The organism is Bradyrhizobium sp. th-b2, from assembly GCF_000426785.1.
Lineage (GTDB): Bacteria > Pseudomonadota > Alphaproteobacteria > Rhizobiales > Xanthobacteraceae > Bradyrhizobium > Bradyrhizobium septentrionale.
In genome coordinates, this window is the sequence record NZ_AUGA01000004.1 from 338,224 (window position 1) to 395,894 (window position 57,671).

Annotated in this window: 37 protein-coding genes and 1 pseudogene (2 of these 38 only partly in view); 20 read left to right on the forward strand and 18 right to left on the reverse strand. The window is 65.1% G+C overall.

Annotation, left to right across the window (positions count from 1 at the left end):
• The 3 genes in view from K359_RS0108980 to K359_RS0108990 are tightly spaced (at most 35 nt apart) and all read right to left on the reverse strand, a layout consistent with a single transcriptional unit that may run on beyond the window.
• Positions 1 to 979: the 5' portion of a DUF1501 domain-containing protein gene (locus K359_RS0108980; RefSeq protein ID WP_029079051.1), read on the reverse strand. 215 nt of this gene lie to the left of the window's left edge; only the first 979 of its 1,194 coding nucleotides appear in the window; it begins with the start codon at positions 977 to 979; its stop codon lies beyond the left edge, outside the window.
• Positions 980 to 994: 15 nt separating this feature from the next.
• Positions 995 to 2,539: a DUF1800 domain-containing protein gene (locus tag K359_RS0108985; protein WP_029079052.1), complete on the reverse strand. Its 1,545-nt coding sequence runs from the start codon at positions 2,537 to 2,539 to the stop codon at positions 995 to 997.
• Between the two features lie 35 nt (positions 2,540 to 2,574).
• Positions 2,575 to 4,869 (reverse strand): caspase domain-containing protein, encoded by a 2,295-nt coding sequence (locus K359_RS0108990; protein WP_029079053.1) that lies wholly within the window; start codon positions 4,867 to 4,869, stop codon positions 2,575 to 2,577.
• A gap of 193 nt (positions 4,870 to 5,062) precedes the next feature.
• Between K359_RS0108990 and K359_RS0108995 the strand changes: the two genes are divergently transcribed.
• The 4 genes from K359_RS0108995 to K359_RS0109010 all read left to right on the forward strand — a co-directional run bounded on the left by K359_RS0108995 (position 5,063) and on the right by K359_RS0109010 (position 10,644).
• Positions 5,063 to 5,734: a DUF4286 family protein gene (locus K359_RS0108995; protein WP_029079054.1), complete on the forward strand. Its 672-nt coding sequence runs from the start codon at positions 5,063 to 5,065 to the stop codon at positions 5,732 to 5,734.
• Positions 5,735 to 5,975: 241 nt separating this feature from the next.
• Positions 5,976 to 7,775: an FAD-dependent oxidoreductase gene (locus K359_RS0109000; RefSeq protein ID WP_029079055.1), complete on the forward strand. Its 1,800-nt coding sequence runs from the start codon at positions 5,976 to 5,978 to the stop codon at positions 7,773 to 7,775.
• Positions 7,745 to 9,592 (forward strand): 2-oxoacid:acceptor oxidoreductase subunit alpha, encoded by a 1,848-nt coding sequence (locus tag K359_RS0109005; protein WP_029079056.1) that lies wholly within the window; start codon positions 7,745 to 7,747, stop codon positions 9,590 to 9,592. Before K359_RS0109000 ends, K359_RS0109005 begins: the two co-directional genes overlap by 31 nt.
• Positions 9,589 to 10,644: a 2-oxoacid:ferredoxin oxidoreductase subunit beta gene (locus K359_RS0109010; protein ID WP_029079057.1), complete on the forward strand. Its 1,056-nt coding sequence runs from the start codon at positions 9,589 to 9,591 to the stop codon at positions 10,642 to 10,644. Before K359_RS0109005 ends, K359_RS0109010 begins: the two co-directional genes overlap by 4 nt.
• Positions 10,645 to 10,811: 167 nt before the next feature.
• Here the strand turns inward: K359_RS0109010 and K359_RS0109015 are convergent, their stop codons facing one another.
• From K359_RS0109015 to K359_RS0109030, 4 genes are all read right to left on the reverse strand, one after another.
• The gene (locus K359_RS0109015; RefSeq protein ID WP_029079058.1) at positions 10,812 to 12,008 is read right to left on the reverse strand and encodes an ABC transporter substrate-binding protein; all 1,197 of its coding nucleotides are present in this window, start codon (positions 12,006 to 12,008) and stop codon (positions 10,812 to 10,814) included.
• A gap of 261 nt (positions 12,009 to 12,269) precedes the next feature.
• A complete protein-coding gene (locus K359_RS0109020) occupies positions 12,270 to 13,814 on the reverse strand; it encodes a SpoVR family protein (RefSeq protein WP_029079059.1) in 1,545 nt (514 codons plus the stop codon).
• Positions 13,814 to 15,085: a YeaH/YhbH family protein gene (locus tag K359_RS0109025; RefSeq protein ID WP_029079060.1), complete on the reverse strand. Its 1,272-nt coding sequence runs from the start codon at positions 15,083 to 15,085 to the stop codon at positions 13,814 to 13,816. Before K359_RS0109025 ends, K359_RS0109020 begins: the two co-directional genes overlap by 1 nt.
• A 112-nt stretch (positions 15,086 to 15,197) precedes the next feature.
• Positions 15,198 to 17,141 (reverse strand): PrkA family serine protein kinase, encoded by a 1,944-nt coding sequence (locus tag K359_RS0109030; RefSeq protein WP_028342433.1) that lies wholly within the window; start codon positions 17,139 to 17,141, stop codon positions 15,198 to 15,200.
• Between the two features lie 506 nt (positions 17,142 to 17,647).
• Here K359_RS0109030 and K359_RS0109035 point away from each other — a divergent pair.
• The 8 genes and pseudogenes from K359_RS0109035 (at position 17,648) to K359_RS0109070 (ending at position 26,605) form a co-directional block, all read left to right on the forward strand.
• The gene (locus K359_RS0109035) at positions 17,648 to 18,274 is read left to right on the forward strand and encodes a hypothetical protein (RefSeq protein WP_035976373.1); all 627 of its coding nucleotides are present in this window, start codon (positions 17,648 to 17,650) and stop codon (positions 18,272 to 18,274) included.
• Between the two features lie 68 nt (positions 18,275 to 18,342).
• Positions 18,343 to 18,788, forward strand: a pseudogene (locus K359_RS66155) (DsrE family protein).
• Positions 18,789 to 19,037: 249 nt separating this feature from the next.
• A complete protein-coding gene (locus tag K359_RS0109045; protein WP_029079062.1) occupies positions 19,038 to 21,884 on the forward strand; it encodes a bifunctional transaldolase/phosoglucose isomerase in 2,847 nt (948 codons plus the stop codon).
• A gap of 11 nt (positions 21,885 to 21,895) precedes the next feature.
• Positions 21,896 to 22,879: a phosphogluconate dehydrogenase (NAD(+)-dependent, decarboxylating) gene (gene gnd / locus K359_RS0109050; RefSeq protein ID WP_029079063.1), complete on the forward strand. Its 984-nt coding sequence runs from the start codon at positions 21,896 to 21,898 to the stop codon at positions 22,877 to 22,879.
• A gap of 144 nt (positions 22,880 to 23,023) precedes the next feature.
• Positions 23,024 to 24,517, forward strand: coding sequence for a glucose-6-phosphate dehydrogenase (zwf, locus tag K359_RS0109055; protein ID WP_245284550.1), 1,494 nt, complete (start codon positions 23,024 to 23,026; stop codon positions 24,515 to 24,517).
• Between the two features lie 2 nt (positions 24,518 to 24,519).
• Positions 24,520 to 25,272 (forward strand): 6-phosphogluconolactonase, encoded by a 753-nt coding sequence (gene pgl, locus K359_RS0109060; protein ID WP_029079065.1) that lies wholly within the window; start codon positions 24,520 to 24,522, stop codon positions 25,270 to 25,272.
• A 41-nt stretch (positions 25,273 to 25,313) separates the two neighbouring features.
• On the forward strand, positions 25,314 to 25,802 hold the full coding sequence (locus K359_RS0109065; protein WP_156928426.1) for a gluconokinase: 489 nt from the start codon (positions 25,314 to 25,316) through the stop codon (positions 25,800 to 25,802).
• Positions 25,799 to 26,605 carry a Cof-type HAD-IIB family hydrolase gene (locus tag K359_RS0109070; protein ID WP_029079067.1) on the forward strand — a complete coding sequence of 269 codons (807 nt, stop codon included), beginning with the start codon at positions 25,799 to 25,801 and terminating at the stop codon, positions 26,603 to 26,605. The genes K359_RS0109065 and K359_RS0109070 overlap by 4 nt, the downstream gene beginning before the upstream one ends.
• A 21-nt stretch (positions 26,606 to 26,626) precedes the next feature.
• Here the strand turns inward: K359_RS0109070 and K359_RS0109075 are convergent, their stop codons facing one another.
• Together K359_RS0109075 and malQ are read right to left on the reverse strand one after the other, a co-directional pair.
• Positions 26,627 to 28,435, reverse strand: coding sequence for a glycoside hydrolase family 15 protein (locus tag K359_RS0109075; RefSeq protein WP_029079068.1), 1,809 nt, complete (start codon positions 28,433 to 28,435; stop codon positions 26,627 to 26,629).
• A gap of 18 nt (positions 28,436 to 28,453) precedes the next feature.
• Complete coding sequence (gene malQ, locus K359_RS0109080) at positions 28,454 to 30,412, reverse strand: 4-alpha-glucanotransferase (protein WP_029079069.1); 1,959 nt, start codon at positions 30,410 to 30,412, stop codon at positions 28,454 to 28,456.
• A gap of 203 nt (positions 30,413 to 30,615) precedes the next feature.
• Between malQ and K359_RS0109085 the strand changes: the two genes are divergently transcribed.
• The 6 genes from K359_RS0109085 to treY are packed head-to-tail and all read left to right on the forward strand — an operon-like array spanning position 30,616 to position 44,673.
• On the forward strand, positions 30,616 to 32,577 hold the full coding sequence (locus K359_RS0109085) for an alpha-1,4-glucan--maltose-1-phosphate maltosyltransferase (protein ID WP_029079070.1): 1,962 nt from the start codon (positions 30,616 to 30,618) through the stop codon (positions 32,575 to 32,577).
• A 10-nt stretch (positions 32,578 to 32,587) separates the two neighbouring features.
• Entirely contained in the window at positions 32,588 to 35,893 is a 3,306-nt protein-coding gene (gene treS / locus K359_RS0109090) for a maltose alpha-D-glucosyltransferase (RefSeq protein ID WP_029079071.1), read from the forward strand.
• Positions 35,890 to 38,037, forward strand: a complete 2,148-nt coding sequence (glgB, locus tag K359_RS0109095; RefSeq protein ID WP_029079072.1) for a 1,4-alpha-glucan branching protein GlgB — start codon at positions 35,890 to 35,892, stop codon at positions 38,035 to 38,037. Before treS ends, glgB begins: the two co-directional genes overlap by 4 nt.
• A gap of 3 nt (positions 38,038 to 38,040) precedes the next feature.
• Positions 38,041 to 40,113 carry a glycogen debranching protein GlgX gene (glgX, locus tag K359_RS0109100; protein ID WP_029079073.1) on the forward strand — a complete coding sequence of 691 codons (2,073 nt, stop codon included), beginning with the start codon at positions 38,041 to 38,043 and terminating at the stop codon, positions 40,111 to 40,113.
• Positions 40,110 to 41,885, forward strand: coding sequence for a malto-oligosyltrehalose trehalohydrolase (treZ, locus tag K359_RS0109105; protein ID WP_029079074.1), 1,776 nt, complete (start codon positions 40,110 to 40,112; stop codon positions 41,883 to 41,885). Before glgX ends, treZ begins: the two co-directional genes overlap by 4 nt.
• A gap of 4 nt (positions 41,886 to 41,889) precedes the next feature.
• On the forward strand, positions 41,890 to 44,673 hold the full coding sequence (gene treY, locus K359_RS0109110; protein WP_029079075.1) for a malto-oligosyltrehalose synthase: 2,784 nt from the start codon (positions 41,890 to 41,892) through the stop codon (positions 44,671 to 44,673).
• A 9-nt stretch (positions 44,674 to 44,682) separates the two neighbouring features.
• On the opposite strand, the gene K359_RS0109115 is transcribed toward treY, so the two are convergent.
• The gene (locus K359_RS0109115; RefSeq protein ID WP_029079076.1) at positions 44,683 to 44,991 is read right to left on the reverse strand and encodes a polyhydroxyalkanoic acid system family protein; all 309 of its coding nucleotides are present in this window, start codon (positions 44,989 to 44,991) and stop codon (positions 44,683 to 44,685) included.
• A gap of 165 nt (positions 44,992 to 45,156) precedes the next feature.
• Between K359_RS0109115 and K359_RS58680 the strand changes: the two genes are divergently transcribed.
• Positions 45,157 to 45,321: a DUF3309 family protein gene (locus K359_RS58680; RefSeq protein ID WP_021080901.1), complete on the forward strand. Its 165-nt coding sequence runs from the start codon at positions 45,157 to 45,159 to the stop codon at positions 45,319 to 45,321.
• Positions 45,322 to 45,501: 180 nt separating this feature from the next.
• On the opposite strand, the gene ligD is transcribed toward K359_RS58680, so the two are convergent.
• Positions 45,502 to 48,147 carry a DNA ligase D gene (gene ligD, locus K359_RS0109125; protein WP_029079077.1) on the reverse strand — a complete coding sequence of 882 codons (2,646 nt, stop codon included), beginning with the start codon at positions 48,145 to 48,147 and terminating at the stop codon, positions 45,502 to 45,504.
• A gap of 106 nt (positions 48,148 to 48,253) precedes the next feature.
• On the opposite strand from ligD, the gene K359_RS0109130 reads away from it, so the two are divergent.
• A complete protein-coding gene (locus tag K359_RS0109130) occupies positions 48,254 to 49,141 on the forward strand; it encodes a Ku protein (RefSeq protein ID WP_029079078.1) in 888 nt (295 codons plus the stop codon).
• A 112-nt stretch (positions 49,142 to 49,253) separates the two neighbouring features.
• Here the strand turns inward: K359_RS0109130 and K359_RS0109140 are convergent, their stop codons facing one another.
• The 7 genes from K359_RS0109140 to K359_RS51495 all read right to left on the reverse strand — a co-directional run.
• Positions 49,254 to 49,439 carry a DUF6496 domain-containing protein gene (locus K359_RS0109140; RefSeq protein ID WP_245284551.1) on the reverse strand — a complete coding sequence of 62 codons (186 nt, stop codon included), beginning with the start codon at positions 49,437 to 49,439 and terminating at the stop codon, positions 49,254 to 49,256.
• Positions 49,440 to 49,552: 113 nt separating this feature from the next.
• Positions 49,553 to 50,242 (reverse strand): response regulator, encoded by a 690-nt coding sequence (locus K359_RS0109145; RefSeq protein WP_029079080.1) that lies wholly within the window; start codon positions 50,240 to 50,242, stop codon positions 49,553 to 49,555.
• Entirely contained in the window at positions 50,239 to 52,950 is a 2,712-nt protein-coding gene (locus tag K359_RS0109150; protein ID WP_029079081.1) for a sensor histidine kinase KdpD, read from the reverse strand. Before K359_RS0109150 ends, K359_RS0109145 begins: the two co-directional genes overlap by 4 nt.
• Positions 52,951 to 52,989: 39 nt before the next feature.
• On the reverse strand, positions 52,990 to 53,595 hold the full coding sequence (locus tag K359_RS0109155) for a K(+)-transporting ATPase subunit C (RefSeq protein WP_029079082.1): 606 nt from the start codon (positions 53,593 to 53,595) through the stop codon (positions 52,990 to 52,992).
• A gap of 116 nt (positions 53,596 to 53,711) precedes the next feature.
• Positions 53,712 to 55,823, reverse strand: coding sequence for a potassium-transporting ATPase subunit KdpB (kdpB, locus tag K359_RS0109160; protein WP_029079083.1), 2,112 nt, complete (start codon positions 55,821 to 55,823; stop codon positions 53,712 to 53,714).
• A 24-nt stretch (positions 55,824 to 55,847) separates the two neighbouring features.
• A complete protein-coding gene (kdpA, locus tag K359_RS0109165; protein ID WP_029079084.1) occupies positions 55,848 to 57,551 on the reverse strand; it encodes a potassium-transporting ATPase subunit KdpA in 1,704 nt (567 codons plus the stop codon).
• A gap of 119 nt (positions 57,552 to 57,670) precedes the next feature.
• Position 57,671 carries a 1-nt sliver of a K(+)-transporting ATPase subunit F gene (locus K359_RS51495; RefSeq protein ID WP_016846764.1) on the reverse strand. Its footprint extends 89 nt past the window's final position, so a 1-nt sliver of its 90-nt coding sequence is all that appears in the window; the start codon falls outside the window, past its right edge; the stop codon is cut by the window's right edge — 1 of its three bases falls inside, at position 57,671.

Sequence of the window (57,671 nt, forward strand, 5' to 3'; positions counted from 1 at the left end):
AGACACTGCCATGGCCGTGATCGGTGCCGTGGTTGCCGTTCTCGCGGAAGGTGCGGCCGAATTCGGAGATCACGACCACGACCGTGTCGCGCCACATCGCAGGCCCGATCTCCTCGGCGAAACCGGCAAGGCCGCGGCCGAGCTCACCGAGGCGACTGGCAAGATAGCCGGTCGCGGCGCCCTGGTTGACATGGGTGTCCCAGCCGCCGACATCGACGAAGCCGAGGTTGAACTGCTCACGCATCAAGTGACCGATCCGCCGCGCCGACAGCTCGAAGCCCCGCGGCGACACCGCGCCGCGGTTCGCCGCCGTCATCTCCTCGGAGACGGATTTGTAGACATCGTCGCGGACGCGAAAACCTTCCGCAACCGCGTTCGCGAGGCTGCCCTGCTTGTACATCTGCTTGATCAGCTGCGCCTGGCGGTCGTCGACCCCGGGCTTGCTGACGCTCGCGATGCTGGTGTTCGGGACCTGGGCATGGCCGCGGAAGATCAGCGGCAGCTGGTCGGTGAAGGAGATTGGCCTCACCCGCGTCAGCTCGCTGGCCAGCCGGCTCATGAAGCCGGAGCGGTAGTCGCGGCTGCCGCCGACCGTCTGGCCGAGTTCGATCGTGTCCTGGGTCTCGAAATGACTGCGTGAGAGGTCGTCGGTACAGCCGGCGAACGGAACGAATGCGATCTCGCGTTTGGCCCAGAGCGGATAGATCGAATCACGCAGCGCCGGATGCAGCCCCCATCCGGCATCGAGCGCCAGCGCCGCGTTCGGATTGCCGGCATCGGGCCGCGCGATCGCAAGCGTCGGGCGCGTGGCGTAGTAGAACTCGCTGCCGACCGGCACGATCACATTGGCTGCGTCGTAGGCGCCGCGCAGGAACACGACGAGCAGGCGCGCATCGGTCGCGGGCGCCGCCCAGACCCGGCCGGCGACGGTGAGAGATGCGGAAGCAGCGAAGGCCTTGATCAGTTCGCGGCGGTTCATTGGCGAACCTCCCTTTCAGTGCATGAACTCCGGTGACGACAGGAACAGCGTGTTCCAGTCCTGCGGCGAGACCGCCTGGTCGAGGGCTGCGAGCGTGGTCGGGCTCAGCGTCTGCCTGATGGTGCTGAAGTAGAGTGCGTTCATGACCTGCGGAAACGCCGGCTGGTCGACAGCATTGGGCTCGTTCGGCTTGAACAGCCCGGCCGAACCGGAGCCGATCGCCCGCGCGATCTCGAAGCGCAGCATCATCTGCCCCGGCCCGTTCCAGGCCGTCGACAGCATCGAATAGCCGTCAGGCGTCTCGTGGTTGAACAGGCCTTCCGACAGCCGGTTGAGCCAGCCCTGAATCGGCATCGTGTTGAGAATGACCTTGGTGTCGTAGGCGAGCCGCACCGCCGAGATCACGTAGAGCACCGGATCCTTGAACTTGGCGCCATCCTTCAGCGTCGCGCTGAACTCGGGCGCATGCACCAGCGTCGACATCACGGCGGCGATATCGCCGTCGGTGTTCTGGAAGGTCTGCGCCATGCGCTGCACCAGCGCGTCAGGCGGATTGTCGGACACGAAATAGGTCGCGAGCTGCCTTGCGATATGCGTGGCGGTGGCTGGGTGACGGCAGAGGATGTCGAGGGCTTCGTCGACCTCGGCAAGGCCGCGGCCCTTGATCTGATGGCCGAGGAAGGTCTTGTCGCCATAGTCGTGGCGCGCCGGATTGAACTCGAAACCGCCTTCACGGACCAGCTGGGATTGCAGCTCCGGCTTCAGCTTCGGATCCTCCGACGCGAAGTCGACGCCGACGCCGGTGAGGATGCGCGCCAGCGCCTCGACGTCGGCCTGGGTATAGCCGGAGCCGACGCCCATTGTGTGCAGCTCCATGATCTCGCGGGCGTAGTTCTCGTTGAGGTGGCCGGCCGCGTTGTCGGCATTGTCGAGATAGCGCAGCATCACCGGATGATGCAGCGTCGCGGCGAGCAGGTCGCGGAATTTGCCGAGCGCATGGTCGCGGATCGCGTGATCCTCGTAGTCGCCCAGCAGCACGCGGATCACGGCCTTGTACTGGAACACGTTGAAGTGGTTGAACCAGAACCAGGTCATGCGCTCGCGCAGCTGATCCGGCGCATAGAGCGCGCGCAGGATGGTGCGGGCCGCGGCCTGCTTGACGCGATCGTTCATGCCCTGCTGGAAGACCGTCTGCGCCGCCCTGCGCTGCTCGGGATCGGCGACCTGGTTGGCCGATTTGGCCTGCAGGTCGAAAGCGACCGCGATATCGAACGGAAAGCGATGCACGTCGGGCATCGCCTCGATCTGCGCACGCACCGCCGGCGGCAGCGCGACATTGGCCGGGTGCAATTGCTCCTGCAGCCAGCGTTCGACGCCGACCTCACGCAGATGCGCCGCGCTCGAGGCGTTGACGCCCCAGCTTAGGCGATCGAGCAGCGCTACGTCCTGCGCCGTGAGTTCGGCCGCCTGTGCGGGCTGGCGGCACGCCACCAGCCCGATGATTGCACCGATCAGGAATTTCGCGACGCTCTGCGACCCGAGCGAGGCCGTGATGCTCATGGATGCTGACCTGCTCCGCGCATGACGTCACGCCCTCAGTGTTTGCACTTGCCGGGAGGACAGGCCGGCGCTGCCCGCGGCGCGGGCGCGGGCCTTGGCGGCGCCGCCATCCGCGGCGGCGGTGCTGCGCGTTGCGCCTGCACCGCCGGACGCGGCGGCGGCGGTGGTGCAGCGCGCGGAGCCGGTGCCGGACGCGGCGGCAAGGCTGCGGCGCGCGGCGGCGGCGCTGCGGCACGCGCCGGCGCGGGCCGCGAGACCGGTGCCGGCGACACCGCGGCATGCGCGGGCGCCGACCGCGCAGCCGGCGTCGGCCGTGGCGGTGTCGCGCGGCTCGTCGGCGACGGAGCCGGCGTGGGCTTCACATTGCTGGTCGGTGCCGTCGCGGCATGGCTGAGCGGTTGCCTGCCCGGCTTGCCGGCCGACGCGGGCGACGCGGGCGCGTTTGCCGCCGGCGCAGCCGTCGGCTTGGCCGGAGGCGCAGGTTGCGCATTGGCAGGCGCCATCGCGGTCGCCGGCTTGCCTGGCGGGAGCGCATTCGGCTTTGCGCCGGGTTGCCCGACGCCGGGTTGCGCGGCGCCCGGCTGCACGGCGCCATGCGGCGTCGCGTTGGCTGGCGCGGTCGCCGACTGCGGCAGCGGCGGGCCATTCTTCGCGCCCGGCAGAGTGTGCGCACCCGGCGCGCCCGGTGCGGTTGGCGCGCTCATCGCATTCGGCGCAGCCGCAGCGTTCGGCGCAGCGCCAGGGGCTCCCATCGCCGCGCCTTGTGCCGGCGTCACGCCTTGCGGCGCGCCCGGCCGTGTCAGATTGGCGCGCTGCATCGCCGCCGCCGGCAGTTGCGGTGCCGCCGTCACCGGCGCGCCGCCCATCGCCGCCGTCACCCCAGCGGCATGGAGCTGCGCCGGCGTGGGGTTGGGATTGTTGATCACCGTATTGATGACCGTCGTGTTGTGGATGTTGTTGAACACGATGTTGTTCTGCGGCGGCATCACATAGGCCGGCGCGGCGACATAGGCCGGGATCGCCACGAAGAACGGCGTCGGCAGCACGAACAGGCCGATCGGCGGCGGTGGTGGCGGCAGCACCACGAAGTCCGGCGGCGGCGGCGGCAGGAAGAACACCGGCGGCGGCGGAGGCGGCGCGAAGGCGAACACCGGATCGCTGTAATAGAGCACCGGGCGGTCGACATAGACGATCTCGTCGGGCGGCGGCGGCGGCACGTCATAGTCCAGCACCGTGAACTGCGGCGGCGGCTCCAGCGCGGCCGACAGATAGGCGAGCCGGCGCCGGGCGTCGTAGGCATGCGGCCCGCGCGGATAACGCCGCAGGTACGACCAGTACGCATCGGGCGTGTCGGCGTTGTAGGTACGCCGCCAGGTGATGGCCTCGCGCCGCGCCGCGACGATCGCGCGCACCCGCTTGGCCAGCGGATCGTTCGGATAGGCCTGCAGATAATCCTCGTAGCCCTGCAGCGTGTCGCGCTCCAGCGCCGCGGCGTAGGCATCCTGCGCCGGGAAATCGCGGATCGGCTTGGTACGCAGACCGGCATCGACCTGCTGCGGCGGCGCATCCGGCTTGCGCTCGAAGAACATGAAGGGCGCGTCGACCTTCTGGGCATTCCAGGGGATCTCGGCGCCCTTGGTCATTTCGTTGACGCGCAGGCGAACGCGGTCGAAGACCTCGGGCAGGGTCAGGCCGCCGGCGCGGATCATTTCTGCCAATGCCTGCGCGTAGGGCCCGTAAGGCGGCGCCCCGTCAGGCGCGACGGTACCGGGCGCCGAGTTGAAGGCGATCAGCATCTTCGGATCGGGATCGACCAGCGCAAGGCCACCGGCCAGCGGCTGGCCTTCCTTGGCGAACGGATTGCTGCGCGCGGCATCGAGCACGATCACGCCGGCCTTGATCGGCAGCGCCGACAGCTGATGGCTGTAATCCGAGATGCGGATCGCCTCGACCGGCACGTCGGTGTCGCGGGCGATCTTGGCATCGACCGGCACGAAGTAATTCTCGCCGGTCAGCTGCACGCCGTAGCCGGCGAGATAGACGAAGGCGACGGTGTTCGGTCCGGCGTCCTGCACCTTCTGGATAAAGTCGCGGAACGACTTGCGCAACGTCTCGCCGTCGAGATCGCGGGCCCCGATGACGTCGAAGCCGGCGGCCTGCAGGGTCTGCGCGATCAGGCCGGCATCGTTGGCGGCCGTCTGCAGCGCACCGGCCTCATAGGCGCCATTGCCGACCACCAGCGCGAGGCGCTTCTCCTGATCCTGCGCGTGCACGGGAAGCGACGCGAGCGACACCAGACCGACAATCAATGCCCACAGAATGCGTGCCATAGCGGTCGTCCCTTTGCTTCTCGAGAGTTGGCGAAACGAATGGAAATGCTACCTCTGTGAACCCGCGCTGAACAGGATTGCAGCAATTGTGGCAATCCTTGGTATGCACGCTCTCGGGCACTGGGAACCTGCTTCCCCGGCCCGCGTGATCAGGCGATATTGCGCAGATAAAACAGGCAAAAAGGAGCACTCGATGCCGATCGCCGGACAAGGCATGCTGCTGACGTCGATGGATATCGACAGCTTACACGAGGCTGAATTCAATCGCTGGTACGATCGCGAGCATCTCGAAGAACGCGTCGCCATCGACGGATTCGCGGAAGCCCGCCGCTATGTCGCCCATGACGGCAAGCCGAAATATCTCAGCCTCTATTCGACCGCGACCTTCGACGTGCTCGAGAGCCCGGCCTACCGCACGGCGCTCGCCAACCAGACCGACTGGTCGAAGGCCAATATCGCGCGCTTTCAGAACATGATCCGCGGCGTTGCGCGCATCACGATCAGCCGCGGCGTCGGCAGGGGCGCTGCGCTCGGCATCATCCGGCTGCGCCCGCCGGCCGACGGCGCGGACAATCTCCGCGCTGCATTGCGGGAGCAGCTCGATCCGGCATCGCGCGACGGCATTATCTCGATGCACCTGCTGGAGAACGACCCTGTGCTGTCGAAACCGCTCACTCCGGATGCGGCGACGGCCGATCCCGGTGCCGGCGACTGGTTCGTGCTGATCGACGCTACCGATGTCGGCGCGGTCCCTGCGGCCGCTGCTGCGATCACCGGCAACGCAGCCTTGAAACCGCTGGTGGTCACCAGCGGCGTCTACCGGCTGCTGTGGGATATCGCGAAGAGCGACCTTCCGCGCGGATGACGGTAGGTCGTGGCGGTGCACGCATGCTGCACCGCCACATAACGCAATCGAGATTAACGCTCTGAGCACATCAGCCGCGCGAAAGCGGATGATCGGGCAATTTAGCCTTTGCCTTCTCTGGAACGGCTCTAATAAGATAAACCTATGATCCAATTCAAAAACCAGAACAACGCGACGTGAGCGTTCGTCGTCAACGATAAGGCCGCGCGGTCAGGCTTTTTCGCGCGGGTCAAAGGTAGGAATGAAACCGACTGATATCTCGGCGCCGGATTACTTTCATAAAGTAGTCGATTGCCAATGGGCCTGCCCCGCACACACCCCCGTTCCCGAGTACATCCGGTTGATTGCTGAGGGGCGTTACAGCGACGCCTACATGATCAATTGGCAGTCCAACGTGTTCCCGGGGATTCTGGGGCGCACCTGTGACCGTCCATGCGAGCCGGCGTGCCGCCGCGGCCGAGTCGAGGAAACTCCGGTCGCGATCTGCCGCCTGAAGCGCGTCGCCGCCGACTTCAAGGACGACATCAAGCATCGCCTGCCGAAGCCGGGGCCGAAGAACGGCAAGCGCATCGCGCTGGTCGGCGCCGGCCCCGCCTCGCTTGCGGTGGCGCGCGATCTTGCGCCGCTCGGCTATCACTGCACCGTGTTCGACGGCGACCCCAAGGCCGGCGGCATGATGCGGAGCCAGATTCCAAAGTTCCGCCTGCCCGACAGCGTGATCGACGAGGAGACCGACTACGTCCTCAACCTCGGTGTCGAGTTCAAGGGCGGCCAGCGCGTCGACAGCCTGAAGCAGCTTCTCGCCGAGAACTACGACGCGATCTTTGTCGGCTCGGGCGCGCCGCGCGGCCGCGAGCTCGACATTCCCGGCCGCAAGGAGGCCGCCGCCAATATCCATATCGGGATCGACTGGCTGGCCAACGTGTCGTTCGGCCATGTCGACAAGATCGGCCGCCGCGTCATCGTGCTCGGCGGCGGCAACACCGCGATGGATTGCTGCCGCACCGCGCGCCGCCTCGGCGGCGAGGACGTCAAGGTGATCGTGCGCTCGGGCTTCGAGGAAATGAAGGCCTCGCCCTGGGAAAAGGAAGACGCGATCCACGAGGATATCCCGATCCTCAATTTCATGGTGCCGGTGGCGTTCAAGCACGTGGCCGGCAAGCTTATCGGCGTCACCTTCCAGAAGGTGCGGGCCGAGTACGACGCCAAGGGCCGCCGCGATCTGGTGCCCTCGGGCGAGCCCGACCAGACCATTCCCTGCGACGATGTGCTCGTTGCGGTCGGCCAGGAGAACGCGTTCCCCTGGATCGAAGCCGATTGCGGTATCGAATTCGACAAGTGGCACATGCCGAAGGTCGACCCCAAGACGTTCGTCTCGACCAATCCGAAGGTGTTCTTCGGCGGCGACGCGGCGTTCGGGCCGAAGAACATCATCTGGGCGGTGGCGCACGGCCACGACGCCGCGCTTTCCATTCACAAGATGCTGTCCGGCGAGGACATCAACGAGCGCCCACTGCCCGAGGTGCACATCTCCTCGCAGAAGATGGGCATCCACGAGTGGAGCTACGACAACGACATCTCCGCCGACAAGCGCTTCAAGGTGCCGCATCGCGACAAGGTGATCGCGCTGAAGGACATCCGCGCCGAGGTCGAGCTCGGCTACGACCTCAAGCTCGCGCTCGGCGAGGCGCAGCGCTGCCTGAATTGCGACGTGCAGACGGTGTTTTCCGCGCCGCTCTGCATCGAATGCGACGCCTGCGTCGACATCTGCCCAATGGACTGCATCACCTTCACCGAAAACGGTGAGGAGGATGACCTGCGGCAGCGGCTGAAAGCCCCCTCGCCGCATCACGACCAGGCGCTTTACATCGCAGAAGGCCTGAAGACCGGGCGGGTGATGGCAAAGGACGAAGACGTCTGCCTGCATTGCGGGCTGTGTGCCGAGCGCTGCCCGACCGGCGCCTGGGACATGCAGAAGTACCTCATCGATATGGTTCAAGCGGGATCAACATGTCAGTCCAAAGCCCGATCAGCAGCGTAAACGACTTCGTCGTCCGTTTCGCCAACGTCAACGGTTCGGGCTCGGCGTCGGCCAACGAGCTGTTCGCGCGCTCGATCCTGCGCCACGGCGTGCCGGTGTCCCCGCGCAACATCTTCCCCTCCAACATCCAGGGTCTGCCGACCTGGTATGAGGTGCGCGTCACCGAGGAGGGCCATCTCGGCGCCCGCGGCGGCGTCGACATGATGGTGGCGATGAACCCGCAGACCTGGGACAAGGACGTCGCCTCGATCGAGCCCGGCGGCTATCTGTTCTACGATTCGACCAAGCCGATGCCGACGTCGAAATTCCGCGAGGACATCACCGTCATCGGCGTGCCGCTGACCGCGATCACCAACTCGACCTACACCGATCCGCGGCAGCGCCAGCTGTTCAAGAACATCATCTATCTCGGCGCGCTCTGTGCGCTGCTCGACCTCGACCCCAAGCTGGTCGAGCAGCTGATCGGCGAGCAGTACAAGGGCAAGGAGAAGCTGCTCTCCTCCAACGTCCATGCGCTGCATCTCGGCCGCGACTGGGCGCTGCAGAACCTGAAGTGCCCGACCGGGCTCCGGGTGAAGAAGTCCGACAAGGTCGGCGATCGCATCTTCATCGAGGGCAACAGCGCGGCCGCGCTCGGCGCCGTCTATGGCGGCGCCACCGTGTGCGCCTGGTATCCGATCACGCCGTCGTCATCGGTGGCGGAGGCCTTCACCAGCCACTGCAAGAAGTATCGTCACGATCCCGAGACCGGCAAGGCGAAGTACGCCATCGTGCAGGGCGAGGACGAGCTCGCCTCGATCGGCATCGTGATCGGCGCCTCCTGGAACGGCGCGCGGGCCTTCACCGCAACCTCCGGCCCGGGCATCTCGCTGATGACCGAGTTCATCGGCCTGTCCTATTTCGCCGAGATCCCGGCCGTGATCATGAACATCCAGCGCGCCGGCCCCTCGACGGGCATGCCGACCCGCACGCAGCAATGCGACGTGATCGCCTGCGCCTATGCCTCGCACGGCGACACCAAGCACGTGCTGCTGTTCCCGGAAGATCCGGCGGAGGCGTTCGAGTTCGCCGCCGCCGCCTTCGATCTCGCCGAGCGGCTGCAGACCACGATCTTCCTGATGCTCGATCTCGACATCGGCATGAACCACCGGCTGTGCCGCCCGCTGAAGTGGGATGACGCAAGGCAATATGACCGCGGCAAGGTGATGACCGCGGAGATGCTCGAGGAAGGCCGCGACTTCGGCCGATATCTCGACGTCGACGGCGACGGCATCCCCTATCGGACCTATCCGGGCACGCATCCGACCAAGGGCTCCTACTTCACCCGCGGCACGTCGCGCGACCGCTACGCGCGCTATTCCGAGGAAGGCGCCGTCTACGCCGACAACATGCAGCGCCTGGTGCGCAAGTTCGAGACCGCGCAGGACATGGTGCCGCGGCCGCTGCAGGCCAATGCGGCGAAGCCGACCAAATGCGGCGTGATCTATTTCGGCTCGACCTCGCCCGCGATGGACGAGGCGATCGGAATCCTGGAGTCGCGCGGCCATCAGCTCGACCGCATGCGCATCCGTGCCTTCCCGTTCCACTCCAGCGTCGCGAGCTTCATCGCCGATCACGACTTCGTCTATGTGGTCGAGCAGAACCGCGACGCGCAGCTCCGCCAGCTGATCGTCAACGAGAACGGCATCGACCCTGTGCGGCTGGTGCCGATCCTGCATTATGACGGTACGCCGATCACCGCGCGCTTCATCGCCAATTCGATCGGCGACCACCAGGATCATCTCAAGGTGACCCCTCTCCGCAAGGCCGTGTCATGACCTACATTGCAAAGCCCAAATTCCATCATCCCGGCCTGCCGAAGAACGACCTCGGCTACACTCACCGCGATTACGAGGGGAAGATCTCGACCCTGTGCGCCGGCTGCGGCCACGATTCGATCACCGCCTCGATCATCGAAGCCTGCTACGAGCTCTCGATCGAGCCGCACCGGGTGGCGAAGATTTCCGGCATCGGCTGCTCGTCGAAGACGCCGGACTATTTCCTCGGCAATTCGCACGGCTTCAACTCGGTGCATGGCCGCATGCCGTCGGTGCTGACCGGCGCCAACCTCGCCAACCGCGACCTGATCTATCTCGGCGTCTCCGGCGACGGCGATTCCGCCTCGATCGGCTTCGGCCAGTTCGCGCATTCGATCCGGCGTGCCGTCAACATGACTTACATCGTCGAGAACAACGGCGTGTACGGCCTGACCAAGGGCCAGTTCTCGGCGACCGCCGACCGCGGCTCGAAGTCCAAGAAGGGCGTCACCAACACCGACAATGCGATCGACCTGGTTGCGATCGCGCTGCAGTTAGGGGCCACCTTCGTGGCGCGCAGCTTCTCCGGCGACAAGACCCAGCTGGTGCCGCTGATCGCGGCCGCCATTCGTCACAAGGGCGCGTCCTTCATCGACGTGATCAGCCCTTGCATCGCCTTCAACAACCACGCCGGCTCGACCAAGAGCTTTGACTATGTCCGCGAGCACAATGACGCGGTGAACCGCCTCGACGTGCTGGTCGGCCGCGAGCCGATCAGCGTCGACTACGCGCCGGGCACCGTGCAGGTGGTCGAGCAGCATGACGGCACGCGGCTCGCGCTGCGCAAGCTCGACGCCGACTATGATCCGCACGATCGCCTCGGAGCACAGACGTTCCTTCAGAAACATGCGGCCAAGGGCCAGATCGTCACCGGTCTGCTCTATGTCGATCCGGACGCCGAGGATTTGCACACCCATCTCGACACCGTCGAGACGCCGCTCAACACGATGGACGAACAGGCGCTTTGCCCCGGTTCGGCCGTGCTGGACAAGATCAACGCCAGCCTACGCTGAGCACTCGGTGTCGTCCCTGCCTAGTGCGCAATTGCGCACGGGAGCAGGGACCCATAACCACCGATGCAGATTGTCGAGCTACGCTGGAACGAGGAGTCCCGTTCACAACTGAAGCCGCAGCGTATGGGTCCCTGCTTTCGCAGGGACGACAGCGGAGTTGGTGACGGCTACTTGTCGCTCAGCACATCGCCGAACAGCGCCCAGGACTTGCCGTCGAACCGCGCCATCTGGATCTGGCGGATCGGCGTCACATTGTCGGGCTCGGTCTGCACCTTGATGCCCGGCAGCAGCATCGGCAGTTCGAGCGCCTTCAGATTGGTGGCCTGCCTGATGATGTTGTCGCGGCTGTAATCGCCGTTGCAGTTCTTCAGCACCGCCGTCATCACCTGGGCGACCGTGTAGCCCTGCACGTTGAAGAGATCGCCCGGGCTCGCATTCGGCTGGTACTTCTTCATCCAGGCCGAAAACTCCTTCTGCGCGGGATCGTCGGCCCAGCGCGGATCGGTCGGGTCCTTCAGATAAAGGCCGGTCACGACGCCGATGACGTTCTCGAGCCCGGCCGGCTCCAGCACGGCGGAGACGGAGTTGGAGACGGTCGGCAAGATGGTCAGCGGCTTCCAGCCCATGCTCGCCGCCTTGCGCAGCGCCTGGGCTGCGAATTTCGGCGTCGCTTCGGCGAAGAACACGTCCGCACCGGACTCGCGCATCGTCACCATCTGGGAATCAATGGTCGGGTCGGTCGTGAGGTAAGTGGTCTCCGCGACGATCTGGCCGACATGCTCGCCAAGCCCATCCTTGAAACCCCTGAGATAATCCTTGCCGGCGTCCTCGTTCGGCGTGATGACGGCGATCTTGGCGTCCGGCTTGGTCTTCAGGATGTATTTTGCGTAGAGCCGTCCTTCCAGTTCGTAGGTCGGATTGAAGCCGACCGTCCACGGGAACTGCTTCGGGTCGTTCCAGCGCGTCGCGCCGGAGGACACGAACAGCTGCGGCACGTGCTTGATGTTCAGATACTTCTGCACGGAGATGTTAGGCGCGGTGCCGACCGCGCTGAAGATCGCGAGCACCTCGTCCTGCTCGACGAGCTTTCGGGTCTGCTCGACGGTCTTCGACGGCGAATAGGCATCGTCGAGACTCTCGAAGTCGATCTTGCGGCCGTTTATGCCGCCCTGATCGTTGAGCATCTGGAAATAGGCGGCTTCGGCGCGTGCGATCGTGCCGTAGGCCGATGCCGGGCCGCTATAGGGCGCGGTGTTTCCGATCCTGATCGCGGTGTCGGCGGCAACGGACGGTGAGATCGACGCGGCCGTGAGCGCGGTGAAGGCGAGAAAGCCCGCCAGGCGGGAGCGAGTTGACAAGGGCATATCCTTTTCTTGGTTTTCTTGACGCGGCGCACATTATCAATCGCGCCTGCGCAGGCAATCGCCAAGAAGCTCCAAGAGGAGCGCTGCGCAATTTCCGCATGCCGGCGATCACGTTCGCGCGCGGAACGCTCGCGCTTTCAACTCCGGAATGTTGCCGGGATGTTCATGATGTGAGCCCTCGATAGAAATGAAGGTTCACCAAGCAAGACAGGCATTCCGCGCGGCGGTCGGCGCCGCGCTATCCGTTCGCTCGTGTTGTCCTCAAGCCGCGACCGCAGCCGCGCGCGGGCTGACGACGTATTCCTTCAGCACCTTGTCGGTGCCGTCGACTTCGGTCAGCGCGACGTCGTAGGACCAGAGATCGGCGAGATGCTGCAGCACGCGCCGCGTGTCGGTCTCGTTGAGCTGCGCGCCCTTCACGGTTGAGTGACGCAGCATCAGACGGCGGTCACCGTCGAGATCGACATCCACGACCTCGATATTGGCGTCGACAAAGCCGACGTCGTATTGCCGCGCCAGCTCGCGCCTGACCCGGCGGTAGCCACGCTCGTCATGGATCGCATCGACCTTGATCCCCTGGCTTTCCGCGGGGTCGTCGTGCAAATGGAACATGCGGAAGCGCCGGATCAGCGCCGGGCTGAGGAACTGGCTGATGAAGCTTTCGTCGCGGTAGTTGCTCCAGATCTCGCGCAGCACGCCCTCGACGTCACCCTTGCCGGCGATGTCGGGGAACCATTCGCGGTCCTCGTCCTCCGGCGTCTTCACGATCCGCTCGATGTCCTGCATCATGGCGAAGCCGAGCGCATAGGGATTGAAGCCGGAATAGCGGCGGTCGTCGAACTCGGGCTGGAACACCACATTGGTGTGCGACTGCAGGAATTCAAGGAAATTGCCGTCGGTGAGCCGGCCCTGCTGATGCAGCCGGCTCATGATGCGGTAATGGACGTAGGTCGCGGTGCCCTCGTTCATCACCTTGGTCTGGCCCTGCGGATAGAAGTACTGCGCGATGTGGCGCACGATGCGAATGAGCTCGCGCTGCCAGGGTGCGAGACGCGGCGCGGTCTTCTCGAGGAAGTAGAGGATGTTCTCCTGCGGCAAACCGAGCAGCGCGTGGCGGCGCTCGGCGGTGAGCGCGGCCTTGCTCTTGGCCTTGGTGTTCGGCACCGTCCGCCACAAATCGTTGAACACGCTTTCCTCGTGCTGCCGGCGCTCGCCGGCGCGCTTCTCCTCGGCCCGCAGGTCGAGCGTCTTCTTGCCGGGATAGCGGTCGACGCCATGCGACATCAGCGCATGCGCGGCATCGATCGTCCGCTCCACCGTCTCGCGGCCATGGCGGTCCTCGCAGACCGCGATGTAGCCCTTGGCGAATTCGAGATAGTCGAGGATGCCGTCGGCGTCGGTCCACTGCTTGAACAGATAGTTGTTCTTGAAGAAGTGATTGTGCCCGAACGCCGCGTGCGCGATCACCAGCGTCTGCATCGTCGCCGTGTTCTCCTCCATCAGATAGGAGATGCACGGCGAGGAATTGATCACGATCTCATAGGCGAGGCCCATCAGGCCCTTGCGATAGGAGGCTTCCTGGAAGGCGAACTGCTTGCCGAACGACCAGTGCTTGTAGAACAACGGCATGCCGACCGAGGAATAGGCGTCGAGCATCTGCTCGGCGGTGATCACCTCGATCTGGTTGGGATAGACGTCGAGCCCGAGTTCGGTGCGCGCGACTTTCTCGCAAGCGTCGTGAATCCGCTGCAGCGTCTGGAAATCCCAGTCGGCGCCCTCGAACAGCCGTTCGCCGGAAGAACCCATTACGCTACCCTTTCCTGCTTGCTGCGGCGCTTGAACAGGTCCTGGAACACCGGGAAGATCTCGCCGCGCTCGCTCACCTTGCGCATCGACAGCGGGGCGCCCTCGTTGCGGAGCCGCTCATAGAGCGTCCAGAGCGAGGAGTCGGGCATGTCGAAGGTGTAGTTGGCGGCTTCGCCGACCTCGAGATAGGCGAAGAACTGGCAGACCGGCAGGATCTTGTCGGTCAGGAGATGGCCGGTCAGCCCGCTGTCCGACGTCATGTTGTCGCCGTCGGAGGCCTGGGCGGCGTAGATGTTCCAGTCGGCCGGCCGGAAGCGGGTGCGGACGATGTCGTTCATCGCAACCAGCGCGCTGGACACCAGCGTGCCGCCGGACGCCGGCCCATGAAAGAACGTATCCTCGTCGACCTCCTCGGCGCGGTCGGTGTGGCGGATGAACACGATCTCGACGTGCTTGTAGCGCCGCTTCAGGAACACGTAGAGCAGCATGTAGAACCGCTTTGCCAGGTCCTTCATGTGCTCGGACATCGAGCCGGAGACGTCCATCAGGCAGAACATCACGGCCTGCGCCACCGGCTTCGGCACCGTCTCGAAGCGGCGGTAGCGGATGTCGATCGGATCGATGAACGGAATGCGCTTGACCTTGGCCTTCAGCGCTTCGAGCTGCGCCACCAGCTCACGGCGCCGCGTCTCGTCATCGCATTCCGCAAGCTCGGCCTCGAGCGCCTCGAGCTCGTCCTTGCGCGGCCGGCGCAGCGCCACACGTCGCGCCAGCGCCCGACTCACCGTGCGGCTGATCGAGATGTTGGCGGGCGAGCCCGATGTCGCATAACCCGCGCGCCGGAGGCCCTCGCTCTCGGTTTCCGCGAGCTTGCGCTTTTCAAGGTCGGGCAATTCGAGGTCGTCGAGGAAAAGGTCGACGAACTCCTCGCGGCTGAGCACGAAGCGGAAGGCGTCCTCGCTGTCGCCCTCGCCGGCGCCGGAGCCCTTGGCACCGCTCTGGTTCGGGCGCTGCAGCCAGTCGCCCTCGACGAACTTCTTGTTGCCGGGCAGCACCATGTCGCGCGTGCCGCCCTCGCGCCGGAACCGCGGCTCGTCCATGCCGTCCAGCGGGATCGTCACCTCGCCGCCCTCCAGGACATCCTTGATGTCCCGGTCCTGCGACGACTTCTTGACAGCCCCCTGCACCAGCGCCTTGGCGCGCCGCAGGAAACGCTGACGGTTCTCCAGGCTCTTGCTACCCGGATTCAGCCGCCGATCGACGATATGCATGACCACTTTGCATCTGCCTCGCGCCGGATGCGATCATCACCAGTCGCATCGCATTCTTATTGGACGGGACGGAACGGAACGGAGAGCCGGTGCCGGCTCTCCGGATCGTGCACTAGCCGGCCTGCTTGACCCGCATGTACCACTCGACGAGCCTGCGGACCTGGCGCTCGGTATAGCCGCGCTCCACCATCCGCTCGACGAACTCGCCGTGCTTCTTCTCGGTCTCGCCATCCTTCTTCGATCCGAACGAGATCACCGGAAGCAGATCCTCGACCTGCGAGAATATCCGCTTCTCGATCACGTCGCGAACCTTTTCGTACGAGGTCCAGCTCGGGTTCTTGCCATTGTTGTGCGCCCGCGAGCGCAGCGAGAACTTGACGACCTCGTTGCGGAAGTCCTTCGGGTTGGCGATGCCGGCCGGCTTCTCGATCTTGGTCAACTCCTGGTTCAGGAGCTCGCGGTTCATCAGCTGGCCGGTGTCGGGATCCTTGAAGTCCTGATCCTCGATCCAGGCGTCGGCGTAGTCGACGTAACGGTCGAACAGGTTCTGGCCGTAGTCGGCATAGGATTCCAGATAGGCCTTCTGGATCTCGTTGCCGATGAACTCGGCGTAGCGCGGCGCGAGATCGGCCTTGATGAATTCGAGATAGCGCTTCTCGGTCTCGTCAGGCAGCTGCTCGCGGCGGATCGCCTGCTCCAGCACATACATCAGGTGCACCGCATCGGCGCCGACTTCGGTGGTATCATGGTTGAAGGTCGAGGCCAGCACCTTGAAGGCAAAGCGGGTGGAGACGCCGTCCATGCCCTCGTCGACGCCGGCCGCGTCCTTGTACTCCTGCACGCTGCGCGCCTTCGGATCGGATTCCTTGAGGCTCTCGCCGTCATAGACCCGCATCTTGCCGAACAGCGTCGAGTTCTCGTGCTTGCGCAGCCGCGACATCACCGAGAAGCGCGCCATCGTCTCCAGCGTCGCCGGAGCGCATGGCGCGGCGGCAAGCTCGGAGCCCTGGATCAGCTTCTCGTAGATCTTCTGCTCTTCGGTCACCCGCAGGACGTACGGGACCTTGATGACGCAGATGCGGTCGATGAAGGCCTCGTTGTTCTTGTTGGTCTTGAAGCTCTGCCACTCCGCCTCGTTGGAGTGCGCGAGGATGATGCCGGTGAACGGAATCGCGCCGATGTTCTCGGTGCCGATGTAGTTGCCCTCCTGCGTCGCGGTCAGCAGCGGGTGCAGCATCTTGATCGGCGCCTTGAACATTTCGACGAACTCGAGCACGCCCTGGTTGGCGCGGTTGAGGCCGCCGGAATAGCTGTAGGCGTCGGGATCGTTCTGGGCGTAGGTCTCGAGCTTGCGGATGTCGACCTTGCCGACCAGCGAGGAGATGTCCTGGTTGTTCTCGTCACCGGGCTCGGTCTTGGCAACCGCGATCTGGCGCAGTCGAGAGGGCTGGATGCGTGCGACGCGGAATTGCGAGATGTCGCCGCCGAAGGCTTCGAGCCGCTTGTAGGCCCAGGGCGACATCAGCCCGCTCAGCCGGCGGCGCGGAATGCCGTACTTCTCCTCGATCATCGGGCCAAGCGTCTCGGGATCAAACAGCCCAAGCGGGCTCTCGAACACCGGTGACAGTTCGTCACCCGCCTTCAGCACGTAGATCGGATGAATTTCCATCAGCGCCTTGATGCGCTCGGCAAGCGATGACTTGCCGCCGCCGACCGGCCCGAGCAGATAGAGGATCTGCTTGCGCTCCTCGAGGCCCTGCGCGGCGTGGCGGAAGAAGCCAACGAGGCGCTCGATCGTGTCCTCCATGCCGTAGAAGCCGGCGAAGGCTGGATACGATCTGATCGTACGGTTCAAAAAGATACGGCCAAGGCGTGGGTCCTTGGCCGTGTCGATCATCTGAGGCTCACCGATCGCCGCTAATAACCGCTCGGCCGCATTGGCATATCGCATCGGATCGCTTCGACACGACTCCAGATACTCGGCCATCGACATGTCGGTCTGGCTTCGCGCTTCAAACGACCTTGCGAAGGCGTTGAACAAAGAATCGTTGTACATGATCCCTCTCTCCACGATATGTATCGCCGCACGACTGACACGAGTCGCAACCAGAGCATCCAAGGATCGAATCAGCGTCGGCACGCTGGGTCCATTGGACACTCGACCGACTCACTTCGGCAATGCACGGCGCGTGCAGCCTCTGCCTTATCAACAGGCAGGAAGCTTAATGGTTCATCAATATCCCCCGACGGTAGCCTGTTTTTGACGGTTGTAGCGCCTCCGCAACATCCGTGGTTTACCGGGGCCCAGGCCTCCGAGGCGGATATCCGAGCGGGGCAACTTCCCCGTCCGGCGATGAACGTTAGCCTCCCTGAAAAGGTGTGACCGTCCAGCCTTGGCGTCAAGATGCATGCCTCACAAGCTGCATGAACAATCTGTCAGACAGCGTTGAACGTGCCTCGTTGTCGCCGCGACTAAGGCAACGAGCCCGCGCAGTTCCGCGCGGCACCATTGCCGCGCCTAGATGTGACACCTTGGAGGCACGGCATATTCCCGAGACGGTCATGCAGCGGACGTTCCTTGTTGTCGCACTCGCAGCCGCGGCCTGCGCCGGCGCGGCGTTAACCGCCCAGACGCAGGAAGCCGTCGACAAGGCGACGGCGGCGGCCTTCGACAACAGGATGTTCGCCGGCCCGCCCGGCGCGAAAGCCTATGCCTGCTTCGTGCGGCGCTACGATGCAAATCATCTGGCGCAGCACCCGAAGCAGAAGGTCAGCGCGATGAAGCTTCTGGTGTCAGCCGAAGACGCGCCGGAGGACAAGACCACCAATTACGCATTCCGGCTCGGCGTCACCTACCGCCACCGCCCCGGCAATTTCGACTCCAGCGGCTGCAACCACGCGATCGCAACCGAGTCCGGCCACGAGGTACGCTTCGAATGCGACGTGGATTGTGAGGGCGGCGGCATCACCGTGGCGTTGTCGAAGGACAACAAATCCGCGATCGCGCGGCTTGGCCGCATCCTTGGCCGCATCATGGTGTGGAATCGCGACAAGCCCGACGACGACGCGCGCGAAGCGCTGTTCGCAGGCGCCGACGACAAGATCTTTCGCGTCGACCGCGCGAACTCGAGCGAATGCGCCGAACTTGTGACCGACCGCCAGGAACTCGCTGCGCTCCGCCACAAGTGATGGGCTTGCCCAAGCCGAAAACACCAAGTCGAAAACACCAAATCAACAACATCAGCGCGAGGGACGCCATGCACCGACGCAGCATTCTGTGGGGCACCCTCTCGGCGATCGGCGCCGTCTTTTGCGGCGTCACTGGCGAACGCCGCCACCGCGGCACCGCCGCAGAAGCTGAAGGTGGTCTATCACCTCGATGACCTCGACAAGGTCAATTTCGTGATCGGCAACATCCAGAACCATCTCGACGGCGTCGGCGGCCCGGACAATGTGACGATCGCGCTGGTGGTGCACGGCCAGACGCTGAAGGCGGTTCATTCGGCCACAGCCAACCCCGACCTGGCAAAGCGTCGGGCAGTTCACGAGGTCCGGAATTGAGCTCGCCGCCTGCCGCAACACCATGAAATCACAGAACATCGGCCTGAAGGACCTGCTCGCGGGCTTCGTCGCCGCCGAGCGCGGCGGCGTGGTCCGCCTCGCCGAGCTGCAATCCCAAGGCTACCTCTACCTGCGGCCCTGACGCGCGGCCATGCGCCGCAACGCGTCATAAAAATGTGCCGAGATCAGGGTCTGCTCGGACCGCCTCCCAAGGGAACGCGAAGGGATCGAGAAGGGATCGAGAAGGGATCGAACTGTTGTGAATGGCGTTATCCCTTGGGAATGCCGATATTCCGCCCGGGCTCCACCTCATGTTGACAATCCGTCTCTACCCCCGAAAGCTGCCCGGGAACCCAAAAATCGACCCTCGATCGAACGAGAACAGGCACCCATGAACCCCGTCAAAGCACTCGAAAATCACCGCCAGGCCGTCTGGCTGGACTTCCTCGCCCGCGGCTTCGTCGCCAAGGGTGACCTGAAGCGGCTGATCGAGACCGACGGCGTCAAAGGCGTGACGTCCAATCCCTCGATCTTCGAGAAGGCGATCGGCAGCTCGGACGAGTATGACGGCGCGATCGGCCAGGCCCTCAAGAAGGGCGACCGCTCGGTCGCCGACCTGTTCGAGCATCTCGCGGTCGAGGACATCCAGCACGCCGCCGACGTGCTGCGCCCGGTCTACGACAAAAGCCACGGCGGCGACGGCTTCGTCAGCCTCGAAGTGTCGCCCTATCTCGCGATGGACACCAAGGGCACGATCGCGGAGGCCGAGCGGCTCTGGAAGGACGTCCACCGCAAGAACCTGATGGTCAAGGTGCCGGCGACGCCGGAGGGATTGCCTGCGATCGAGTATCTGATCGGCGAAGGCATCAGCATCAATATCACGCTACTGTTCTCGCAGGAGGTCTACCGCCAGGTCGCGGAGGCCTATCTCAAGGGCCTGGAAAAATACGTCACCAAGGGCGGCGACCCCTCCCATATCGCAAGCGTCGCGAGTTTCTTCGTCAGCCGCATCGACTCTGCCGTCGACAAGCAGCTCGACGAGAAGATCGCGAAGGCCAACGATCCGCACGAAAAGGAGCGGCTCGCGGCGTTGAAGGGCAAGGTCGCGATCGCAAATGCGAAGCTCGCCTACCAGGACTACAAGCGCCTGTTCTCGGGCGCGCGCTGGGACAAGCTCAAGGCCAAGGGCGCCAAGCCGCAGCGGCTGTTGTGGGCGTCCACCGGCACCAAGAACAAGGACTACAGCGACGTGCTCTATGTCGAGGAGCTGATCGGCCCCGACACCGTCAACACCGTGCCGCCGGCAACGCTCGACGCGTTCCGCGATCACGGCAAGGTGCGCGACAGCCTCGAGGAGAATGTCGACGACGCCCGTCACGTGCTGGAGGAGCTGGAGAAGTCCGGCATCTCGCTCGATGCAATCACCGAGGAATTGGTCAAGGACGGCGTCAAACTGTTCGCCGATGCGGCCGACAAGCTTTACGGCGCGGTTGCCCACAAGCGCGCGACCTCGCTCGGCGGCGGCATCGACCACCAGAAGCTCGTACTCGGCGCCACGATCGAGAAGGCGGTCGAGAAGAGCGCGGAGGAATGGCGCGCCTCGGCCAAGATCCGACGGCTGTGGCAGAAGGACAAGTCGGTCTGGACCGGCGACGACGAGAACAAATGGCTGGGCTGGCTGACCAGTGCGGCCTCTGCCGATGTGGCCGACTACGAGGATTTCGCGCAGCGCGTGAAATGGCAGAACTTCACCGACGCCGTCGTGCTCGGCATGGGCGGATCGAGCCTCGGGCCGGAGGTGCTGGCGCAAACCTTCCCGCACCGCACAGGCTTCCCGCGGCTGCACGTGCTCGACTCCACCGACCCGGCGCAGGTGCGCGCGATGGAGGAGTATGTCGACATCTCCAGGACGCTATTCATCGTCTCCTCCAAATCCGGCGGCACCACCGAGCCGAACGTGATGAAGGACTATTTCTTCGATCGGGTGGCCAAGGCGATCGGCAAGGATTTGGCCGGCCATCGTTTCATCGCGGTGACCGATCCAGGCTCATCGCTGCAGAAGGTCGCGATCAAGCAGGGTTTCGCCCGTATCTTCTACGGGGATCCTGCGATCGGCGGCCGCTATTCCGTGCTGTCGCCGTTCGGCCTGGTGCCGGCGGCCGCCGCAGGCATCGACGTCCGCAGCCTGCTCGGCCATACCCTCGCCATGGTGCGCTCCTGCGGGGCCGACGTGCCGCCGCAGGAAAACCCGGGCGTGCAGCTCGGGCTTGCGATGGGCATCGCCGGGCTCGACGGCCGCGACAAGGTGACGATCTTCTCCTCGCCTGACGTCGCCGATTTCGGCGCCTGGGCCGAGCAGCTGATCGCGGAATCCACCGGCAAGGACGGCAAGGGCCTGATCCCGATCGAGGGCGAGACGATCGGTGACGCCGCGGTCTACGGCAACGACCGCTTCTTCATCGACCTGCGCACCGAGGGCGAGCACGATGCTGCCCATGAGAGAAAACTCGCCGCGCTGGAGGCCGCGGGTCATCCCGTCGTGCGCATCGTGATGAAGTCGATCGACCATATCGGCCAGGAGTTCTTCCGGTTCGAGATCGCGACCGCGGTGGCAGGCTCCATCCTCGGCATCAACCCGTTCAACCAGCCCGATGTCGAGGCCGCCAAGATCAAGACGCGCGAGCTGACGGCAGCCTTCGAGAAGACCGGATCGCTGCCGGCCGAGCAGCCGGTGGTGTCCGCCGACGGGGTCGATCTCTACACCGATGCGCAGAACGCCGAGGATCTGCGCAAGGCCGGCGCCAATGGCGACCTCAATTCCTGGATCAAGGCCCATCTCTCGCGCTCCGGCCGCGGCGACTATGTCGCGCTGCTCGCCTATATCGAGCGCGACGGCGACACCATCGACGCCATGCAGGCGATGCGGCTGAAGGTCCGCGATGCCAAGCACCTCGCTACCTGCGCCGAGTTCGGCCCGCGCTTCCTGCATTCGACCGGGCAGGCCTACAAGGGCGGCCCCGACAGCGGCGTGTTCCTGCAGGTCACGACCGACGATGCCCAGGACCTGCCGGTGCCCGGCCAGAAAGCGAGCTTCGGCGTGATCAAGGCGGCGCAGGCGCGCGGCGATTTCGACGTGCTCACCGAGCGCGGCCGGCGGGCACTGCGCGTGCATCTCAAGGGCGACCTCGCCTCCGGGCTCGCGGCGCTCGACGCCGCGATCTCGGCTGCGTTGAACTGACGGAGGCGAGGATGCAACTCGGCATGATCGGCCTCGGGCGGATGGGCGGCAACATCGTCGGCCGCCTGATGACCCAGGGCCATACCACTGTGGTCTATGACAAGGATCCCAAGGCGGTCGCGGCGCTGGTGGCGGACAATGCCACCGGCGCCTCGTCGCTGGAGGATTTCGTCCTCAAGCTGGAACCGCCGCGCACCGCCTGGGTGATGCTGCCGGCCGGCAAGATCACCGAAACCACCATCGACGCGCTCGCAAAGCTGATGCAGCCCGGCGACGTCATCATCGACGGCGGCAACACCTTCTGGCAGGACGACGTCCGCCGCGGCAAGGCGCTCAGGGAGCGCGGGCTGCACTATGTCGATGTCGGCACCAGCGGCGGCATCTGGGGCATCGAGCGCGGCTATTGCATGATGATCGGCGGCGACAAGGGCGTGGTCGATCGGCTCGACCCGATCTTCAAGACGCTGGCGCCAGGCAACGGCGACATCCCGCGCACCCCCGGCCGCGAGGGCCGTGATGCCAGGATCGAGCAGGGCTACATCCACGCCGGTCCTGTCGGCGCCGGCCATTTCGTCAAGATGATCCACAACGGCATCGAATACGGCCTGATGCAGGCCTATGCCGAAGGCTTCGACATCCTGAAGAACGCCAATATCGAGGCGTTGCCGCCGGAGCATCGGTTCGATCTCGACATCGCCGACATCGCGGAAGTCTGGCGGCGCGGCAGCGTGATCCCGTCCTGGCTGCTCGACCTCACCGCCTCGGCGCTGGCGCACAACCACACGCTCGACAATTATTCCGGCTTTGTCGAGGATTCCGGCGAAGGCCGCTGGACCGTCAATGCCGCGATCGATGAGGCGGTGCCGGCCGAGGTGCTGACGGCTGCGCTCTACACCCGCTTCCGCTCGCGCAAGGATCACACCTTCGCGGAGAAGATCCTCTCGGCGATGCGCGCAGGTTTCGGCGGCCACAAGGAGCCGCCGAAGAAGGCTTAGAGCGTTTTCGAGCGAAGCCTGTCCCGCATTTGATGCGGGATGGGCACCGGTTCGCGTGAAGAAAACGCGTCAAAACCAGAACCTGGAGCCCCCGTTCCGATTCAATCGGAACGGGGGCTCTGGAACATAACCGCGGAAGGTCACGTGCAGAAGAAACCCGATCCCTGCTCCTTCATCATCTTCGGCGCTACCGGTGATCTGACACACCGGCTGGTCGTCCCGGCGCTCTACAATCTTGCCGCAGGCAATCTGTTGCCGGACAAATTCTGCGTCGTCGGCATTGTCCGCAAGGGGATGTCGAGCGAGCAGCTGACCGACAGCCTGATGCAGGGCCTTCGCAAATTCGCCACCCGCCCGGTGGATGAGGCGATCGCGAAGCGGCTGTTCGAATGTGTCACCTCGGTCGAGGCCGATCCGCGCGATCCTGCGTCGTTCGATGCCATGAACGAACGGCTCGACAGGCTCGAGACGGCGCGCGACACCGGCGGCAACCGGCTGTTCTATCTCGCGACTCCACCGAGCGCCTTCCTGCCGATCAGCGAACAGCTCGGACGCACCGGCATGCTGGAGGAGAACGGCGCCTGGCGGCGGCTGATCATCGAGAAGCCGTTCGGCACCGATCTGGCATCGGCCAAGGCGCTGAACGCCGCGCTGCTGAAGCTGATGGACGAGCACCAGATCTACCGGATCGACCATTATCTCGGCAAGGAAACCGTCCAGAACATCCTGGTGCTGCGCTTTGCGAACGGCATGTTCGAGCCGATCTGGAATCGCAACCACATCGACCACATCCAGATCACCGTGGACGAGAAGCTCGGCGTCGGCCATCGCGGCAGCTTCTATGACGCCACCGGCGCGCTGCGCGACATGGTGCCGAACCATTTGTTCCAGCTGCTGTCGCTGGTGACGATGGAGCCGCCGGCGCGCTTCGATGCCCACGCCGTACGCTCCGAGAAGGCCGAGGTGCTGAGCGCGATCCAGACCCAGAGCGAGCAGGAGGCGCTGTCCAATTCGGTGCGCGGCCAATACCGCGCCGGCCGGATCGGCGACACCGAGATCGAGGACTATCTCAAAACACCTGACGTCAAGCCCGGCAGCTCGACCGAGACCTATGCCGCACTGAAGCTGACTATCGACAATTGGCGCTGGGCCGGCGTGCCGTTCTACCTGCGCACCGGCAAGGCGCTGACCAGCAAGCGCACCGAGATCGCGATCAAGTTCAAGCAGGCGCCGTTCGCGATGTTCCGCGATACGGCGGTCGACCGTCTGTCGCAGAATTACCTGGTCATCTCCACCGAGCCGACCGAAGGCATCGAGCTGCAGTTCAACACCAAGGTGCCGGGCCCGACCATCAATATCGACGGCGTCGAGATGAAGTTCCGCTACAAGGACTACTTCAAGGCCGAGCCGTCGACCGGCTACGAGACGCTGATCTATGACTGCATGATCGGCGACAATCTGCTGTTCCAGCGTGCCGACAGCGTCGAGGCCGGATGGCAGGCAGTGCAGCCCTTCCTCGACGCCTGGAAGAGCGCCGGCGGGCGCGGCCTGCAACCCTACAAGGCCGGCAGCGAAGGCCCGGAGGCCGCCAACGCGCTACTGACGCGCGACGGCCGCAGCTGGCGGAAGCTCGGCTGATCATGGCTACCGGCGGCGAGCGCAAGATCATCACAGTCGCCGATCCGGCGGCACTGGCGCATGCCGCCGCCGAACGGGTGATCGCGAGGCTTGCCGAGAACAGCGGCCGGATCGCGGTATGTCTCACCGGCGGCTCCAGCCCCAAGGCGCTCTACCAACTGCTGGCGACGCCGGATTATCGTGAGAGGATTCCATGGGACCGCGTCGACTGGTTCATCGGCGACGAACGCCTGGTGCCGCGCAAGGACAAGCTGCACAATATGAGCATGGCGCGCGAGGCCTTCCTCGACCGCTGTGCCCCGGCCGCCAATGTGCACCCGATCGCAACCGACACTGCCGACCTCAGGGATCCCGACGTCAGCGCGGCGCTGTATGAGAACGAGCTGATGGCGTTCTACGGCGCCGAGCAGCTCGATCCGGCGCGGCCGCTGTTCGACCTGGTGCTGATGGGCATCGGGCCCGATGGCCACACCGCCTCGCTGTTTCCCGGCTACCCTGCGGTCGAGGAAACCCGGCGCTGGGTGGTCGGCGTGCCCAAGGCCAATGTCGAGCCGTTCGTGCCGCGCGTGTCGCTGACCTTGCCCGCCCTCGCCTCCTGCCGCGAGATTCTGTTCGAGGTAGCAGGCGAAAGCAAGCGCGCGATCTTGACGCGCCTGTTCGCGGGCGAGAACCTGCCGGCAAACCGCGCGCGATCGCAGGGCGAAACCGTCTGGCTGATAGATCACGCCGCGCTGCCGGAGGATTTTCTTGGGTGACTGTCTTGGCTGACGGGCAAAACCCCTGCGCACTGGTCGTGATGGGCGTCTCCGGCTCGGGCAAGAGCACCATCGCCGATCGCCTCGCGATCAGGATCGGCTGGCGCTTCGAGGATGGCGACAGTTTTCATCCGCCAAGCAATGTCGCGAAGATGCATTCCGGCCAGCCGCTCACCGACGAGGACCGCTGGCCCTGGCTGCGCGCGATCGCCGATGAGATCGATCGCATTTGCGGCGTCCGCGAACGTGCCGTGATCGCCTGCTCCGCGCTGAAGCGCGCCTATCGCGACATCCTGCTGCATGGCCGCGACGATGTCCGCATCGTCTTTCTCGATGGCACGCAGGAGCTGATCGCGGCGCGGCTCGCCGCACGCAAGGACCATTTCATGCCGCCGGGGCTCCTCGCCAGCCAGTTCCGCACGCTGGAGCCGCCGACGCCGGATGAACGCCCGATCACGGTTGCGATCGACCGCTCGGTCGAAGCCATCATCGAAGACATTGTCAGTCAACTGAAGCTGGATCGCCCATGACCCGCATCGCCCTTGTCGTGTCCGATGTCGACGGCACGCTGCTCACCAAGACCAAGACCCTGACCGACGACGCCAGGGCGGCGGTGCGCAGGCTGCATGAGGCCGGCATCGGCTTCACCATCGTCTCCAGCCGCCCGACGATCGGGATGAGCTTCCTGGTCGCGCCGCTCGCGATCACGCAGCCGATCGGCGCCTTCAACGGCTCTTCGATCGTCGATCCGCAAATGAAGCCGCTCGAGCAGCATTTGATCCCTGCAGCGACGGCGAAAGGCTGCGTCGACCTGTTGCGCAACTATGGCGTCGACATCTGGCTGTTCACCAACGATCGCTGGCTGACGCGAAATCCCAACGGCGAGTACACCGCCCACGAGCAGCACACCATCAAGCACGATCCGACCATCGTCGACGACTTCACGCCCTATCTCGGCCAGGCCTGCAAGATCGTCGGCGCGAGTTCGGATGCCGCCCTGCTGCAGCGCTGCGAGGCGGAAATGCAGCAGATGGTCGGCAATGATGCGACCGCGGTCCGCTCGCAGACCTACTATCTCGACGTCACCCCGCCCGGTCATGACAAGGGCACCTTCGTCGAGGGCATCGCGAAACGCCTTGGCGTGTCGCTCGAGAATGTCGCCACGATCGGTGACATGCAGAACGATCTGCCGATGTTCGCGAGAAGCGGCGTCTCCTTTGCGATGGGCAATGCCAGCGATGACGTCAAGGCACGCGCCACGCATGTGACCGAAACCAACGAGCACGACGGTTTCGCCCGGGCGATGGATGTGGTGCTGACGATGGGCCGTTAATGCGCAAAGCAAAAGCCACGATCAGGTCGACCGCTGCACCGCCGGCTTCTCGGCGGCCGCCCGGGCGTCGCTGAGATTGTGTGCGGTGTTGATCAGCGCGATATGGGTCAGCGCCTGCGGGAAATTGCCGGTCTGCCGGCCGGCGCCGCTGTCGAACTCCTCCGCCAGGAGCCCGAGATCGTTGGCGACCGCCACCACGCGGTCGAACATGGTCTGCGCCTTGTCGACATCGCCCGCCAGCACATGGGCGTCGGCGAGCCACAGGCTGCAGGCCAGGAACGCGCCCTCGATCGGCTGGATCTCATCGGAGACTTCGCGCGGATCGTGCCGCAGCACGAAGCCGTCGCGCATCAGGTGCCGCTCGACCGCCTCGATCGTGCCGCGGATGCGCGGATCGGCTGGCGGCAGAAAGCCGACCGACGGCAGCAGCAGCAGGCTGGCGTCGAGCAGCCTTGAGCCATAGCTCTCGACGAAGCTGTTGAGGCCGGGATCGAAGCCCCGTTGGCAGACATCGCGATGGATGGCCTCGCGCAGCACCTGCCATTTCAGCAGCGGCGCCTTGAAGCCGAACCGCTCGGCACTCTTGATGGCGCGGTCGAAGGCGACCCAGCACATCACCTTGGAGAACACGTAATGTCTTGGCTGGTCGCGGCGCTCCCAGATGCCGTGATCCGGCTGGTCCCAGACCTCGGCGAGATGATTGACGACGGTGCATTCCAGCGACCAGTTCTCCTCGTCGAGCTTCAGCTTGGCCATGCGGGACTGATGGAAGGCATCGATCAGCTCGCCATAGACGTCGAGCTGCAGTTGCGCATGCGCGGCGTTGCCGACGCGGACCGGCTGCGCGCCTTCATAGCCGGGCAGCCATCCGGCCTCCCATTCCAGCAGGCGCCGCTGCCCCAGGATGCCATACATGATCTGCATATTGGCGGGCGCGCCGGCCGCGGCCCGCAGCAGCCAATTGTGCCAGGCCGCGGCCTCCTCGGTGTAGCCCGAATTCATCAGCGCCAGCAGCGTGAAGGTGGCGTCGCGCAGCCAGCAGAACCGGTAGTCCCAGTTGCGCGCGCCGCCGAGCTTTTCCGGCAGTGAGGTGGTGGGCGCCGCGACGATGCCGCCGGTCGGCCTGAAGGTCAGCGCCTTCAGCGTGATCAGCGAGCGCATCACGAGGTCGCGTTGATCGCCGCCGTCATAGGTCGAGCGGCTGCACCATTCCTTCCAGTAGTCTTCGGTATCCTTCAGCGCCGCCTCGGGATCGATCGGCTGGGGCACCGGCCGATAGGACGCTCCGTAGGTCAGCACGAACGGCACGGTGTCACCCGCGCCGACCTCGAAATCGGCGATCGTGGTCAGATCCTTGCCGCGGGTTTCGACCGGCGTGCGCAACACCGTCATGTCCTGGCCACTGATCGCCAGCAGCCCCTCGCCGTCGGGGTTCTTCTTCACCCAGGGGACATCGACACCGAAGCCGAAGCGGATCACCAGCTCCATATGCATCCTGACGCGGCCGCTGATGCCGCGAACCAGACGCACCACGTCGGAGGCGTGGCCGCGCGGCGGCATGAAGTCGATCAGGTCGACCACGCCGCCTTCGGTCTCGAACCGCGTCTCCAGGATCAGCGTATCATCCCGATAGCGGCGCGAGGTCCGCCTGATCTCCCCGGCGGGCGCCAGCAGCCAACGGCCGTTCCTCGGCGTGCCAAGCAGCGCCGCGAAGCAGGCGTCGGAATCGAATGCCGGCCAGCACAGCCAGTCGATCGACCCGTCGCGGCCGACCAGCGCCGCGGTCTCGCAGTCCCCGATCAGTCCGTAGTCTTCGATCCGAGAAGCCACGCGCCGTGCTCCGCGTTGTCAGGCGTGCGACCGTTCCCGGGTTGCGCGCTTGAGCGCGTCGATGTCGATCGCCGACGCGAGATGCTCAAGCGAGACCGGCAGCCGCCGTTTCCAGTTCGGATGCTCGTAGACGGTGCCCGGGATGTTCGGCTGATCGACGATGCCGAGCAGATCCTCCATCGACACCGCCATCATCCGCGATCGCGTCCGCGCCAGGAAGCTCGCCACCGAACAGAAATCGTGGCTGTGGATGTCGTGCCGGCGCAGCACCTCGTCGAGCTGGCCGAGCGCGTGCCAGCGCCCCTCGTCGGTCTCGCCGGGATCGATCCCGAGCGCGCGCTTGGTCTTGAGGTCGCTGAACGAGCGCCAGCCGGCATAGGTCGAGAGGTCGTGGGTGTTGAAGGTGACCAGTGCGTTCGGCAGATAATAGTCGGCATTGCGGAAGACGCCCTGGTCGTCCGTCTCGAACATCATCACGAGATAGGACCAGACGCCCCAGCCGTTCATCTGCTCGCGGAAGCCTTCGGGGACGGTGCCGAGGTCCTCGCCGATCACGACGCAGCGGTTGGCTGTGCTCTCCTGCGCGGTCGCCGCCAGCAGCGCCTCGAACGGCATCAGCACATAGGCGCCATTGGCCGGGCCGAAGCCGCGTGGCACCAGATAGAGCCGCTTGAGCCCGAAGGCATGGTCGAGCCTGATCGCGCCGGCATGGTGCATCGAGGCGCGCAACATCTGCCTGAATGGCTCGAAGGCGCGCTGTTCGAGGCCCGCGGCGTTGAAGCCGGCAAGTCCCCAGTCCTGACCCGCGGTGTTGAGCGGGTCCGGCGGCGCGCCGACGCCGAGATGGCGCGAGATCGCGGTCTGCTCGTTCCAGGCGTCGAAGCCATCCGACTGCACGCCGACCGCAACATCGAGATAAAGCCCGACCCGCATGCCGAGCTTGTGCGCGAGCGCCTGGCAGGCGCCGAGCTGGCGGTCCGCGGTCCATTGCACGAATTCGACGAACTCGACCTCGGCGGCCGAGTCGCGCGCGCGATGCAGCTTGCTGCAGGCGGAGTCATTGGGCTGCCGCCATTCGTCCGGCCATTCCCACCACGGCGTGTTGAGCTTGTGCCTGATCACCTCGAAGCAGGCGAAGCGCGTCAGCAGCGCGCCTTGCTCCTTGCGATAATCCTCAAAATCCTGCCAGCGGCCGAGCCCGGGGTTGGCCTTGAAGGCGGCAAAGGCCGCCCGCAGCGCCCGCCATTTCAGCGCCGCCACGCCGACATAGTCGACCATGTCGTGGGAGCGCAGGTGCGCCAGCGCGGCTTGCGTCTCCGCATCGATGCGGAATTCGGCAATCTTCTCGACGTCGATATAGAGCGCGTTGAGAAACAGCCGGCTGTTCGGCGAATATGGGCTGCAATCGCCGGGCCGGTCGTCGAACAGCGCATGCAGTGGGTTGAGCCCGATGCCGTCGGCACCGAGCCGGCGGGCGAATGCGAGCAGGCCTTCGAGATCGGTGAAGTCGCCGATGCCCCAGTTGCGCGATGACCGCACGCCGTAGAGCTGGACCGCGATCACCCAGCAGCGATCGAACTCGCCGCCGAACGCGCCTTCCGGAGCCACCAGGAGCGGCAGCTCCTCGCTGCCCGATGCGTCGGATAGCTGCAACCGGTGCACGCCTTCGCCCAGACCGGACGGCCACGTCACACTCCGCTCACGCGTCTCACCTTGCGCGAGGACGCCGGTGCCATTCATGATCTTCCAGCGCACCGGCAGCTGGGCCGCCTCCGAGAGCTGTGTTCGCCCGCCATCTCGGGTGCCGTGGCCGGCGCGGATGACCACCGGATCGGCGACGATCCGCCGCGGCGGCTGGGGCGGCAACGCGTCGAGGATCGCGGTGAGCGCCTCGCGGGTTGTCACACGGCGGTGACCGCTACCATCGATATACTCGGTCTGGATTCCCAGGGTCTGGGCTTTGGCGTAAAGGTCCATTCGGCACGCTACTTGCTCGCAACGGTATTGGGATCGTTGCTAAATTGTACAGATACGGGAAAGGGATAGTTGATGTTCAACGCTCTACCCTATCAGGCGTTCCCGCCGGGAACCATTGTCCGACGAGCGGCTTTCTATATGGATCTGGCGCGCCTCCTTCCCGGCGCGGGGACTTCATTTGCCTATTCAATGGCGGCATCACCGTGAACAAAACCGCCCGGCCTGTCGAGAGTGCCCACGGCACTTTTCATATCACCGATGTCTATCCGTCGGTTGATGGCGGCCGCTTTCCGGTCAAGCGCATCGCGGGCGAAGCCGTCGAGGTGTGGGCCGACATCTACCGTGACGGACATGACGTGATATCAGCGGCACTGGTGTGGCGGCGCGAGGGCGACGGCGAGTGGCAGGTCGCGCCGATGACGCTGCACAGTGACGACCGCTGGGGCGGCGCCTTCGTGCCCGAGCGGCCCGGCCGCTACTCGTTCGCGATCGAAGCCTGGACCGACCAATTCGCCAGCTGGCGGCATCGCTTCGAGCAGAAGCAACGCGACGGCAGCGACCACACGCTGGACGCGCTCGAGGGCGCTGGCATGCTGACCCAGGCGCAGGCCGGGGGACCTGCGGCAGCCGCCGTCATCATCAGGCAGTGCGAGATCTTTCTGCAGACCGGCGAGCCCGGCGCGCTGCTCGCGCCGGAATTGCGGGAGGCGATGGCGGGCAGCCAGTTTCGCCGCGACCTGGTGCGATCGCAGCTCTACCCTCTGACCGCGGACCGGCCGCGGGCCCGCACCGGCGCGTGGTACCAGATGTTTCCGCGCAGCCAGGGCAAGACATCAGGCAAGACGCCGGGCGTGCATGCGACCTTCAACGATTGCATCGCGCGGCTTCCCGACATCGCCGCGATGGGCTTTGACGTCGCGCTGCTGGCGCCGATCCATCCGATCGGGCAGCAACACCGCAAAGGCCGCAACAACGCCGCCATTGCGCAGCTAGGCGATCCCGGAAGCCCCTATGCGATCGGCGCGGCCGAGGGCGGCCACGACGCCGTGCATCCACAGCTCGGTACGCTCGACGATTTCCGCGCTTTTGTAGCGGCATGCGAGATGCACGGCCTCGAGGTCGCGCTTGATTTTGCCGTGCAATGCTCGCCCGACCATCCCTGGCTGACCGAGCATCCAGAATGGTTCAAGCGGCGCCCGGACGGATCGATGCGCACGGCCGAACATCCGCCGCAGCGCTGGGACGATGTCGTCAACCCCGATTTCGGCTGCGAGGATGCCGGCGAGTTGTGGCGCGCATTGCGCGACGTCGTGCTGTTCTGGGTCGAGCAGGGCGTCAAGATCTTCCGGGCCGACAATCCGCACACCAAGCCGCTGGCATTCTGGGAATGGCTGATCCGCGAGGTGCAGGACCGCGATGCGGATGTGCTCTTCCTGGCAGAGGCCTTCGTACGGCCGAAACTGATGAACGGTCTCGCCAAGCTCGGCTTCACGCAGTCCTACAGCTATTTCACCTGGCGCACGCAGCGCGTCGAGCTCGAGCAATATCTCGGCGAGTTGATCGGCTATCCCGAGCGTGACTTCTTTCGGCCGAATTTCTTCGTCAACACACCAGACATCCTGCCTTTCCACCTGCAAAGCGGCGAATCCTGGATGTTCAAGTCGCGTGTCGCGCTGGCCGCGACGCTCTCAAGCAGCTACGGCATCTACAGCGGCTTCGAGCTCCTCGAGCACACGCCGGTCCCCGGCCGCGAGGAGTATCTCAACTCCGAGAAATGCGAGATCAGGGTCCGCGACTGGGATCAGGCGGGGAACATCAAGCCCTATATCGCCGCCCTCAATCGGATCAGGCGTGCCAATCCGGCCTTGCAACAATTCGCGGATCTGCGCTTTATCAATGCCGATGACGGCGGCGTGATCGGCTTCGTCAAGCAGGCGACCGATCAGACCAATGTGATCGCGGCCGCGATTGCGTTGTCGCCAGAGCCGCGTGAGGTCTGGCTTCCGCTCGGCGACGTCATGGTCGGCCGTGGCGAAGCTCGCCGCCCCGTCACGGAAGTGGAAGACCTTGTCACTGGCGAGCGCCATGCGCTCGAATGGGGAGGCGTCCGTCTACGCATCGATCCTGCGCGCGATCCCGCGCTGCTGTTGCGCTGTGTCGCCTGAAGGAGCCGACATGAACGTATTCTCCTCCGTCAATACCCAGGAGAAGGTCGCGACCGAGACCGCGGACCAGCTGTGGTACAAGGACGCCATCATCTACCAGCTGCACGTCAAGGCGTTCGCCGACAGCAACAATGACGGCATCGGCGATTTCACGGGGCTGACGGAGAAGCTCGGGTATCTGCAGGAGCTCGGCGTCACCGCGCTGTGGCTGCTGCCGTTCTATCCCTCGCCCGGCCGCGACGACGGCTACGACATCGGCGACTATGGCGACATCAATCCCGATTTCGGGACGATGAAGGACTTCAAGCGCTTCATCCAGGAAGCCAAGAAGCGCGGCCTGCGCGTCATCACCGAGCTCGTCGTCAACCACACCTCGGACCAGCACGCCTGGTTCAAGCGCGCACGCCGCAGCCCGCCGAATTCGAGCGCGCGAAGCTGGTACGTCTGGAGCGACACCGACCAGAAATACCTCGATACAAGGATCATTTTTACGGACACGGAAAAGTCGAACTGGACCTGGGATCCGGAAGCCGGCCAGTTCTACTGGCACCGCTTCTTCTCGCACCAGCCGGACTTGAATTTCGACAATCCGCGCGTTGTGCGCGCCATCGTGCAGGTGATGAAGCGCTGGCTCGACACCGGCGTCGACGGCTTCCGGCTCGACGCCATTCCCTATCTATGCGAGCGCGACGGCACCAACAACGAGAACCTGCCGGAGACGCATGCCATCATCAAGCGGCTGCGCCAGGAGCTCGACGCCTATGCCAAGGGCAAGATCCTGCTGGCCGAGGCCAATCAATGGCCGGAGGACGTGCAGGAATATTTCGGCCATGGCGACGAATGCCACATGGCCTATCACTTCCCGCTGATGCCGCGCATCTACATGGCGATCGCGCAGGAGGATCGTTTCCCGATCACCGACATCCTGCGGCAGACGCCCGACATTCCGGCCGCGGCCCAGTGGGCGTTGTTCCTGCGCAATCACGACGAGCTGACCCTGGAAATGGTCACCGACGTCGAGCGCGACTATTTGTGGTCGACCTACGCCAACGATCCGCGTGCCCGCATCAACGTCGGCATTCGCCGACGCCTTGCACCACTCATGGATAACGACCGCCGCAAGATCGAGCTGATGAACTCGCTGCTGCTGTCCTTCCCCGGCACGCCGATCATCTATTACGGCGACGAGATCGGCATGGGCGACAACATCTATCTCGGCGACCGCAACGGCGTGCGGACGCCGATGCAGTGGTCGCCGGACCGCAACGGCGGTTTCTCTCGCGCCGATCCCGCGCGGCTCTACGCGCCGATGATCATGGACCCGGTCTACGGCTACGAATCCGTCAATGTCGAGGCGCAGTCGCGCAGCCTATCGTCGCTGCTGTCGGCGACCAAGCGGCTGATCGCAGTGCGCAAGTCGACGCTCGCCTTCGGGCGCGGCACCATGACCTTCATCCGCCCCGAGAACCGCTCGGTGCTCGCCTATGTCCGCCAGTACCAGGGCGAAACGATCCTGTGCGTCGCCAATCTATCGCGCTCGGCGCAGGCCACCGAGCTCGACCTCTCCGCCTTCAAGGACCGCATTCCGCTCGAGATGCTCGGACGCACACGCTTCCCGGCGATCGGCGAGCTGCCCTACATGATCACGCTCGCGCCCTACGGTTTCTACTGGTTCCAGCTGCAAGAGCGCGACAAGTCCGAGCCGGTGACGCCGCGGGCGGTGCCGGAATTCGAGACGCTGGTGGTGCCGCTCGGTTCAACCTGGACCTCGCTGGCGCGGGAGCGCGGCGTGTTCGAGCACGATGTGCTGCCTGGCCATCTCGCCCGGACGCGATGGTACCCGGAGCATTCGGCCAAGGCGATCCAGGCGGCGCTGGTGTCCGCGATCCCGTTCTGCGACATCGGCGACAACCGGCCCTGGCTCATCTGCTTCGAAACGACGCAGCGCGGTACCACCAGCCGCTACGTGCTGCCGATGCAGATCGAGTGGGTGCGCTTCGACCGCGAGCGCTACAATCCGCGCGCCTTCGCCGCCGTGCGCCAGGGGGCGCGCGAGGGCACGCTGCTTGATGTCGCCACCGACCAGATTTTCACCGGCCTGTTCCTGCGCAATCTCAGAGAGAACCTCACGGTCGACGAAAGCGAGCAGGGCCTGAAGCTCGAATTCCGGCCGACCAGCCGCTTCTCCGACCGGCCGGTGCGGCAGCCGGAGCGGATCCGTGTGTTCGAGAACGATCAGCCGCACTCGACCGCGCTGGTCGACAATGAATATGTCACCAAGATTTACCGGAAGCTCGAGGTCGGCATCAATCCCGAGATCGAGATGGGCCGCTTCCTCACCGAAGTGGTCGGCTTTCTGAACAGTCCCGCCCTGCTCGGCACCGCCGAGCTGCTCGAGGGCGACAAGCGTAGCGCCATCGCCGTTCTGCATGCGATGGTTGTCAACCAGGGCGAGCTCTGGGCGGTCGCCGCCGCCCATCTCGACCGCCTGGTCGAACGGCAGCGCCTGCTCGCGGTGAGCGAACACCCGTCGGAAAACGGCGATCATGCCACCTGGCTGCGCCACATGGCGCACAGCGGAAAACGCCTCGCCGAGCTGCATATCGCACTTGCCAGCAACCGAGACCTGCCGGACTTCGCGCCCGAGCCGACCAGGCCGGAGGACCTGCAGCGCTGGAACGATGAGATCATGGCGCGCGCCGAGCGCGTGTTCGACACGCTGAAGCAGCGGCGCGGCTCGCTGAAAGAGGCCGAGCGGCTGCTGGCCGATCAGTTGCAGGCCCAGCACGACATGCTGCCGGAGCGCCTCAAGGCGCTGCTACCGCGCGAGACCGACGGGCTCAACATCCGCCATCATGGCGACCTGCATCTTGGCCAGTTGCTGGTCGTTAAGGACGACGTCTTCATCATCGATTTCGACGGCGGCCCCGGCCGGACCATCGCCGAGCGCCGCCGCAAGGCGCCGCCGGCGCGCGATGTCGCCGGCCTGATCCGCTCGATCGACTATGCGGCGACTGCCGCGCTGGAGCGGGCGCTCAAGGTCGCGCCCGACGAGAGCGGCAGGCTGAGCCTTGCTCTGGCCGAATGGCGCGACCAGGCTGCGGATGCCCTGCTGGCGGCCTATCGCGAGACCATGGCCGGCCAGCGGCTGTGGCCTACAGATGCCAGGGCGGCCGATCGCCTGCTCAACTTTTTCCTGCTTGAGAAAGCCTTCTACGAGATCGAGTATGAGCTGGCCAACCGGCCAGATTGGCTCCGCGTCCCACTGACTGGCCTGTTGAGACTCCTGGCCCAACAGCCGCATGAGGTTGCATGACCAAATTGCCCGCCGAGGCCTATGCCATCATCGAGGGCCGCCACTCCGATCCCTTCCACTATCTCGGGCTGCACACCGAGGGGGATCACAGCGTCGTGCGCGCGTTCCTGCCTGATGCCAGCAATGTCGAGGCGATCGGCGAGCATGGCGAGGCGGCGCCGCTGGCCAAAATCCATGATTCCGGCCTGTTCGCGGGTCCCCTGCCGAACGGTTCGACGCGCTACCAGCTCCGCGCCCGCTTCGGCGACAATGTGGTCGAGCTCGAGGATGCCTACCGCTTTCCGCCGATCCTGAGCGATTTCGATCTCTACCTGCTCGGCGAGGGCACCCATCAGCGCGTCTACGACACGCTCGGCGCGCATCCGATGACGCTCGACGGCGTGGACGGCATCGGCTTCGTGGTGCTGGCACCGAATGCGCGGCGGGTCAGCGTGGTCGGCGACTTTAATTTCTGGGACGGACGGCGTCATCCGATGCGGGTGCGCGGCCCAGGCTATTGGGAGCTGTTCATCCCGCGTGCGCGCGTCGGCGACCACTACAAGTTCGAGATCGTCGCGCGGAACGGCCAACATCTGCCGCTGAAGTCCGATCCCTTGGCGTTCGCCGCCGAGGTGCGTCCGAAGACCGCCTCGATCGTGATCGATGAGCGCAAGATCCCGCACCCGCGCCCGGCGCCCGATCGCGTCAATGCGCTGAGCTCGCCGATGTCGATCTACGAGGTCCATCTCGGGTCGTGGCGGCGCAAGGGCCGCAATGAGTGGCTGACCTATCGCGAGATGGCAGAGCAGCTTCCGGCTTACGCCAGCGACATGGGCTTTACCCATATCGAATTCCTGCCGATATCAGAGCATCCGTTCGACGGCTCCTGGGGCTACCAGCCGACCGGCATGTTCGCGCCGACCAGCCGCTTCGGCTCACCCGATGATTTCGCCGCGCTGATCGATGCCTGCCATGGTGCAGGCCTCGCCGTGCTGCTCGACTGGGTCCCCGGGCATTTCCCCGACGATCCGCACGGCCTCGGCCATTTCGACGGCACCGCGCTCTACGAGCACGCCAACCCGTTGCAGGGCCGTCATCTCGATTGGGGCACGCTGATCTACAATTACGGGCGCACCGAGGTCACCAACTTCCTGGTGTCGAACGCGCTGTTCTGGCTCGAGCGCTACGGCATCGACGGGCTGCGCGTCGATGCCGTCGCCTCCATGCTCTATCTCGACTACAGCCGTCCCGCGGGCGGCTGGATCCCGAACAAATATGGCGGCCGGGAGAACATCGAAGCGATCGAATTCCTGCGCCGCTTCAACACCGAGCTGTTCGCGCATTTTCCGCAGGCGACGACCGCAGCGGAAGAATCCACCGCGTGGCCGCAGGTGTCGCGTCCCGTCGAATATGGCGGGCTCGGCTTCGGCTACAAGTGGAACATGGGCTGGATGCACGACACGCTGAAATACATCAGCAAGGATCCCATCCACCGGAAATTCCATCATGGCGACATCCTGTTCGGCCTGCAATACGCCTTCTCGGAGAACTTCATCCTTCCGCTGTCGCATGACGAGGTCGTGCACGGCAAGCGTTCGATCCTCGGCCGCATGCCCGGCGACGAATGGCAGCGCTTTGCCAATCTGCGTGGCTATTACAGCTTCATGTTCGGGCACCCCGGCAAGAAGCTGATGTTCATGGGCTGCGAATTCGGTCAGGAGCGCGAGTGGAATCACGATCACTCGATCGATTGGCACCTGCTCGACCAGCCGAAACACCGGGGCGTTCAAAACCTGATCCGCGACCTCAACCGGCTCTATCGCGCGCTGCCGGCACTGCATGAGCTGGACTGCGACCAGGCCGGCTTCGAATGGGTCATCACCGACGACGCCAACAACAATGTGTTCGCCTGGATCCGCAAGGGCAATGATGCGCGCGCACGCTGCCTCGTGGTCGCAAACTTCTCGCCCAACGTCTATCGCAACTATCGGGTCCGCGTGCCGTTCGCGGGCAAGTGGCACGAGGTGCTCAACTCGGATTCCGCACATTACGGCGGCACCAATGTCGGCAATGTCGGCGAGGTGCGTACCTCGGAGGGCGCCACGCCGGAATTGAACCTGACCATTCCGCCGCTGGCTGCGATCTTCCTCGTACCGGAAAGCTGATTCATGCGACTGAGCGGGGGAACGTCCGCGCGGCTTGGTGCAAGCTGGGACGGCAGAGGCACCAATTTTGCGCTGTTCTCGGCCAATGCGGAGAAGGTGGAGCTGTGCCTGTTCGACGGCCAGGGCCGCCGCGAGCTCGAGCGGATCGAGCTGCCGGAGCGCACCGAGGACGTCTGGCACTGCTACCTCAACGATGTCTCGCCCGGCCAGCTCTACGGCTATCGCGTCTACGGGCCGTATGCGCCGGAGCGCGGCCACCGCTTCAACGCCAACAAGCTGCTGCTCGATCCCTATGCCAAGCGGCTCGCCGGCCGGCTGGTGTGGAGCGATGCGCATTTCGCCTATCGCACCGGCAGCGCGCGCGAGGATCTCTCATTCGACCGGCGCGACAATGCCCGCGGCATGCCGAAGGCGATCGTGGTCGACGAGACCTTCAACTGGGGCCGCCGCGAGATCCGGCCGCACATTCCCTGGGAAGACACCATCATCTACGAGGCGCACGTCAAGGGCCTGACGCAGAAGCGCGAGGACGTGCCGCCGAATTTGCGCGGCACCTATGGCGGCTTGTCGTCGCCTGCGATGATCAATCACCTCAAGCGGCTCGGCGTCACCACCATCGAGCTGCTGCCGATCCACGGCCTGATCGACGACCGCGTGCTGGTCGAGAAGAAGCTTTCGAATTACTGGGGCTACAACACCATCGCCTTCTTTGCACCCGAGGCGCGCTACGCCCAGGACAATGCGCTCGACTCGTTCCGCACCACGGTGGCGCGGCTGCACGATGCCGGCATCGAGGTGCTGCTCGACGTGGTCTACAACCACACCGCCGAGGGCAACCATATGGGCCCGACGCTGAGCTTCCGCGGCATCGACAACGCCTCCTATTACTGGCTGAACCGCGAGAACCCGCGCTTCTATGACGACTTCACCGGCTGCGGCAGCTCGGTCAACCTCACCCATCCGCGCGTGCTGCAGATGGTGATGGATTCGCTGCGCTACTGGGTCGAGGTCTGCCATGTCGACGGCTTCCGCTTCGATCTCGCCACCACGCTGGCGCGCGGGCCGAACGGGTTCGATCGCAACCATCCCTTCCTCGCCGCGATCCGCCAGGACCCGGTGCTGGCGACCGTGAAGATGGTCGCCGAACCCTGGGACCTCGGTCTCGGCGGCTACCAGGTCGGCGCGTTCCCATCGCAATGGTCGGAATGGAACGACCGCTATCGCAGCGCGATGCGGCGCTACTGGAGCGGCGAAGGCAGCCTGGTCGGCGACATCTCGGGCCGCATGACCGCTTCGTCAGACCTGTTTCACCACGACAACCGCGCGACCCGCGCCAGCGTCAACCACGTCACGGTGCATGACGGCTTCACGCTCGCCGACCTCTTCAGCTACAACGAGAAGCACAACGAGGCCAATGGCGAAGACAACCGCGACGGCTCCAACGACAATCACAGCAACAATTGCGGCCATGAAGGCCCGACCGGCGATCCAGCCATCGTCGCGTTGCGCCGCCAGCTCCGGAAGAATGCGCTGGCCTGCCTGCTGCTCGCACAGGGCACGCCGCTGATCCTCGCCGGCGACGAGGTCGCCAACACGCAAGGGGGCAACAACAACGCCTATTGCCAGGACAATGAGACCGGCTGGATCGGCTGGGAGAACCTCGGCACCGACGACGACGCCATCGGTTTCATCGGCCATCTCACCGCGCTGCGCCGCCGCTTCGGCCAGATCCGCTGCCAGCGCTGGCTCGACGGCCGCCGCACCGACGGCAGCTATGGCGTATTGTGGTTGACGCCCGCGGCCGAGGAGATGAAGGAATCCGACTGGAAATTCCCGGAGAGCCGGTTCCTCGCCTACGTGCTGGGGCCGATGGAACCAGGGCAGGAGCCGATCTTTATCGTGCTGAATGCCGCGCCGCAGGAGATCGTGTTCAGGATGCCGAGGATAGCGGAATACAGCAGCTGGCAGCAGGTCTTGAGCACGACCAGGGCGGAGCAAACGGCGGAGCAATTCGCATCCGGCGCCGATGCCACGGCACCGCCGCGCTCGGTGCTGGCATTTGCAGGCTCCGCATGAGCACACAGCATTTCGGCGCTGAGCTGACACCCGATGGCGCCCGCTTCCGGCTCTGGGCGCCCGCGGCCAAGCGCGTCGACCTGCTGCTCGACAAGCCGGATGAGCGGAGCCGCGACGCACACGCGCTGACGCGTGATGCCGCCGGCTGGTATGTCGCCGAAATCCCGGGTGCGCGCGCCGGCACGCGCTATAAATTCCGCGTCGATGACGAGGTCGATGTGCCCGATCCGGCCTCCGCCTTCCAGCCGGACGACGTGTTCGGCCCGAGCGAGGTGATCGATCACTCCGCCTTCAAATGGCGCGCGACCGAGTGGCGCGGACGTCCCTGGCACGAGGCCGTGATTCTCGAAGCTCACGTCGGCACCTTCACCCCGGAGGGCACCTACCGCGCCATGATCGACAAGCTCGATCACCTGGTCGCGACCGGCATCACCGCGCTCGAACTGATGCCGCTCGCGGATTTCGCAGGCAAGCGCAACTGGGGCTATGACGGCGTGCTGTGGTACGCACCCGACAGCGCCTATGGCCGCCCCGACGACCTCAAGACGCTGATCGACGAAGCGCATCTGCGCGGGCTGATGGTGATGCTCGACGTGGTCTATAACCATTTCGGCCCGGAGGGGAATTACCTCGGCCGCTATGCGCCCACCTTCTTCAGCGACGCGCATACGCCGTGGGGCAATGCGATCGATTATCGCGTGCCAGAAGTGCGCGCGTTTGCGATCGGCAGCGTGGTGAGCTGGCTGCGCGACTATCGCTTCGACGGGCTGCGGTTCGACGCGGTCAACACCATCGTCGAAGCCGGCGAAATCTTCGTCATCCATGACTTCAGCAAGGCTGCGGGCAAGCTCGCCGCCGAGACCGGCCGGCAGATCAACCTCGTGCTCGAGAATGGCGACAACATCGCAAGCCTGCTGGATGCCACCGAAGACCCGCCGCACGGCAAATTCCGCGGACAGTGGAACGACGACTATCATCACGCCTGGCACGTGCTGCTGACCGGCGAAACGCAGGGCTACTATGGCGACTACCGGGCGCCGAAGCAGGATCTCGCCCGCGCGCTGTCGTCCGGCTACATCTACCAGGGCGAAGTCTCGGAGTTCTGGGGCGGCAAGGCCCGCGGCGAGCCGAGCGGCGCGCTGTCGCCGACCTGCTTCATCAACTTCCTGCAAAACCACGACCAGATCGGCAACCGGCCACTCGGCGATCGCCTTGTCAGCATTGCGAAACCGGAAGCGGTCGAGGCGGCCTTGGCGGTCACGCTGATCGCGCCGACCACGCCGATGCTCTTCATGGGCGAGGAATGGGGCGCGACGACGCCCTTCCCGTTCTTCTGCGATTTCAAGGGCGACCTCGCCAACGCCGTCCGCGCCGGGCGGCGCAAGGAGTTCGCCTGGGCCTATGCCAAATATGGCGACGACATTCCCGATCCGCTCGCCGACGAGACGGTGGGATCGGCGGTGCTCGACTGGGCGGCGCTCGGCCACGATCCGGCCCGCGCGCGGCTCACGCTGGTGCGTGACCTGCTCGCTGTACGCCGGCGCGAGATCACGCCGCGCCTTGCAGGAGCCCGTTTCGGCGATGCCAGCGTGGAGGCGGGTGACCTCTTGACCGCCCATTGGCAGATGGGAGACGGCCGCACGCTGCGGCTGACAGCCAATCTGTCGGATCGCGCCATCACCGGCGTGCCGGAACCGAAGGGAACTGCGATCTGGGGCGGCGCGTTGTCGAGCGACCTCCCCGGCTGGGCGGTGCGCTGGCACATCGGATAGCACAATGCCTTCGGCGATCCCGATCGCGACATACCGACTGCAACTCACCGCCGATTTCGACTTCGATGCCGCCACCGTCGTCGTGCCGTATCTGAAGGCGCTCGGCATCAGCCATCTCTATGCCTCGCCCTTCACGAAGGCGCGCAAGGGCTCGACTCATGGCTATGACGTCGTCGACCACACCGAGTTCAACCCGGAACTCGGCGGCGAAGACGGCTTTGCGCGGCTCAGCAATGCGCTCAAGCGCAACGACCTCGGCCTGATTCTTGATTTCGTGCCGAACCATGTCGGCGTGCATTTCGCCGACAATCCGTGGTGGCTCGACGTACTGGAATGGGGACCACTGTCGCCGCATGCGGCCTCGTTCGACATCGACTGGGACCTGCTGCCCTATCGCGCGCGCGGCGGCGTGCTGCTGCCGATCCTCGGCTCGTCCTATGGCCAGGCGCTGGAGCGCGGCGAGATCGCGCTGCGCTACGACGCAAGCGAAGGCAGCTTCTCGGCCTGGTATTTCGAGCACCGGCTGCCGATCGCGCCGGAGCGCTATGGCGAGGTGTTGCGGACCATTGTCCGCGAGGCCGCCGCCGAAGACAGTCCGGCCGGACGCGCGATGCTCGAACTCGCCGCCCGGTATCGCGGACTGCGTCACCCCAACCGCGTCGAGGCCCCGGCACTGAAGGAGGGGATCAAGGCGATCGCGGGCAGCGCAGAGATCATCGCGCGCGGGCTCGATGCTTACAGCGCCGGCGAGGACCGCCCTGCCCAGACGCTGGCGTTGCATCACCTGCTGGAGCGGCAGCACTACAAGCTCGGCCACTGGCGGCTCGCTTCCAGCGACATCAACTATCGCCGCTTCTTCGACGTCAACACGCTGGCCGGCCTCCGCGTCGAGGACGCCGCCACCTTCGAGGCGAGCCACAGCCTGGTGAAGCGCCTGATCGCAGAGGACCGGCTGCAGGGCCTACGGCTCGACCATATCGATGGCCTGCGCGATCCCGCCCAATATTTCCATCGCCTCCGCCGCCTGATCCGCTCCGCGCAGGGCGCCAAGGCCAAGCCGTTCTACATGGTGATCGAGAAGATCCTCGGCGAGGACGAGAAGCTGACGAAATTCAGCGGCGTCCACGGCACCACCGGCTATGAGTGGATGAACACAATCAGCCAGGTGCTGGTCGATGCCAAGGGCCTCGAGCCGCTCAACGAGATCTGGCGCCAGATCAGCAACCAGTCGCCGAACCTGACGCCGGTGCTGCGCGCGGCCAAGCGGCGCGTGCTGGAGACCTTGCTGACCAGCGAATTCACCGTGCTGGCGCGGCTTTTGGCGCGCATCGCCAGCGGCCATTATTCCTCGCGCGACTTCTCCGCCGACAGTCTGCGGCAGGCACTCGAGCTCTACGTGCTGCACTTTCCGGTCTATCGCACCTATCTCACCGCCTCCGGCCCGACCGCACATGACCGCGCCCTGATCGACGAGACCATCGCGCGCGCCCGCGCCAACTGGTTCGCCGCCGACGAAGGCATTTTCGATTTCCTGCGCGACGCGCTGACCATGGACCTGCTGAAGCCCGGCCGTCCCCCGCACAGCGCGCCGCGGGTGCGCCGCTTCGCGCTGAAGGTGCAGCAATTCACCGGGCCAATGATGGCCAAGTCGCTGGAGGACACTACCTTCTATCGCTACCACCGCCTGCTGGCGCTCAACGAGGTCGGCGGCGATCCCGCGGCGAGCGCGATCGCGCCCGAACGCTTCCACGCCATGATGACGGCCCGTATCAGCGAATGGCCGCACGGCATGACGTCGACCGCGACCCACGACACCAAGCGCGGCGAGGACGCCCGTGCGCGGATCATGGCGCTTGCGGAAATCCCCGGCGAATGGACCAGTGCGGTGGCGCGCTGGAAGGTCCTGAACGCGCCGCATCTGGTGCTCGGCGGCGAGATGCGCGCGCCATCGGCGACATTCGAATACATGCTATATCAAGCCCTGATCGGCGCCTGGGATCCGGACGATGACTCCCTCGTCTCGCGCATCCAGGCCTACGCGCTGAAAGCCGCACGCGAGGGCAAACAGGAGACCAGCTGGCTCAATCCGCACGAACCCTATGAGGCCGGTGTCAAGACCTTCATCGAGCGGATCCTCGATCGCAAGACCTCGCCCGAATTCCTCGACGCGCTGGAAACGCTGGCGCAACGCACCGCGCTGATCGGGGCGCTGAACTCGCTGAGCCAGATCACGCTGAAGGCGACGATGCCAGGCGTGCCGGATTTCTACCAGGGCACCGAAAGCTGGGATCTTTCGTTGGTCGACCCGGACAACCGCCGTCCGGTCGACTTTGCCGAACGCGCAGGAATGCTTGCGGCGCTGGAGACGCCGGATTGGGATGCACTGGCACAGAGCTGGCGCGACGGCCGCCTGAAATTCGCCTGGACGCGGCATCTGCTGCGCCTGCGCAACGAGCTGCGCGACGTCTTCGCCAACGGTGACTACCAACCGCTCACCGTCGGCGGCCCGCATCGCGACCACGTCATTGCCTTCGCACGGCGCCATGGGCGCGACGCGGTCATCGTCGCGGTGGCGAAATCATTCGCGCCGTTCACCCAGGGCGGACGCAGCTGGCCGCGCCCCGAGGCGTTTGAGGGCGAGATCGACGTGGCCGGATATGCGCTCCCGGGCGGCGAAAGCAGGATTCAGCTTTCAACGCTGTTCGCCCATCTGCCGGTCGCGGTACTGAAGGCGAAGGCCGCGGCGGGCGCGAAGCAAGCCGCGAGGCGCGCGCGCTCGCACGGCTAGCCTCGCGGATCAACGCTTGGTCAGCAGCAACTGTCCGCGCTTCTGAATCGCAATCTGCGCGACTTCGGCAAAGCGCTGCAGCAGCCAGGGCAGCGTCACCTCGAGGCGGACATGGCTATCCTCGACATCGAGATGCCCGGCCGCGACCTGCCCCAGCGCGCGGACGCGAAAGCTCATGCGGTTGTCGTCCCAGCGCTCTTCATCGACACTCAACACCGGCACGCTGGCCACCGCGCGCGACAAGCCCGGCTTCAGGCGGCGCATGGCCTCGTCGCGGCCGAGGCTATGGGGAATCGAAACGATCAGCGGCGCCGACATCGCGGTGCACTCCTCCATGGATTATGTTGATGTAGTTCTGTTCCTCACAAATGGAAGATATGTGGACTTTATCGCGACGCGAGTGCTGGAACCTTCACAGTTCCGGTTTGTTTCCTCACGCGAAGGGCAGAGACCACAGGCCCACGGAGCTGAGGAGAGCTTGAGATGTCAATTGGAACGATCATCCTTATTATTCTGGTCATTGCGCTGCTTGGCGGCTTCAGCGGCATCGGCGGCGGACCGTTCTACGGCACCGGCTATTATGGCGGCGGCGGTCTCGGCCTCGTGATCGTGATCCTGCTGATCCTGCTACTGCTCGGAAGGCTATAGCGCCTGGCAGTGCTGTGCCCGATCCACATCCACATCAACGACTGTCATCACCCGCGAAAGCGGGTGATCCAGTATTCCAGAGCCGTAGACGATTAAGCCGATAAGCCGCGGCGTACCGGATACCCCGCTTTCGCGAGGTATGACGACCTAAGCCAGCGACACAGACTTGCCCAACATTTGCTACTGTGCCGCGAGCTTCTTCATCGCCGCCTTGATCGACGATGCCGCATCCTCATAGCCGTCCCACGCCTTGGTCTTCGCCAGCAGCGCCGGCACTGTCCGCACCGTATACTTCTTCGGATCGAGATCGCCGCGCAGCTGCGGCCAGGTCAACGGCATCGACACCGTCGCGCCCGGACGCGCCCGCGGCGACAGCACCGCGACCGCCGTCGAGAGCCGGTCGTTGCGCAGATAGTCGAGGAAGATCTTTCCGGTGCGCTTGGCCTTGGACATGTTGATCAGATAGCGCTCGGGATCGTCCTGCGCCATCCACTGGCAGATGCCTTGCGCGAATGCCTTGGCTTCCTTCCACGTCACCTTGTCCCTGGCGCCTGCGAGCAGCGGTGTCACGACGTGAAGGCCCTTGCCGCCGGTGGTCTTGCAGAAGCTTTCGAGGCCAACGGCCGACAGCCGCTGGCGCATGTCCTTGGCAGCATCGATCACGTCGCTGAACGCGACGTCGGGCGCGGGATCGAGATCGAACACCAGCCGGCCCGGCGTGTCATAGGCATCGGGCGCGCAATTCCAGGGATGCAGTTCGAGGCCGCCAAGCTGCGCCACCGCCGCCAGCCCCTCGACCTGGTCGATCTGCAGATAGGGTTTGCGGTCGCCGGACACCTTGGCGAGCTTCAGGAGCTTCGATGTGCCGGCCATCGCGTGACGCTGGAAGAAGGTCTCACCCTTGATGCCATCAGGGGCGCGCACGATCGAGCATGGCCGGCCCTTGAGATAGCCGATCATCCATGCGCCGACCGCCTCGAAATAGTTGGCGAGGTCGAGCTTGGTCACCGGCTCGCCGTCGCCGGCATCGGGCCACAACGCCTTGTCCGGATGGGAGATGGCGACGCCCATCACCTCGCCGGATGATTTCCCGGATGATCTTCCTGTGGCCATCGGCCTCACCACCTTGGTTACGACCGGCCGCTCGGCCTCGACTTCATGCGCCGGCTTGTCCTGGCGCAGGCCCTTGAATGCGGCCTGGCGAATATTACCGGCGTCGGTCCAGCCGGCGAACTCGATCTCGGCGACCAGCTCCGGCTTCAGCCAGTGCACGTCGCGAGTTTTCTTCGGCGCGTCCTTGCCGCCGAACGGGCTCGTGTCGGATGCCGCGGCCTTCAGCGCCGGCATGATGCGGCGGACCGTGTCCTGGCCGAAGCCGGTGCCGACGATGCCGACAAAGGCCAGATGATCGTCGCGATAGACGCCGGCCATCAGCGAGCGGAATTTGCCGTTGGTGGTCTTCCAGCCGCCGATCACCACCTCATGGCCGGCGCGGATTTTTGCTTTGGTCCAGTCATCGGACCGGCCCGAGCGGTAGGCGCCGTCGAGCCGCTTGGAGACGATGCCTTCCAGCCCGAGCTTGCGCGCGGAATCCAGCACTGCCTCGCCGCGCTCCTCGAAATGCTCGACATAGCGGATCAAAGGGTTCTTGCCCTTGCGTCCCTCAAGCAGCGCTTTCAGCCGCGCCTTGCGCTCGGTGAGCGGCAGCGGGCGGAGATCCTCATTGCCGGCAAACAGCAGGTCGAAGGCGTAGAAGATCAGCCGGTCCGTCTTGCCGTCGGACAATGCCGCCTGCAGCGTCGAGAAATGCGGCATGCCGCCCTCGTCGAGCGCGACGATCTCACCGTCGATCAGGACGTCCGGCAGCTTGGCGGCTTCCTTTGCGATCGCGCCGAATTTGTCGGTCCAGTCGAGCGCCTTGCGGGTCTTCAGCACAGCCGCGCCGTCCTCGACGCGGAGCTGCACGCGGTAGCCGTCGAACTTGATCTCGTGGCACCAGCCCGTACCATTTGGCGGACGCTCGACTGCGGCGCAGAGTTGCGGCGGAACGAAATCCGGCATCTCCGCCACCCGCTTCGGCTGCGCCTTTGACACTGCCTTCAATTGTTCCTTTAATTTTGTCTTGGGCGGCGGCGCCTTGGTCTTCGCGCGCGCGTCCGCAGCCATGCCGTGATTGGATTGCCAGACCGCGTCCGCTTTGGCCTTGCCGTTGCCTTTGGCCAGCATGAACGGCTTCGGCGCGCGGCCCTTGCCGGCGGCGATCTCTGCCATCGAGCGGCCGGAGGCGACCGAGCGGTCCTCCTCGAGGATCGCCTCGCCATTGCTGTCAACGGCAAATTCGTCGCGGTGCTTGATCAGGAGCCAGTTGGTGCGCTTGCCGCCAAAGCGGTCGTTCTTCATCCGCACCAGCACCCAGCTGCCGTTCAGCTTGTCGCCGTGAAGCGTGAACTTCAGATCACCCTTCCTGAAGCCGCGCTCGGGATCGTCAGACTCCCAGGTGCCGCGATCCCAGAGCTGCACCGTGCCGCCGCCATACTGGCCTTCCGGAATCGTGCCTTCGAAATCGCCATAGTCGAGCGGATGATCCTCGACCTCGACCGCGAGCCGCTTGTCATGCGGGTCAAGCGACGGCCCGCGCGTCACCGCCCAGGACTTGAAGACGCCGTCGAACTCGAGCCGAAAATCATAATGCAGCCGCGTCGCGTCATGCTTCTGGATCACGAAGCGCCGTAGCTTGCCGGGCGCCACCTTGACGTCGCCCGACGGCTCATTGGTCTTCTCGAAGTCGCGTTTCTTGCGATAGGTGGTGAGGTTTCTCAGCGACACTTACAGGCCTCGGCACAAACGGCGGCCGCCGCGAGCCTGCGGCCATCAGGAACCAAAACCTACGGTATCCGTTCAAGTTCCAAACTCAAGCTGTTTGGAGGCGATCATGGCCGCTCCCCGCGCCTACTGGAAAGGCACGCTCAAGCTTTCTCTGGTGTCATGTCCCGTGGCGCTCTATCCGGCCTCGACGGCGGTCGAGAAGACCCGCTTCCACATGATCAACCGGGAGACCGGCAACCGGCTGAAGCAGCAGATGGTCGATGCCGAGACTGGCGACGTCGTCGAGGGCGACCAGAAGGGCCGCGGCTACGAGGTCCGCAAGGGCAAATATGTCGAGATCGAGAAGGACGAGCTCGATGCGGTCCAGATCGAGAGCAACCACACCATCGATATCGATTCCTTTGTGCCCGCGGGCGAGATCGACAAGCGCTATCTCGACCACCCCTACTACATCAGGCCCGAGGGCAAGGCCGGGGCCGACGCATTCGCGGTGATCCGCGACGCCATGAAGGACCAGGACCGGGTCGCACTGGCACGCATCGTGCTGACCAACCGTGAGCACGTGATCGCGATCGAGCCACTCGACAAAGGCATGCTCGGCACCACCCTGCGCTACCCGTACGAGGTCCGTGATGCCGACGATTATTTTGACGACATCAAGAGCCCGAAGGTCACCAAGGACATGATCGAACTCGCCGGCCACATCCTCGACAGCAAGGCCGCGCATTTCGACCCATCGAAATTCAAGGACGAGTACGAGACCGCGTTGAAAGCGCTGGTACGCCGCAAGGCCGCGGGCAAGCCGATCAAGGCCGTCGAGCGTGAGGAGAAGCCCAGCAATGTGGTGAACCTGATGGACGCGCTGAAGCAGAGCCTGAAAGACCGGAAAGGCGGCGCGAAGCGTGCGCAATCCAGTGCGCGCCGCCCGACCTCGCACCGCCGTGCCGCGAAGAAGGCGCACCGGTCGAGCGCGCGGTCGCGGAAGGCGGGGTGAATTGAATTTCACGCGTCGTGCCCGGGCTTGACCCGGGTATCCATCTTCTTGGCCAGAAAGACGTGGATGGCCGGGTCAAGCCCGGCCATGACGAAGGTAGACGGACGGCGCCCTACCGCTTCTTCGCAGCCTTGCGCTTCTTCGCCATCTTCTTGGCCGTCTTCCTGGCGGCCTTCTTCGGCACCTTCCGCCCCTTGGCGCGGGCCTCGGATAGTCCGATCGCGATCGCCTGCTTGCGGCTCGTCACCTTCTTCTTCGAGCGGCCGCTGCGCAGTGTTCCGGCCTTGCGTTTCTTCATTACACGCTCGACATCATCAGATGCCTTCCGCGAGTATTTCCTTGCCATGGCTTCTCTCCCGGTAAGGGGAAACAAGCCTCGATGGGAGCCAAAGTTCCGATCGCTGTGACAGCTCAGTCCGCCGCGCGCAGCCGATAGCCGATGCCGGTTTCGGTCAGCACGAATTGCGGGCGCTCGGGATCGGCCTCGATCTTCTGGCGGAGCTGGCGGACATAGACGCGCAGATATTGCGCGTCGGTCAGTTCGTCCCACAATTCCTTCAGCAGGAAGCGATGCGTCAGCACCTTGCCGGCATGCTGCACCAGCACGCGCAAAAGATCGTACTCCTTCGGCGACAGCTTGATCTCCTTGTCGCCAACCTTGACGATCCGGCGCACCAGATCGACCGAGAGATCGCCGGAGCGGAACACCGGACGCTCGCCCTGCACCTGCAACTGGTGGCGCAGCGCCGCGCGCAGCCGCGCAAGCAATTCGTCCATACCGAACGGCTTGGTCAGGTAATCGTCGGCGCCGAGATCGAGTGCCTGCACCTTGCCGGCCTCGTCGCCGCGGCTCGACAGCACCACGATCGGGACGCTCTCGTTGCGGCCGCGGATCATGCGCAGGAGATCGTGGCCCTGGATATCGGGCAATCCGAGATCGAGGATGATCAGCGCCGGCCCCTCGCCCAGCATTTCCAGCGCCAGCTTGCCGTTGGAGGCCTCGAGGATGTCGTAGCCCTGCGTGCTCAGCCCCATCCGCAACAGCTTGCGGATCGGCGGCTCATCGTCGATGACCAGGACCTTGATGGGGATAGCATTCATGCAGCAGTGTCCAGCGCGTTGGTGTCGGCCGTAACAGGCAGGCGGATGGTGATGACGGCGCCGGTCCGGTCGGAGCGGTTGGCCGCCGCGATCGTGCCGCGCATCGCCTCGACGAAGCCGCGCGAGATCGCAAGGCCAAGGCCGGTGCCGGGGCGGACATGGTCGCCCTTCTCGGCGCGATAGAATTTGTCGAACACGCTTTCGAGCTCGGCGGCCGGAATGCCGTTGCCTTCATCGAGGATCTGCAGCGTCACCGCGTCACGGTCGCGGCCGCCGCGGATCGAGATCGTGGTGTCCGACGGGGCATATTTGGCGGCGTTGTCGAGCAGGTTGAACAGCACCTGCTCGAACAGCACGGCGTCGAGCTCCAGCATCGGCAGGTCGGCTGCGAGCTCCAGCGACACCCTGTGGTGCACCAGGATCTTGCCCGCCCGGCGCAATGCGCTGCCGACGATTTCGCCGACATCGTGCCGCGCCGTGTTCGGCACGACCGCGCCGGATTCCAGCTTGGTCATGTCGAGCAGATTGGCGATGAAGCGGTTCAGCCGCTCGGATTCGTCGATCACGGTGGCGAGCAGATCATGCTTCTGGGCGTCGCTCAGGCTGGCACCGAGATCGCGCAGCGCGGAGGCCGAGCCGAGCACCGAGGCGAGCGGCGTCTTGAGATCGTGCGAGATGGAGGTCAAGAGCGCGCCGCGCAGCCGGTCGGATTCGACCGTGCGCTTGACCCGATCCATGTCCTCGACCAACAGCACGCGCTCGATCGCCAGCGCGCCCTGATCGACCAGCGCATCGAGTAGTCGGCGCTGGTCCGGCGTCAGCAGCGGCCCGGTGCGATCGTCGTCGATGCCGATCACGCCGATCGGGCCGCGGCCGGTGCGCATCGGCAGGAACAGCCGCTTTCCGCCCGGCAGCGTGTCGGAACCGCGGCCGGCCGGGCGATCGTTGCCCCAGGCCCAGTTGGCGGCGGCAAGATCAGCCTGGTCAAGCTGGTCTTCCGGCGGATAGCCGGTCTTGACCGCCAACAATCCGTCCTCCGGCAGCAGCAGCACCACCCGCACCTTCAGCATCAGGGCAATCTGGTAGGCGGTCGCCCACAGCACGTCGTCGAGCGTCGCGGTGCCGGCGAGCTTGCGGCTGAAGGCGTAGAGCGATTCGGTGGTGCGGACGCGACCGATCGCGGTGTCGGCCTGGATACGTACCCGTGCCGCGACGTTGGAGACGATCAGCGCGATCAGCATGAAGAAGAAGAACGCCGCGACATTGGTCGGGTCGGTGATGGTGAAGGTATAGACCGGCGGCAGGAAGAAGAAATTGTAGCACAGCGAGGCGGCGACGCTCGCCAGCAGCGACGGCCACAGGCCGTAACGCGCCGCGGCGCCGACCACGGCGGTGAGGAAGACGAGGTCGACATTCTCGATGCCGAAGAACGGCTGGATCAGCTTGGCCGCGCCGAGCCCGAGTCCCACCAGCAGCAGCGACATCAGATAAGGCCGCGGATTGAACGGCTCCTGCCGCTGCGCGGTCTGCACCGGCGCCTTGCCGACCGGCAGCTCGTCGCCGGCGATCACGTTGACGCTGATATTGCCGGCGCGGCGCACCAGATCGTGCACCACCGAGCCATGCGTCAGCTCGAACCAGCGCGAGCGCGTCGACTTGCCGATGATGATCTGGGTGACGTTGTTGGCCTGGGCAAAATTGATGACATCGTCGGCGATGCGGCGGCCGACACCGGGAAGCGTCAGCGCCTCGCCGCCGAGCGATTCGGCAAGCCGCATGGTGTCGGAGAGCCGGTCGCGCTGCTCGTCGGTCAATTGCAGGCTGCGCCGCGTCTCGATGCTGACGGCGGTCCATTGCGCATGCAGCCGGTCGGCCAGGCGCTTGGTGTAGCGCACGAGACCGGCCGCGCGCGGGTCCTCGCTGAGGCAGACCAGGATGCGCTCGCCCGCCGCCCAGGGACCCTGGATGGCATTGGCCTGCATGTGGGTGAGCAGCTGCTCGTCGACCCGCTCGGCGGTACGCCGCAGCGCCAGCTCGCGCAGCGCGGTCAGATTGCCGGGCGAGAAATAATGCTCCAACGCCCGCTCGGCCTGCTTGGGCACATAGACCTTGCCCTCCTTCAGCCGCTGGATCAAATCGTCGGGGGTGAGGTCGATCAGCTCGATGGCGTCGGCGCGATCGACCACCGAGTCGGGCACGGTCTCGCGCACTCGCACATGGGTGATCTGCGCGACGACGTCGTTGAGGCTCTCGATGTGCTGGATGTTGATCGCGGTGTAGACGTCGATGCCGTGCGACAGCAGCTCCTCGACGTCGAGATAGCGCTTGGGATGCCGGCTGCCCGGCGCATTGGTATGGGCGAGCTCGTCGACCAGCGCAAGCTGCGGCCGCCGCGCGATCAAGGCGTCGAGGTCCATCTCCTCGAGCGTCTGGTCGCGATAGGCCAGCCGCTTCCGCGGCAGCACTTCGAGGCCCTTCAGCAGCGCCTCGGTCTCCACCCGTCCGTGGGTTTCGACCACACCGACCACGACGTCGACGCCCGCCTTGAGGCGGGCGTGGGCGCTTTGCAGCATCTCGTAGGTCTTGCCGACGCCGGGGGCTGCGCCGATGAAGATCTTCAGCCGTCCCGAACGATCGGCCTCGCGGCGCGCCGCCTCCAGCAGCGCATCCGGCGAGGGTCGTTTTTCAGGGTCGCGCTGATTGGCCATACCGCAATATAGTCATCCTGCGAGTGGCGGCCTACTCCCCTATTTCGCGTTTGCCGCGTCCAGCGCCAGGTTGAGCGCAAGAACGTTAACGCGGGGCTCACCCAGCACGCCGGCAAAGCGGCCCTGGATGTTCTGCGTCACCAGCTGGTGCACCGCGTCCTCGGACATGCTGCGCGCCTTGGCGACCCGCGGCACCTGGAACAGCGCGGCGTCCGGCGAGATGTCGGGATCGAGACCGCTGGCCGAGGTGGTGACGAGATCGACCGGCACGCTGGCGGACGGATTCTCCGCCTTCAGCTTCTCGACATCGTCCTTGATCCGGTCGTTCAGCGCCTTGCTGGTCGGGCCGAGGTTGGAGCCGCCGGAATTGGCTGCGTTGTAGGGCGCCGGCACGGTCTTGGAGGAGTCGTTCGGATCGGGCGCTACCGTCGCCGACGGCCGGCCGTGGAAGTATTTGTCCTCCTTGAACTCCTGCCCGATCAGGGCGGAGCCGATCACCTTGCCGTCCTTCTCGATCAGGCTGCCTTGCGCCTGCCTCGGAAAGATCACGCCGGCGATCCCGGTAATGGCGAGCGGATAGGCAAGGCCCGTGATCGCGGTCAGCAGGACCAGCACGAGGATGGCGGGGCGGATTTCTCTCAACATGATAGGTCTCCTAGTTCTCTTTCGTCATTGCGAGCGAAGCGAAGCAATCCATGGTTCAGCACGGGGATCGATGGATTGCTTCGTCGCTTCGCTCCTCGCAATGACGGTTGTACGGGTTACGCCAGGCCCAGGGCGGCGACGATGAGGTCGATCGCCTTGATGCCGATGAACGGGATGATGATGCCGCCGAGGCCGTAGATCATCAGGTTGCGGCCGAGCAGCGCGCCGGCACCGACAGCGCGATACTTGACGCCCTTCAGCGCCAGCGGGATCAGCGCGATGATGATCAGCGCGTTGAAGATGATCGCCGACAGGATCGCGCTCTGCGGACTTGCCAACCGCATCACGTTCAGCACCTCGAGCTGCGGATAGAACGCGAGGAACATCGCCGGGATGATCGCAAAATATTTCGCGACGTCGTTGGCGATCGAGAACGTGGTCAGCGCACCGCGGGTCATCAACAGCTGCTTGCCGATCTCCACCACCTCGATCAGCTTGGTCGGGTTGGAGTCGAGGTCGACCATGTTGCCGGCCTCGCGGGCGGCCTGCGTGCCGGTGTTCATGGCGACGCCGACATCGGCCTGGGCGAGCGCCGGCGCGTCGTTGGTGCCGTCGCCGCACATCGCGACCAGCTTGCCCTTGGATTGCTCGTCGCGGATCAGCTTGAGCTTGTCCTCGGGCGTTGCCTGCGCCAGGAAGTCGTCGACGCCGGCCTCGGCCGCGATCGCGGCCGCGGTCATCGGATTGTCGCCGGTGATCATCACGGTGCGGATGCCCATGCGGCGCAATTCCGCAAAGCGCTCACGGATACCGCCCTTGACGATGTCCTTCAGATGCACGACGCCGAGCAGCTTGCCGTCCTTGGCGACGGCCAGTGGCGTTCCGCCGGCCTTGGCGATCTCGTCGGCGATCGACTGGATCTCGCGCGCTTCCGCGCTCATCGTCGCCGCGACCGCACGAACGGTGTTGCCCGACGCGACCGTGCGGTGCGAGCCGCCGTCGACATAGCTGAGGATCGCGTCGACCGCGCCCTTGCGGACCGACGAGGAGCCGGCATCGATGCCGCTCATGCGGGTCTGCGCGGTGAACGGCACGAAGGTCGCGGCAAGCTCATGCATGTCGCGGCCGCGGATGCCATACTTCTCCTTGGCGAGCACCACGATCGAACGGCCCTCCGGCGTTTCGTCGGCGAGCGAAGCGAGCTGCGCCGCGTCGGCAAGGTCCTGCTCGGAGACGCCGCGGATCGGACGGAACGCGGTCGCCTGGCGGTTGCCGAGCGTGATGGTGCCGGTCTTGTCCAGGAGCAGCGTGTCGACGTCGCCGGCGGCTTCCACCGCACGGCCGGACATCGCCAGCACGTTGAAGCGCACCAGGCGGTCCATGCCGGCGATACCGATCGCCGACAATAGCGCGCCGATCGTGGTCGGGATCAGCGTGACGAACAGCGCCACCAGCACCACGACCGAGATCGAGCCGCCGGCATAGGCCGCATAGCTCGGGATCGTCACCGTGGCGAACACGAAGATGATGGTGAGGCCCGCGAGCAGGATGTTGAGCGCGATCTCGTTCGGCGTCTTCTGCCGCTCGGCGCCCTCCACCAGCTTGATCATGCGGTCGATGAAGGTCGAACCCTGCGCCGCGGTGATGCGGACGCGAATCCAGTCCGACAGCACCTGGGTGCCACCGGTGACCGCCGAACGGTCACCGCCGGATTCGCGGATGACCGGCGCTGACTCGCCAGTGATCGCCGCTTCATTGACCGAAGCGACGCCTTCGATCACCTCGCCGTCCGACGGGATGTTGTCGCCGGCCTCGACCAGCACGACATCGCCGACCTTCAGCGAGGTGCCCGGCACCATCCGGTAGGTCCGGTCGGTGCCGGTGAGCAGCTTGGCCTGGCTCTCGGTGCGGGTCTTCTTCAGCGATTCCGCCTGCGCCTTGCCGCGGCCTTCAGCGACCGCTTCGGCGAAGTTGGCGAACAGCACCGTGAACCAGAGCCAGAGGATGATCTGGAAGGTGAAGCCGAGATTGGCGCCACCGGTGACGAGGTCGCGCACGAAGATCACGGTGGTCAGCGCGGCCACGACCTCGACGACGAACATCACGGGATTCTTCGCCATCAGGCGAGGATCGAGCTTGACGAAGGCCGACCAGATCGCCGGCACCAGGATCTTCGGGTCGAGCATGGTCGACGCCGTCACCTGCTTCTGCAGTTTCATGGTTTCCATGGATGTCACTCCGGACGTATCGGATCAAAAGAGGGTGTTAGCGTTCATGGCGAGGTGCTCGACGATCGGCCCGAGCGCCAGCGCCGGGAAGAAGGTCAGGCCGCCGATGATCAGGATGACGCCGATGACGAGGCCGACGAACAGGCCGCCGGTGGTCGGGAACGTGCCCGCCGAGGCCGGGATCGACTTCTTCTCGACCAGCGATCCCGCGATCGCCATCGCCGGCACGATCATGAAGAAGCGGCCGACGAACATCGCAGACGCGAGCGTCAGGTTGTAGAACAAGGTGTTGCCGGTGAGGCCTCCGAACGCCGAGCCGTTATTGCCGGTCGCCGAGGTGAAGGCATAGAGCACCTCGGTGAAGCCGTGCGGGCCGGCATTGGCCATCGAGGCCACCGCCGACGGCAGCACCACGCCGACCGCGGTCCAGCCGAGATACATCAGCGGCAGCACCAGGATCGCGAGCATCGCCATCTTGACCTCGCGCGCCTCGATCTTCTTGCCGACATATTCCGGGGTGCGGCCGACCATCAGGCCGGCGACGAAGATCGCCAGCACGACGAACAGCAGCATGCCGTAGAAGCCGGCGCCGACGCCGCCGATGATGACTTCGCCGAGTTGCATGTTGATCAGCGGGATCATGCCGCCGAGCGCGGTGAAGCTGTCATGCATGGCGTTGACCGCGCCGCAGGAGGCGGCGGTGGTGACGACGGCGAACAGCGAGGACGCGACGATGCCGAAGCGGACCTCCTTGCCCTCCATGTTGCCGCCCGTCAGGCCGAGCGCCTGCAGCGCCGAGGTGCCGTTGGCTTCCGCCCAATAGGTGACGACAACGCCGGCGACGAACAGGATGCCCATCACGGCGAAGATCGCCCAGCCCTGGCGCTCGTTGCCGACCATGCGGCCGAACACGTTGGTCATCGCCGCGCCGAGCGCGAAGATCGAGATCATCTGCACGAGGTTCGACAGCGCCGTCGGATTCTCGAACGGGTGCGCGGCGTTGGCATTGAAGAAGCCGCCGCCATTGGTGCCGAGCATCTTGATCGCGACCTGCGAGGCCACCGGGCCGAGCGCGATGGTCTGCTTGCCGCCTTCCAGCGTGGTGGCGTCGACATAGGCGCCGAGCGTCTGCGGCATGCCCTGCCAGACCAGGAACAGCGCATAGACGATGCAGATCGGCAGCAGCACATAGAGCGTGCAGCGCGTGACGTCGACCCAGAAATTGCCGACCGTGCGCATCGACGAGCGGGTAAAGCCGCGGATCAGCGCCATCGCGAGCGCGATGCCGGTCGCCGCCGACAGGAAGTTCTGGTGGGTCAGGCCGAGCATCTGGACCAGATAGGACAGCGTGCTCTCACCGCCGTAGTTCTGCCAGTTGGTGTTGGTGATGAAGGAGATCGCGGTGTTGAACGAGAGATCCTCGGCAACCGCGGACTGTCCGGCCGGGTTGAACGGCAGCACCGCCTGCAGCCGCATCAGGCCGTAGATGAGGGCGAAGCCGCCGACATGGAACAGCAGCATGGCGACCGTATAGGTCAGCCAGTGCTGCTCGCGCCGCTCGTCGACGCCGCCGACCCAGTAGATGCCGCGCTCGACCGGGCGCAGCACGGGCGAGAGGAAGGTGCGCTCGCCGTTGAACACGCGGGTCATGTACCAGCCGAGCGGTTTGACCAGCGCGATCACGATCGCGCAAAACAGAATAATTTGAATCCAGCCGATGACGGTCATTGCGTCAAGCCTTTCGAATGGGTGCGAAGCGCAGCAGCGACGCGAACAGGCCGAGCAGCAGCCCGGTCAGCACCGCGTCGGCTAACAGAATTGTGCAAAGCGCGAGCATTGCGGACCGCC

Coding starts and splice junctions, on each gene's coding strand:
- treS (WP_029079071.1), top strand. CDS start 32,588: ATGAACGTATTCTCCTCCGTCAATACCCAGGAGAAGGTCGCGACCGAG.
- K359_RS58680 (WP_021080901.1), top strand. CDS start 45,157: ATGTCAATTGGAACGATCATCCTTATTATTCTGGTCATTGCGCTGCTT.
- K359_RS0109000 (WP_029079055.1), top strand. CDS start 5,976: ATGAAACCGACTGATATCTCGGCGCCGGATTACTTTCATAAAGTAGTC.
- pgl (WP_029079065.1), top strand. CDS start 24,520: ATGGCTACCGGCGGCGAGCGCAAGATCATCACAGTCGCCGATCCGGCG.
- glgB (WP_029079072.1), top strand. CDS start 35,890: ATGACCAAATTGCCCGCCGAGGCCTATGCCATCATCGAGGGCCGCCAC.
- K359_RS0109140 (WP_245284551.1), bottom strand. CDS start 49,439: ATGAAGAAACGCAAGGCCGGAACACTGCGCAGCGGCCGCTCGAAGAAG.
- malQ (WP_029079069.1), bottom strand. CDS start 30,412: ATGGACCTTTACGCCAAAGCCCAGACCCTGGGAATCCAGACCGAGTAT.
- K359_RS0109155 (WP_029079082.1), bottom strand. CDS start 53,595: ATGTTGAGAGAAATCCGCCCCGCCATCCTCGTGCTGGTCCTGCTGACC.
- K359_RS0109115 (WP_029079076.1), bottom strand. CDS start 44,991: ATGTCGGCGCCGCTGATCGTTTCGATTCCCCATAGCCTCGGCCGCGAC.
- kdpA (WP_029079084.1), bottom strand. CDS start 57,551: ATGACCGTCATCGGCTGGATTCAAATTATTCTGTTTTGCGCGATCGTG.
- K359_RS0109150 (WP_029079081.1), bottom strand. CDS start 52,950: ATGGCCAATCAGCGCGACCCTGAAAAACGACCCTCGCCGGATGCGCTG.
- K359_RS0108995 (WP_029079054.1), top strand. CDS start 5,063: ATGCCGATCGCCGGACAAGGCATGCTGCTGACGTCGATGGATATCGAC.
- kdpB (WP_029079083.1), bottom strand. CDS start 55,823: ATGGAAACCATGAAACTGCAGAAGCAGGTGACGGCGTCGACCATGCTC.
- K359_RS0109005 (WP_029079056.1), top strand. CDS start 7,745: ATGTCAGTCCAAAGCCCGATCAGCAGCGTAAACGACTTCGTCGTCCGT.
- K359_RS0109010 (WP_029079057.1), top strand. CDS start 9,589: ATGACCTACATTGCAAAGCCCAAATTCCATCATCCCGGCCTGCCGAAG.
- K359_RS0108985 (WP_029079052.1), bottom strand. CDS start 2,539: ATGAGCATCACGGCCTCGCTCGGGTCGCAGAGCGTCGCGAAATTCCTG.
- K359_RS0109065 (WP_156928426.1), top strand. CDS start 25,314: ATGGGCGTCTCCGGCTCGGGCAAGAGCACCATCGCCGATCGCCTCGCG.
- treZ (WP_029079074.1), top strand. CDS start 40,110: ATGAGCACACAGCATTTCGGCGCTGAGCTGACACCCGATGGCGCCCGC.
- K359_RS0109130 (WP_029079078.1), top strand. CDS start 48,254: ATGGCCGCTCCCCGCGCCTACTGGAAAGGCACGCTCAAGCTTTCTCTG.
- K359_RS0109045 (WP_029079062.1), top strand. CDS start 19,038: ATGAACCCCGTCAAAGCACTCGAAAATCACCGCCAGGCCGTCTGGCTG.
- K359_RS0108990 (WP_029079053.1), bottom strand. CDS start 4,869: ATGGCACGCATTCTGTGGGCATTGATTGTCGGTCTGGTGTCGCTCGCG.
- gnd (WP_029079063.1), top strand. CDS start 21,896: ATGCAACTCGGCATGATCGGCCTCGGGCGGATGGGCGGCAACATCGTC.
- K359_RS0109025 (WP_029079060.1), bottom strand. CDS start 15,085: ATGCATATCGTCGATCGGCGGCTGAATCCGGGTAGCAAGAGCCTGGAG.
- K359_RS0109020 (WP_029079059.1), bottom strand. CDS start 13,814: ATGGGTTCTTCCGGCGAACGGCTGTTCGAGGGCGCCGACTGGGATTTC.
- treY (WP_029079075.1), top strand. CDS start 41,890: ATGCCTTCGGCGATCCCGATCGCGACATACCGACTGCAACTCACCGCC.
- K359_RS0109145 (WP_029079080.1), bottom strand. CDS start 50,242: ATGAATGCTATCCCCATCAAGGTCCTGGTCATCGACGATGAGCCGCCG.
- K359_RS0109015 (WP_029079058.1), bottom strand. CDS start 12,008: ATGCCCTTGTCAACTCGCTCCCGCCTGGCGGGCTTTCTCGCCTTCACC.
- K359_RS0109070 (WP_029079067.1), top strand. CDS start 25,799: ATGACCCGCATCGCCCTTGTCGTGTCCGATGTCGACGGCACGCTGCTC.
- K359_RS0109030 (WP_028342433.1), bottom strand. CDS start 17,141: ATGTACAACGATTCTTTGTTCAACGCCTTCGCAAGGTCGTTTGAAGCG.
- K359_RS0109035 (WP_035976373.1), top strand. CDS start 17,648: ATGCAGCGGACGTTCCTTGTTGTCGCACTCGCAGCCGCGGCCTGCGCC.
- glgX (WP_029079073.1), top strand. CDS start 38,041: ATGCGACTGAGCGGGGGAACGTCCGCGCGGCTTGGTGCAAGCTGGGAC.